The 57,671-nt window shown below is 47.4% G+C and carries 59 protein-coding genes, 1 pseudogene and 2 riboswitches (1 of these 62 running past the window's edge); of the genes and pseudogenes, 49 read left to right on the plus strand and 11 right to left on the minus strand.

The window, feature by feature from the left end; all coding sequences use genetic code 11:
* Window positions 1-111 precede the first annotated feature (111 nt).
* Entirely contained in the window at window positions 112-591 is a 480-nt protein-coding gene (locus J7E78_RS12600; protein ID WP_215076520.1) for a glutathione peroxidase, read from the minus strand.
* Between the two features lie 372 nt (window positions 592-963).
* Window positions 964-1,139, plus strand: a riboswitch (cyclic di-AMP (ydaO/yuaA leader).
* Between the two features lie 115 nt (window positions 1,140-1,254).
* Here J7E78_RS12600 and J7E78_RS12605 point away from each other — a divergent pair.
* Together J7E78_RS12605 and J7E78_RS12610 are read left to right on the plus strand one after the other, a co-directional pair.
* On the plus strand, window positions 1,255-1,653 hold the full coding sequence (locus tag J7E78_RS12605; protein WP_235193755.1) for an HAD family hydrolase: 399 nt from the start codon (window positions 1,255-1,257) through the stop codon (window positions 1,651-1,653).
* Between the two features lie 138 nt (window positions 1,654-1,791).
* Window positions 1,792-2,475 (plus strand): HAD family hydrolase, encoded by a 684-nt coding sequence (locus J7E78_RS12610; protein WP_215076521.1) that lies wholly within the window; start codon window positions 1,792-1,794, stop codon window positions 2,473-2,475.
* Window positions 2,476-2,575: 100 nt separating this feature from the next.
* Here the strand turns inward: J7E78_RS12610 and J7E78_RS12615 are convergent, their stop codons facing one another.
* Window positions 2,576-3,871 carry an Nramp family divalent metal transporter gene (locus J7E78_RS12615; protein WP_215076599.1) on the minus strand — a complete coding sequence of 432 codons (1,296 nt, stop codon included), beginning with the start codon at window positions 3,869-3,871 and terminating at the stop codon, window positions 2,576-2,578.
* A gap of 399 nt (window positions 3,872-4,270) precedes the next feature.
* Between J7E78_RS12615 and J7E78_RS12620 the strand changes: the two genes are divergently transcribed.
* The 16 genes from J7E78_RS12620 (at window position 4,271) to J7E78_RS12695 (ending at window position 18,443) form a co-directional block, all read left to right on the plus strand.
* Complete coding sequence (locus J7E78_RS12620; protein WP_211084131.1) at window positions 4,271-4,690, plus strand: organic hydroperoxide resistance protein; 420 nt, start codon at window positions 4,271-4,273, stop codon at window positions 4,688-4,690.
* A 210-nt stretch (window positions 4,691-4,900) separates the two neighbouring features.
* Window positions 4,901-5,146 (plus strand): zinc ribbon domain-containing protein, encoded by a 246-nt coding sequence (locus J7E78_RS12625; protein WP_215076522.1) that lies wholly within the window; start codon window positions 4,901-4,903, stop codon window positions 5,144-5,146.
* A gap of 99 nt (window positions 5,147-5,245) precedes the next feature.
* The gene (locus tag J7E78_RS12630) at window positions 5,246-5,524 is read left to right on the plus strand and encodes a hypothetical protein (RefSeq protein WP_036610814.1); all 279 of its coding nucleotides are present in this window, start codon (window positions 5,246-5,248) and stop codon (window positions 5,522-5,524) included.
* A gap of 151 nt (window positions 5,525-5,675) precedes the next feature.
* Window positions 5,676-6,098, plus strand: a complete 423-nt coding sequence (locus tag J7E78_RS12635) for a thiol-disulfide oxidoreductase DCC family protein (protein WP_215076523.1) — start codon at window positions 5,676-5,678, stop codon at window positions 6,096-6,098.
* Between the two features lie 67 nt (window positions 6,099-6,165).
* Window positions 6,166-7,029: a DUF6612 family protein gene (locus J7E78_RS12640; RefSeq protein ID WP_215076524.1), complete on the plus strand. Its 864-nt coding sequence runs from the start codon at window positions 6,166-6,168 to the stop codon at window positions 7,027-7,029.
* A gap of 144 nt (window positions 7,030-7,173) precedes the next feature.
* A complete protein-coding gene (locus tag J7E78_RS12645) occupies window positions 7,174-7,557 on the plus strand; it encodes a VOC family protein (RefSeq protein WP_215076525.1) in 384 nt (127 codons plus the stop codon).
* A gap of 163 nt (window positions 7,558-7,720) precedes the next feature.
* The gene (locus J7E78_RS12650; protein WP_215076526.1) at window positions 7,721-8,935 is read left to right on the plus strand and encodes a nucleotide-binding protein; all 1,215 of its coding nucleotides are present in this window, start codon (window positions 7,721-7,723) and stop codon (window positions 8,933-8,935) included.
* Window positions 8,932-10,236, plus strand: coding sequence for a CpaF family protein (locus J7E78_RS12655; protein ID WP_215076600.1), 1,305 nt, complete (start codon window positions 8,932-8,934; stop codon window positions 10,234-10,236). The genes J7E78_RS12650 and J7E78_RS12655 overlap by 4 nt, the downstream gene beginning before the upstream one ends.
* A 40-nt stretch (window positions 10,237-10,276) precedes the next feature.
* The gene (locus J7E78_RS12660) at window positions 10,277-11,020 is read left to right on the plus strand and encodes a type II secretion system F family protein (RefSeq protein ID WP_215076601.1); all 744 of its coding nucleotides are present in this window, start codon (window positions 10,277-10,279) and stop codon (window positions 11,018-11,020) included.
* A gap of 12 nt (window positions 11,021-11,032) precedes the next feature.
* Window positions 11,033-11,902, plus strand: a complete 870-nt coding sequence (locus J7E78_RS12665) for a type II secretion system F family protein (protein WP_215076527.1) — start codon at window positions 11,033-11,035, stop codon at window positions 11,900-11,902.
* An 11-nt stretch (window positions 11,903-11,913) separates the two neighbouring features.
* Window positions 11,914-12,102 (plus strand): Flp1 family type IVb pilin, encoded by a 189-nt coding sequence (locus J7E78_RS12670; RefSeq protein WP_215076528.1) that lies wholly within the window; start codon window positions 11,914-11,916, stop codon window positions 12,100-12,102.
* Window positions 12,086-12,760, plus strand: coding sequence for a TadE/TadG family type IV pilus assembly protein (locus J7E78_RS12675; protein WP_215076529.1), 675 nt, complete (start codon window positions 12,086-12,088; stop codon window positions 12,758-12,760). The genes J7E78_RS12670 and J7E78_RS12675 overlap by 17 nt, the downstream gene beginning before the upstream one ends.
* Before the next feature lie 13 nt (window positions 12,761-12,773).
* A complete protein-coding gene (locus J7E78_RS12680; RefSeq protein ID WP_311517216.1) occupies window positions 12,774-14,969 on the plus strand; it encodes a hypothetical protein in 2,196 nt (731 codons plus the stop codon).
* Window positions 14,970-14,998: 29 nt separating this feature from the next.
* Window positions 14,999-16,030, plus strand: a complete 1,032-nt coding sequence (locus tag J7E78_RS12685) for a pilus assembly protein (RefSeq protein ID WP_215076603.1) — start codon at window positions 14,999-15,001, stop codon at window positions 16,028-16,030.
* Between the two features lie 11 nt (window positions 16,031-16,041).
* The gene (locus J7E78_RS12690) at window positions 16,042-16,557 is read left to right on the plus strand and encodes an A24 family peptidase (protein ID WP_215076604.1); all 516 of its coding nucleotides are present in this window, start codon (window positions 16,042-16,044) and stop codon (window positions 16,555-16,557) included.
* 116 nt (window positions 16,558-16,673) lie between these two features.
* On the plus strand, window positions 16,674-18,443 hold the full coding sequence (locus J7E78_RS12695; protein ID WP_215076530.1) for a DUF6382 domain-containing protein: 1,770 nt from the start codon (window positions 16,674-16,676) through the stop codon (window positions 18,441-18,443).
* Between the two features lie 12 nt (window positions 18,444-18,455).
* Here J7E78_RS12695 and J7E78_RS12700 read toward each other — a convergent pair whose 3' ends face one another.
* Both J7E78_RS12700 and J7E78_RS12705 read right to left on the minus strand, forming a co-directional pair.
* Complete coding sequence (locus J7E78_RS12700; RefSeq protein ID WP_215076531.1) at window positions 18,456-19,367, minus strand: TIGR01777 family oxidoreductase; 912 nt, start codon at window positions 19,365-19,367, stop codon at window positions 18,456-18,458.
* 159 nt (window positions 19,368-19,526) lie between these two features.
* Window positions 19,527-19,994 (minus strand): DUF2621 domain-containing protein, encoded by a 468-nt coding sequence (locus tag J7E78_RS12705; RefSeq protein ID WP_176872741.1) that lies wholly within the window; start codon window positions 19,992-19,994, stop codon window positions 19,527-19,529.
* 169 nt (window positions 19,995-20,163) lie between these two features.
* On the opposite strand from J7E78_RS12705, the gene J7E78_RS12710 reads away from it, so the two are divergent.
* Both J7E78_RS12710 and purU read left to right on the plus strand, forming a co-directional pair.
* On the plus strand, window positions 20,164-21,270 hold the full coding sequence (locus J7E78_RS12710; RefSeq protein WP_215076532.1) for a deoxyribonuclease IV: 1,107 nt from the start codon (window positions 20,164-20,166) through the stop codon (window positions 21,268-21,270).
* Window positions 21,271-21,313: 43 nt separating this feature from the next.
* A complete protein-coding gene (gene purU, locus J7E78_RS12715) occupies window positions 21,314-22,207 on the plus strand; it encodes a formyltetrahydrofolate deformylase (RefSeq protein ID WP_215076533.1) in 894 nt (297 codons plus the stop codon).
* Between the two features lie 74 nt (window positions 22,208-22,281).
* On the opposite strand, the gene J7E78_RS12720 is transcribed toward purU, so the two are convergent.
* Window positions 22,282-22,761, minus strand: a complete 480-nt coding sequence (locus J7E78_RS12720; protein WP_215076534.1) for a hypothetical protein — start codon at window positions 22,759-22,761, stop codon at window positions 22,282-22,284.
* A gap of 397 nt (window positions 22,762-23,158) precedes the next feature.
* On the opposite strand from J7E78_RS12720, the gene tkt reads away from it, so the two are divergent.
* From tkt to J7E78_RS12745, 5 genes are all read left to right on the plus strand, one after another.
* The gene (gene tkt / locus J7E78_RS12725) at window positions 23,159-25,201 is read left to right on the plus strand and encodes a transketolase (protein WP_215076535.1); all 2,043 of its coding nucleotides are present in this window, start codon (window positions 23,159-23,161) and stop codon (window positions 25,199-25,201) included.
* A 370-nt stretch (window positions 25,202-25,571) separates the two neighbouring features.
* Window positions 25,572-25,889, plus strand: coding sequence for a pyrimidine/purine nucleoside phosphorylase (ppnP, locus tag J7E78_RS12730; protein ID WP_017689983.1), 318 nt, complete (start codon window positions 25,572-25,574; stop codon window positions 25,887-25,889).
* A 179-nt stretch (window positions 25,890-26,068) separates the two neighbouring features.
* A complete protein-coding gene (locus tag J7E78_RS12735) occupies window positions 26,069-27,424 on the plus strand; it encodes a glucose-6-phosphate isomerase (protein ID WP_215076536.1) in 1,356 nt (451 codons plus the stop codon).
* Between the two features lie 193 nt (window positions 27,425-27,617).
* Window positions 27,618-28,250, plus strand: coding sequence for a YigZ family protein (locus J7E78_RS12740; RefSeq protein WP_215076537.1), 633 nt, complete (start codon window positions 27,618-27,620; stop codon window positions 28,248-28,250).
* Window positions 28,251-28,255: 5 nt separating this feature from the next.
* Window positions 28,256-28,858 carry a TetR/AcrR family transcriptional regulator gene (locus tag J7E78_RS12745; RefSeq protein WP_091015271.1) on the plus strand — a complete coding sequence of 201 codons (603 nt, stop codon included), beginning with the start codon at window positions 28,256-28,258 and terminating at the stop codon, window positions 28,856-28,858.
* Between the two features lie 191 nt (window positions 28,859-29,049).
* Here J7E78_RS12745 and J7E78_RS12750 read toward each other — a convergent pair whose 3' ends face one another.
* Window positions 29,050-29,451: a secondary thiamine-phosphate synthase enzyme YjbQ gene (locus tag J7E78_RS12750; RefSeq protein WP_215076538.1), complete on the minus strand. Its 402-nt coding sequence runs from the start codon at window positions 29,449-29,451 to the stop codon at window positions 29,050-29,052.
* A gap of 456 nt (window positions 29,452-29,907) precedes the next feature.
* Here J7E78_RS12750 and cysT point away from each other — a divergent pair, with 456 nt between their 5' ends.
* The 4 genes from cysT to J7E78_RS12770 are packed head-to-tail and all read left to right on the plus strand — an operon-like array spanning window position 29,908 to window position 33,673.
* Window positions 29,908-30,723 carry a sulfate ABC transporter permease subunit CysT gene (gene cysT / locus J7E78_RS12755; RefSeq protein ID WP_215076539.1) on the plus strand — a complete coding sequence of 272 codons (816 nt, stop codon included), beginning with the start codon at window positions 29,908-29,910 and terminating at the stop codon, window positions 30,721-30,723.
* Window positions 30,720-31,517: a sulfate ABC transporter permease subunit gene (locus J7E78_RS12760; protein ID WP_215076540.1), complete on the plus strand. Its 798-nt coding sequence runs from the start codon at window positions 30,720-30,722 to the stop codon at window positions 31,515-31,517. The genes cysT and J7E78_RS12760 overlap by 4 nt, the downstream gene beginning before the upstream one ends.
* Window position 31,518: 1 nt before the next feature.
* Window positions 31,519-32,583: a sulfate/molybdate ABC transporter ATP-binding protein gene (locus J7E78_RS12765; protein WP_215076541.1), complete on the plus strand. Its 1,065-nt coding sequence runs from the start codon at window positions 31,519-31,521 to the stop codon at window positions 32,581-32,583.
* A gap of 25 nt (window positions 32,584-32,608) precedes the next feature.
* Window positions 32,609-33,673, plus strand: coding sequence for a sulfate ABC transporter substrate-binding protein (locus tag J7E78_RS12770; RefSeq protein ID WP_215076542.1), 1,065 nt, complete (start codon window positions 32,609-32,611; stop codon window positions 33,671-33,673).
* 119 nt (window positions 33,674-33,792) lie between these two features.
* On the opposite strand, the gene J7E78_RS12775 is transcribed toward J7E78_RS12770, so the two are convergent.
* Window positions 33,793-35,040 (minus strand): hypothetical protein, encoded by a 1,248-nt coding sequence (locus tag J7E78_RS12775; RefSeq protein ID WP_215076543.1) that lies wholly within the window; start codon window positions 35,038-35,040, stop codon window positions 33,793-33,795.
* A gap of 75 nt (window positions 35,041-35,115) precedes the next feature.
* Window positions 35,116-35,844: a C39 family peptidase gene (locus J7E78_RS12780; protein WP_215076544.1), complete on the minus strand. Its 729-nt coding sequence runs from the start codon at window positions 35,842-35,844 to the stop codon at window positions 35,116-35,118.
* Window positions 35,845-36,098: 254 nt separating this feature from the next.
* Here J7E78_RS12780 and J7E78_RS12785 point away from each other — a divergent pair, with 254 nt between their 5' ends.
* From J7E78_RS12785 to J7E78_RS12815, 7 genes are all read left to right on the plus strand, one after another.
* A complete protein-coding gene (locus tag J7E78_RS12785; RefSeq protein ID WP_215076545.1) occupies window positions 36,099-36,545 on the plus strand; it encodes a hypothetical protein in 447 nt (148 codons plus the stop codon).
* 282 nt (window positions 36,546-36,827) lie between these two features.
* On the plus strand, window positions 36,828-37,634 hold the full coding sequence (locus J7E78_RS12790; RefSeq protein WP_215076605.1) for an MBL fold metallo-hydrolase: 807 nt from the start codon (window positions 36,828-36,830) through the stop codon (window positions 37,632-37,634).
* Window positions 37,635-37,751: 117 nt separating this feature from the next.
* A complete protein-coding gene (locus J7E78_RS12795) occupies window positions 37,752-38,624 on the plus strand; it encodes an RNA polymerase sigma factor (RefSeq protein ID WP_215076546.1) in 873 nt (290 codons plus the stop codon).
* Window positions 38,625-38,642: 18 nt separating this feature from the next.
* Window positions 38,643-39,224 carry an ATP-dependent Clp endopeptidase proteolytic subunit ClpP gene (gene clpP, locus J7E78_RS12800; RefSeq protein WP_215076547.1) on the plus strand — a complete coding sequence of 194 codons (582 nt, stop codon included), beginning with the start codon at window positions 38,643-38,645 and terminating at the stop codon, window positions 39,222-39,224.
* 162 nt (window positions 39,225-39,386) lie between these two features.
* Window positions 39,387-39,761 (plus strand): GntR family transcriptional regulator, encoded by a 375-nt coding sequence (locus J7E78_RS12805; RefSeq protein WP_215076607.1) that lies wholly within the window; start codon window positions 39,387-39,389, stop codon window positions 39,759-39,761.
* Between the two features lie 5 nt (window positions 39,762-39,766).
* Window positions 39,767-40,633 carry an ABC transporter ATP-binding protein gene (locus J7E78_RS12810; protein ID WP_215076548.1) on the plus strand — a complete coding sequence of 289 codons (867 nt, stop codon included), beginning with the start codon at window positions 39,767-39,769 and terminating at the stop codon, window positions 40,631-40,633.
* Window positions 40,626-41,252: an ABC-2 transporter permease gene (locus J7E78_RS12815; protein ID WP_215076549.1), complete on the plus strand. Its 627-nt coding sequence runs from the start codon at window positions 40,626-40,628 to the stop codon at window positions 41,250-41,252. Before J7E78_RS12810 ends, J7E78_RS12815 begins: the two co-directional genes overlap by 8 nt.
* 51 nt (window positions 41,253-41,303) lie before the next feature.
* Here J7E78_RS12815 and J7E78_RS12820 read toward each other — a convergent pair whose 3' ends face one another.
* Window positions 41,304-42,725 carry an aminotransferase-like domain-containing protein gene (locus tag J7E78_RS12820; protein ID WP_311517227.1) on the minus strand — a complete coding sequence of 474 codons (1,422 nt, stop codon included), beginning with the start codon at window positions 42,723-42,725 and terminating at the stop codon, window positions 41,304-41,306.
* A gap of 120 nt (window positions 42,726-42,845) precedes the next feature.
* Here J7E78_RS12820 and J7E78_RS12825 point away from each other — a divergent pair, with 120 nt between their 5' ends.
* Together J7E78_RS12825 and J7E78_RS12830 are read left to right on the plus strand one after the other, a co-directional pair.
* Complete coding sequence (locus tag J7E78_RS12825; RefSeq protein WP_215076550.1) at window positions 42,846-43,784, plus strand: DMT family transporter; 939 nt, start codon at window positions 42,846-42,848, stop codon at window positions 43,782-43,784.
* A 415-nt stretch (window positions 43,785-44,199) separates the two neighbouring features.
* Window positions 44,200-44,412: pseudogene (locus tag J7E78_RS12830) on the plus strand (FAD dependent oxidoreductase); the annotation flags it as partial.
* A 459-nt stretch (window positions 44,413-44,871) separates the two neighbouring features.
* Here J7E78_RS12830 and J7E78_RS12835 read toward each other — a convergent pair.
* Entirely contained in the window at window positions 44,872-45,675 is an 804-nt protein-coding gene (locus tag J7E78_RS12835; protein WP_215076551.1) for a Cof-type HAD-IIB family hydrolase, read from the minus strand.
* Window positions 45,676-45,926: 251 nt separating this feature from the next.
* Complete coding sequence (locus J7E78_RS12840; protein WP_215076552.1) at window positions 45,927-46,931, minus strand: lipoate--protein ligase; 1,005 nt, start codon at window positions 46,929-46,931, stop codon at window positions 45,927-45,929.
* 189 nt (window positions 46,932-47,120) lie between these two features.
* Between J7E78_RS12840 and cobD the strand changes: the two genes are divergently transcribed.
* From cobD to J7E78_RS12895, 11 genes are all read left to right on the plus strand, one after another.
* Window positions 47,121-48,308 (plus strand): threonine-phosphate decarboxylase CobD, encoded by a 1,188-nt coding sequence (cobD, locus tag J7E78_RS12845; RefSeq protein WP_215076553.1) that lies wholly within the window; start codon window positions 47,121-47,123, stop codon window positions 48,306-48,308.
* Window positions 48,305-49,135, plus strand: coding sequence for an adenosylcobinamide amidohydrolase (locus J7E78_RS12850; protein WP_215076554.1), 831 nt, complete (start codon window positions 48,305-48,307; stop codon window positions 49,133-49,135). The genes cobD and J7E78_RS12850 overlap by 4 nt, the downstream gene beginning before the upstream one ends.
* 44 nt (window positions 49,136-49,179) lie before the next feature.
* Complete coding sequence (cbiB, locus tag J7E78_RS12855) at window positions 49,180-50,160, plus strand: adenosylcobinamide-phosphate synthase CbiB (protein ID WP_215076611.1); 981 nt, start codon at window positions 49,180-49,182, stop codon at window positions 50,158-50,160.
* Window positions 50,151-50,837 carry a histidine phosphatase family protein gene (locus tag J7E78_RS12860; RefSeq protein WP_215076555.1) on the plus strand — a complete coding sequence of 229 codons (687 nt, stop codon included), beginning with the start codon at window positions 50,151-50,153 and terminating at the stop codon, window positions 50,835-50,837. Before cbiB ends, J7E78_RS12860 begins: the two co-directional genes overlap by 10 nt.
* Before the next feature lie 152 nt (window positions 50,838-50,989).
* Window positions 50,990-51,138: riboswitch (cobalamin riboswitch) on the plus strand.
* 412 nt (window positions 51,139-51,550) lie between these two features.
* Complete coding sequence (locus J7E78_RS12865; RefSeq protein WP_215076556.1) at window positions 51,551-52,549, plus strand: ABC transporter substrate-binding protein; 999 nt, start codon at window positions 51,551-51,553, stop codon at window positions 52,547-52,549.
* Entirely contained in the window at window positions 52,546-53,592 is a 1,047-nt protein-coding gene (locus J7E78_RS12870; protein ID WP_215076557.1) for a FecCD family ABC transporter permease, read from the plus strand. The genes J7E78_RS12865 and J7E78_RS12870 overlap by 4 nt, the downstream gene beginning before the upstream one ends.
* Window positions 53,589-54,425, plus strand: coding sequence for an ABC transporter ATP-binding protein (locus J7E78_RS12875; RefSeq protein ID WP_215076558.1), 837 nt, complete (start codon window positions 53,589-53,591; stop codon window positions 54,423-54,425). Before J7E78_RS12870 ends, J7E78_RS12875 begins: the two co-directional genes overlap by 4 nt.
* Window positions 54,426-54,470: 45 nt before the next feature.
* Window positions 54,471-55,592 (plus strand): nicotinate-nucleotide--dimethylbenzimidazole phosphoribosyltransferase, encoded by a 1,122-nt coding sequence (cobT, locus tag J7E78_RS12880; RefSeq protein WP_215076559.1) that lies wholly within the window; start codon window positions 54,471-54,473, stop codon window positions 55,590-55,592.
* A complete protein-coding gene (gene cobU, locus J7E78_RS12885; RefSeq protein ID WP_215076560.1) occupies window positions 55,589-56,149 on the plus strand; it encodes a bifunctional adenosylcobinamide kinase/adenosylcobinamide-phosphate guanylyltransferase in 561 nt (186 codons plus the stop codon). Before cobT ends, cobU begins: the two co-directional genes overlap by 4 nt.
* A complete protein-coding gene (gene cobS, locus J7E78_RS12890; RefSeq protein ID WP_215076561.1) occupies window positions 56,146-57,036 on the plus strand; it encodes an adenosylcobinamide-GDP ribazoletransferase in 891 nt (296 codons plus the stop codon). The genes cobU and cobS overlap by 4 nt, the downstream gene beginning before the upstream one ends.
* A gap of 128 nt (window positions 57,037-57,164) precedes the next feature.
* A protein-coding gene (locus J7E78_RS12895; protein WP_215076613.1) for a cobyric acid synthase crosses the window boundary here: on the plus strand, window positions 57,165-57,671 show its start. Its footprint extends 1,038 nt past the window's final position; 507 of the gene's 1,545 nt are visible here — the first part of the coding sequence; it begins with the start codon at window positions 57,165-57,167; its stop codon lies beyond the right edge, outside the window.

Below are 57,671 nucleotides of genomic sequence, written 5' to 3' on the forward strand. Positions count from 1 at the left end.
TACCCAGCCTCTTACTCTACTTTTGAACAGTCTGACATCAAAGTTGAGAAAAAAGGCCATCCATTACCGTGGCAATGTTGCTCTACCGTCCGGCTATGGGTGGCCAATGTATTATTTTTGCAGCAAGTTCTTGATATCTTCTTCAATCTTGTCCGGTGTTGTTTTGGGTGCATACCGTTTCACGACCTGTCCGTTCTGATCCACTAGGAATTTGGTGAAATTCCATTTGATTGCTTTGGAACCGAGCAGGCCGGGTGCTTCTTTGCTAAGGTGCTGGAAGAGAGGGTGAGCGCTTGAGCCGTTCACATCAATTTTCTCAAACATGGGGAAGCTCACGCCATAATTCATCTGACAGAACTCGGCAATATCATCGGAAGAACCTTTTTCCTGTGCAAACTGGTTACTTGGAAAACCAAGGACTTCAAATGGCGCATCCTGGAACTTGTCTTGCAATTCTTGCAGACCTTTGAATTGAGGGGTAAGTCCGCATGAGCTTGCCGTGTTCACAATCAGTAACACTTTGTCACGGTAGTCGGACATTTCAACTTCTTGACCGCGAAGGGTATTCACTTTGTAATCATAGACTGTCATCTAAATCGCCTCCATTGATATACTTTTATATCTTCTATTATATTGGTTGCAATTAAATAATGCAAAATTAATATGGCGTTAAAAAAATCAAAACAGGCAAGTTGTGCAGAATGCGTGAATGAAATGCGTAATGATTTTCGTCAGAGTGAGAATTAGATAGATTTAAAGAGATGGATAGAGTATGACCGTGTTGTAAGCGCTATTATATGTGAGTATTGCCGAAAATCTGTCGATTCGGTGATCTGTGCGGACTTTACACCGTCATGGCACGGGTGTATGATTCATAACGTAATTTCAATTTATACTAAATTGTACTTGAAAAACGAAACAAACGATAATATCGCTCGATCTTATCCTTAAGATATACGAACGATGTTTTAATCGCTGAGTTTCCATTCATTGATGAGTGGAAAACGGGGGAACCAACAGAATGCGCTGTCCAGGACAGTAGGCATTCATGGGGTGAATTTTCCGGTGACAGCCGGAAATAGGGCGACTCTCGCGCCCGAATCCGTCAGCTAACCTCGTAAGCGTTAAAGGGAGAGGCAACAAGCCGTACGCTGGTTCATGGCGTTTTCGCCATGGGTTCTTTAAGAAGCGTTCGGGAGGCCTTGGTCCCCCACGCTTCTTTTTTGTTGTCTTTTCACGCCAAGGGAGGAACGAATGATGGATACTGAGATGATCTTAGTGACTGCTCCAAATGAAGCAGGACGCAAATTTATCAAATTGCTGATGTACAAAAAAATGCCGTTTGCCGTTCTAACCAACAGTGCAGGGGAAGAGCGCAGACTCCGTAGAATCGGAGTAGAACATGTCATTCGCATGAATACGGCTGCAGCTCAAAAATGGTTTTTGCCGCAGGGCAGCGTAGGCAACGTGTTTATTTTCGAGAACAGTCTGAATCTGACCTGTCGTTATTTGCAGATCTGCCGTTCATGGACATCGAAATCCCTGTGCGTCATTACGGAGCAGAGTCATCCCAAGGGCATCTATCGGGGCATGGGCGCAGACCGGATTGTATATTCGCTCAATGGGGAAGTTGGCTTTCTTCTCAATGGTTAATGCCATAGCTTGTGATTGCTCAGGTGTAAGGTGCCTGTTATAATTGAATGTATCAATAAACGGAAGTTTGAGGAGACTCGTGCATGATGGTGAGTCTTCTTTTTTATGGTTTTAGAGGTAGTTCAAGGAGGAATTGGCGTGCCGGATGTAGGTGGATTGAAATGGTTGTTTTTTGATGTTGGAGATACACTGGTGGATGAATGGGAGCCGGTTGATGATATTATCGGACAGTTCGTCCGCGAAGCCTGTGTATTGGGGTATCCGGTGAAGATTGAGGCGGTACGCGAACTGTTCGCGAGCTGTTACCGAAAATATGAGCAATGGCCTATGAGAGTGGCGATTCGCACATTTGTTGAAGACGAGGAACATCAGAAACAGATTCAGGACAAGCTGAAATTTCAAAAAGATCTTGAACGTCCTTTTCCTTCAGCGGATTCCGTTCTTCAGCAGTTGTCACGGTATTATCGCATTGGCATTATTGCCAATCAGAGTCCCGGAACGGAAGAGAGACTGGAGAGCTACGGGTTGCGGAAGTATGTTGATGTTCTGGCGTGTTCGGCTGAAGAAGGAGTGTCCAAGCCAGACCCTGAGTTATACGCTGTGGCCTTGAAGCAGGCCGGTTGTGAACCGGAGGAAGCCGTCATGATCGGCGATCGGATCGATAACGATATTATACCTGCTCGGAAGCTGGGCATGCGTACGATTCGAATGTTGCAGGGTTACGGAAGATTCCAGCCAGAACTATCGGATGACAAACGTGCGGATTGGACTGTTGATTCATTGGATCAACTTCTGCCATTACTGATGCCAAATCAGGATTAGATGATTGTTTAGCTGTATTGCAACAATAAAGGCTGATCAACTTGGGTATAGCATACCGGAGTTGATCAGCCTTTTTGATATTTAGTTGATTAGAATGAGATTAGAACAAGCGTATCGTCTGAATGATCAGATATACATTTAGCATAACGATAACAGCTGTAATGACCCATGAGATGATTTTGAGCCACAATTTGTTGGCGAATGCACCCATGCTTTTTTTATCACTCGTAAACATCACCAGAGGGATTACCGCAAAAGGTAATTGAAGCGACAGTACAACCTGGCTCAAAATGAGCAGTTCTTCTGTTCCATGTTCACCTGCAATGGCTGTCACAATTACCGCCGGGATGATGGCGATCAGACGTGTGACCAGTCTGCGCAGCCAAGCCGGAATTCGAATGTTCAGGAAACCTTCCATAACGATCTGCCCAGCGAGTGTACCTGTAAGGGTAGAGTTCTGACCTGATGCTAACAGCGCCACACCGAACAGAATACTTGCAACCGTTGTACCCAATAGAGGTGTCAGCAGATGGTAGGCATCTGCAATCTCGGCAACCTGTGTCATACCAGCACTGTGGAATACAGCAGCAGATACAATCAGGATGGCCGCATTGATGAACAGGGCCAGTGTCAGCGCGATTGTAGAATCCATGGTCGAGTAACGAATGGCTTCTTTTTTACCCTGTGGTGTCTGTTCGATCTGACGGGTCTGCACAATGGAAGAATGCAGGTACAGATTATGCGGCATCACGGTTGCTCCGATAATACCAATGGCGATATAAAGCATGGCCGGGTTTTGCAGAATCTCAACATTTGGTACAAAACCATGGAGAACACCGCCCATATCCGGTTTCGCCAGAAACAGGTCAATACCGAAGCAGAGGGCAATGGTCGCCATGAGCACAATCACGAGAGTTTCCAAAGCGCGGAAGCCTTTGTTTTGCAGTACAAGAATCAGGAGTACATCAACTGCGGTGATGATCACGCCGTATAACATGGGGATGTTAAATAACAGCTTTAATGCGATGGCAGAACCTATGACCTCAGCCAGATCGGTAGCTGCAATGGCGAGTTCACACAGAATCCATAACATCATGACAACAGGCATGCTGAATCGTTCACGACAGGCTTGAGCCAGATCCCGTCCAGTGACGATGCCGAGCTTGCCAGCCAGTGACTGAAGGACAACGGCCATCAGGTTTGATAACAGGATAACGGATAACAAGGTATACCCAAACTGTGAACCACCTGCAATATCTGTTGCCCAGTTGCCGGGGTCCATGTAACCTACGGCAACAAGGTACCCTGGGCCTACAAAGGCGAGAAATTTCTTCCACCATGCAGCATTTTGTGGAACTTTCATCGAGCTATGTGCTTCTCCAAGGGAAGGGGCCATGCCCGCAGTAGACAATGATTCTCTTGAAGGAGCGTTGAACGGATTTTTTTTACTCATACGATAATCACCTGACTTTGAATTATTGATTTGGAAATATTGTTGCGGGACAGCCCGCTCATGATATATCTAAATTTTTATGTTTATTGTTACATTGTACTCCTTCAATTATTTTTGTCTAGTGCAACTTTCATGTATCAGGACAAGATTTCGGCTGAAGCTTAAAAAATGCCCCTTTGTATACTACCCAACCTCAGGAAAATACAGCGATGAATGCTAATATGTATGAAAATGATAAAGATGTAAAAGCTGATAAAGAGTTAAAATGCGTTTCAAAATGAGCCAGAAGTTTAAATTAAAAGGAAGGCAGTAAAAACTATATGGATAAGGGAGAGATTCTTAATGGAAGCTTTATATACAGCAGTAGCGACAGTTAAAGGTGGACGTACAGGTTCGGTGACTTCTTCGGATGGCGTGCTTAAACATGATCTGAAAATGCCAAAAGAGCTTGGTGGCTCCGGTGGTGAAGGTACTAACCCTGAACAGCTTTTTGCCGCAGGATATGGAGCATGTTATGAAAGTGCCCTTGCCAATGTAGCACGTAAAGCAGGTGTGAAATTGGAGGATGTGGTCGTTACAAGTAACGTATCCATTGGTAAAGACCCTGCGGATGACGGTTTCCAGCTGTCTGTTCGTCTGGACGTGAGTATGCCTGGTGTGGATCACAGTCAAGCAGAAGATCTGGCCCGCAAGGCACATGATTTCTGTCCATATTCCAAAGCAACACGTGGCAACATCGATGTTGTTTTAAACGTAGTCTAAGATTTGACCCCTGGTAAGTAAAGGGAACATATAGAGCAGGGTATCCCAGATACCTGATGTTCGACGACAAAGCCCTGCTGGCAATCGGCAGGGTTTTGTGTTGGTTATCATATAAGGACATGATGCAGGAGATTAGATGCCAGATCGCGTACTATTTTACATAATTGCACTCCCACTTCATGCTACACATTCCATAAAGGGGGAACGAAGATGAGTATTGAAGAGATGATCGAGCGGCGATTTGTGTGTACAAAATGCAGGGGCACGGATTGTAACATTAAGGAAATTTCCATGTCAGGAGCAGGCCTGAGCAAGATGTTTGATATACAGCATAACCACTACCTGTTCGTGGCCTGTGCTTCCTGCGGGTATGTTGAAGTATTTGATCCGGATGTCTTGAAAGGGAAAAAACAGGGGCAGGTAGGGACTATTCTGGATATTCTGTTTGGCGGGTAGACATGCACGAGTTGACATTGATCTGAATTTTCTTTAATATAACTTAGTACTGAGTAGTGTCATTGCATGAACCAAATTTGAATTAAACAGGTGATATCCATGTCTTATAGACCGCGTATTGCAGATTTAGAATTAGCTTATGGTAACAAGGAAGACGGATTGTATGAATTCAAAATGAATTTGGTAGACGGTACCAAATGCCGTGTATTCTACACCCGTTCCCCGGAATGGAAGATGACCAATATCAGCCGTCTGCAGAAAACCCCTTGTCCAGTATGTCGCAAAGATTTCATTTGCAAATGTATGGACCAGTGGGCAAGTGACCTGCATCAACAAATGATCGATGACCAATGGATGGAAAAGGCAGTTACGGAGTAATTGTCGGACAGATACGAGCGTAGGCATAGTGCCTGCGCTCTTTTTCTTTTATTTCCCATTAAATAAATTCTTTAAATAAATTTAGAGTTAGTGAACAAGATGGCCCAGAATGGGTAAGTTACTCTAACCGCAACAATAGGAGGCAGCGAATATGACAGCAAATCAAACGGATGTGCACCAGGGACATCCCATCATACTGGTAGATGGCGTCTGTCACTTCTGCCAGGGCTTAACCAAATGGATTATCAAGCGTGACCCGGAAGGGAAATATCATTTTGCATCGCTTCAATCGGATGTAGCCAAGGAACTGCTGGCGAAGGGCAATTTGTCGACAGACCGTATGGATACCTTTGTGCTGATTGAAAATGGAAAATACTATACACGTTCAACCGCCGCACTGCGATTGGCTAAAGGTCTAAAATTTCCTTATCCGTTGTTATATGTGTTCATCATCATACCGAAATTTATTCGTAATGCAGTCTATAACTGGGTTGCTCGCAACCGTTATCGCTGGTTTGGCAAGGATGAAGCGTGTATGTTGCCTACACCAGAGATAAAAGATCGATTTTTGTGAGTGTGATTAATAACGGGAATAATTGGGTAATGACTACAGATCATATCTATTTTGGGAGGACAACAACTTGAAGAAGTGGACTACATTATTTATCGGAGCATTATTAGCAGTGAGCTTGGCAGCATGCGGGAACGACACAGATAATACGGCAACGCCGCCAGCGACCAACAATGAAACATCTAACGAGGGTAATACACCTGCAGAGCAGGAAACAAAGATTCCTACCTTGGACGAATTGATTACCAAAACCAATGCAGCAACCAAAGAAATGAAAAGCTTCACAACTGAAGCAAACATTGATCAGAATCTGAAACTGGATGCTGGTGAACAGTCCCAGGATCAACAGGTTAAAACATCGCTCAAGATGGATATTATCAAAGATCCAATGATGATTTATCAAGAGATGAATATGGAAATGTCGGGACAGGAAGCCCAGAACGTGAAGCAGTATATCACTTCGGATAAAATCTACTCCCAAGTTGGGGATCAATGGGTTGCGATTCCTGAAGCTCAAACCAAGGAACTGATTGAGCAGATGAAAGCAAGCATGAATCCCGAAGGTGAATTGGAGCAATTCAAAAAGATCGAAGAAGATACTGAAGTGACCGAAGAAGGCGATAATTATGTGATTAACGCTGACGTATCCGGTGATAATGTGAAGGAACTGGCCAAAGCCGTGATGGAGCAGAACGGATCGGATGCCCAGACGCAAGCCATGCTTGATCAGATGAATATCACCAGCATGAAGATGAAATATATGATCAACAAAGAAACCTACCTGCCTGCAAGTACAGACGTAACCATGGTCATGGAGATGGAACAGAATGGACAGAAAATGACGATGGACATGAAGATGAACAGTACATTTTCTAACCAAGATCAAGTGGAAGAGATCAAGATTCCACAAGAAGCATTGGATAGCGCTAAATAAAACATGCACCTCTGAACTAGATCTGTGTGAGCCGAGAGGTTTACCGGATTAGAATCAGGGGTATTTTTCTGTTTAGCAGAGATTATGGTCAGGGTTCAAGGTGTTATAGTATAGTCATATTGAAGTAGAGAGGGGAGATAAAAGATGATCGAATATGCACACATCCACCATGTTAGTCTGGCTGTACGTGATCTGGAAATCGCGAAGAAATTCTATTCGGGGTTACTGGGAATGCAGGAGATTGAACGTCCGTCTTTCCGCTCCACAGGTACATGGTATGCCATCGGTAGCCAGCAGCTTCATCTGTTACAGCACCCGGAGGGTCACACGTTACGCGAAGCTGGTATTGATACAACAGATGGCCACTTTGCGATCTGGGTCACCAGTTATTCAGGGACTATAGCCTGGCTGGAGCAGCAGGGAATTGAGTATGAAGCGAGACCTGACAGTGTGGCTGGATTCGCACAGATTTTTGTACTTGATCCTGACCGTAACATTATTGAGTTCGATTCACCGTATAACTCTTGAGGAAAAATGGGTTAGAATAAATCCCTTGCTCCCCCAGAAATTGTATGCTATATTATCCATACATTCATAGCACGTGACGGAAGCACCGTCCATATACTGCATATTCATGCGGTTATTGGACGGTGCTTTTTTTTGTGCTTTTTGACAGGGAGGGAAGGAAAAATTGATTGTACTGAAGGTTGTTCTGGTTTCAAAGGATAGAGATTACATTAGCGCCTGGCTTGATTATGTACAGGGAAATTCGTCTGGTCTTCATGTGCGTTTCACGGCATTCTCCCAAGAGGATTCGTTCAGGGATCACATGAATGAGCAAGAAGGTCGAGAATTACCGGATCTGGTTATTGCGGAACCGGAGTTTCTGAATGACTGGCTGAATAACGGGGGAGAAGTATCAGGTGTACCTTGGCTAATGCTTAGTGAAGGGATGGAAGAGGTGGATGAGGCCAAGCGGCTGATGAAATACCAACCCTTGCCTGCTTTGCTGGATGCTGTGATGCATGCTTGCCGGCAGCCACGCCGTAAGAAGGTTCACCATCCGGGGCAAGAGACTCTCTCCATCGGTGTAGTATCCGCTTCGGGTGGAAGTGGCAAAACGGCAGTGGCTCTGCACATGGCAAAGCAGTTGGGGCTCGCAGGTTATGCTGTACTCTATCTGAATCTGGAGACGCTGGATAGCACGCTCCCGTTTCTGGAAAAGGGACTAACTAGAAGTGGGCAGCGCCCGGATGCGGAGACGGGATTGTCACGTCTGTTATACGATCTGAAGGTGGGCAGAAAGGAATCCGGCAAGCAGTTGCAGGTGCAATCGAAGGGCGTAGATGGATATGTGGTCCGGCATGAAGCGCTGAAATCCGATCTGTTCTGGCCATTATCGAATCGGAAAGAACTGTTGCAAATGACTCGTGAGGATACGTCGAATCTTCTTCGTTATTTAACGGATTGTGGACAATATGACGTGTTGATTCTGGATGGGGATTCCGGTTGGGATGGGCGCAGTGAAGGGGTGCTGGATACAGCAGATGCCTTTGTCTGGCTCGTTGAGGATGATATATCTGCCATGCATCGATGGGGACAATGGTTAGAGCATGCTGAGCGTACGAAACCAGATCTATACGAAAGTATGCTGGATCGTTCACGCTTTGTGGTTAACAAATATCGGGACAATGTCGTTAATACACTCCCACGCCCTGATCTGCATCTGGATGCAGTGTTGCCCTATATCCCTTCTTGGAAGCAACTCAGTCAGGAGGAAGTCATGCTTAGTTCTCCGATCTTCCAACGTGAAGTGAAGAGATTATGTGCCATGCTGGTACAAGATGGCGAAGAAGAATTGAAGCAGACGGGACGAATTCAGAAGCAGGATCGGTGGGCACTATGACGGATTCATCCAATATAATACTGGATCGTGAAGAACAGTTTCAGATGATGCGCAGGGAAGTCAGGGCTGGCCTCGATTTAACCTCTTCCGCAGGAGATGATGAACTGTGGCAGGGGATAGAACGCAAAGTTCTCACTGACCCCAAGTTGGATGATCTGACCTCAGGAGAGCGTCATACGCTGGTACAGCGATTGTTTGACTCTTTTCGTGGATTGGATATTTTGCAGCCACTCGTGGATCATCCCGATATTACGGAGATTATGATCAATAGTCACAAGGAGATTTTTGTGGAGCAGGAAGGTGAAGTCAGCCAGATCACCCTTGAATTTGAGTCCAGGGAACGGCTCGAGGATATTATTCAGATGATTGTGTCCGGGGTAAACCGGATTGTGAACGAGTCTTCTCCAATCGTAGATGCCCGTTTAAAGGATGGTTCGCGGGTCAATATCGTGTTACCTCCTATTGCCTTGAAAGGACCCACGATGACGATTCGTAAATTCCCCAGTGAACCGATGAAGATGTCTGATCTGATTGAAAAGGGAGCTCTGCATGAAGAAGCGGCAGAATTATTGCAGCAGTTGGTACGGAGCAAATACAACATCTTCATTGGAGGTGGGACCGGATCGGGAAAAACGACCTTTCTGAACGCATTATCCCAGTTTATCCCTGCCGATGAACGGATTATTACCATTGAGGATTCGGCTGAGCTACAGATTGTAACGGTACCGAATCTGGTGTCACTGGAAACGCGGAATGCTAACACCGAGGGCAAGGGGCAGATATCTATTCGGGATCTGATCAAATCTTCATTACGGATGCGTCCTAACCGGATTGTGATTGGTGAGGTAAGGGGCGCAGAAGCGCTGGATATGTTACAGGCCATGAACACCGGCCATGATGGAAGCTTGTCAACTGGGCATGCGAATACCATCTCGGACATGATTAGCAGACTCGAAACGATGGTACTCAGCGGTGCGGATCTTCCGATTGCGGTTGTACGACAGCAGATTAGTTCAGCAATCGATATTTTTGTACATCTATCCCGGCTGCGAGATCGCTCACGGCGGGTGACAGAGATTAGTGAAGTGATTGGTATGCAGGACGGTGAGGTTTTGTTGAATCGATTGTTTCGTTTCCAGGAACAAGAAGAGCGTGAAGGCAAAATTATTGGCGGATTAGTACAGGTTGGAAAGTTGAATCAGGTGGATAAAATTCAGATGGCTGGGCTTGGGGAATGGCTGGATGAATACATAGAACAATATAGTGTTGAAACATATTCGTCAGATAACAACGTGAATTAAAGTCATTGGAAGGTGATTACTGTTGGGTGAAGCCAGACAGATGTTGACGGATTACACCGCATATACGCTTTCCCGGAGACAACGAATGGTCTGTATGCTGATTAGTGGTCTGCTGTTTTTTGGCATCGGAATTCTGTTCTACCATCACTGGTTGGCTGGAGCAATTCTGGCTGCGGGTTGCATATGGGTGCCAAAACATTGGACTAAAGTGCTGTTGGAACGAAAAAGAATGACACTCAGTTTACATTTTAAGCAAGCGTTATATGCATTATCTTCGGCACTTGCGGCAGGAAAATCGGTGGAAAATGGATTCAAGGAATCCGTGGAGGATTTGCGAATGTTGAACCCGGAAGCCGATACCGATCTGATTCGTGAGTTCACGATATTGCGGACACGGATGGAGTATGGACAACCAATCGAAGAGGCACTACAGGATTTTTCGGATCGGGCTCAGATTGAGGATATTACGAACTTTGCAGATGTGTTCATTACGTGCAAACGAACTGGCGGGGATCTGGTTGAGGTTGTGCGTCGTACCTCTGCGGTGATTGGTGAGAAGCTGGACATTCAGCAGGATATTATGGTCGCGGTATCGCAGAAAAAGTTCGAATCAAAGGTGATGTTTGCAGCACCATTTATTTTTCTGATATTCCTCAATCTGACTGCCAAAGACTTTATGGAGCCGTTGTATAGCGGGATGGGGTACCTCATCTCTAGTGGTGCCTTGGCAGTACTCGCCTGCTGTTATCTGTGGATTAATCGCATTATGGATATCAAAGTATAAGGAGCTGAAACGATGCTGCTTCCCGTTATAGTCGCAGGGATGCTCGGAGCTGGATGGCTGTTGCTGGATCGAACCCGGGGGCAGACCTACCGGCATCTGCGCAAGCTGGATATAGAAGGATTACGACTGAAAAAATTGCATGGTCCCTTCCTGTTTATATTGGACAAGTTCGAGATTGGACGCAGATTATCAGTGCTCATGTTTCGAATGCAACATGCGATTCAGAAAATGTATGGCATACAGCACAGTGGAGAGAAAACGATGCTATATTGCGCCGAAATGTTGACCTACACGTGGCTCATGTTGCTGGTGGGCTGCCTGTTATCACTCGTTGGAGATATGGGCATCGGAGGCATGGCAGGTGGACTCGCATTGGGTATAGCGTTACCTTTTGCACTCTATAAAGACCTCAATACCAAGGTCCAACGAAGAGATCAGGACATTCTTATGGAGCTGCCCGAGCTGCTGAACCGAATTGTTCTGTTGGTGGGCGCTGGGGAGACCGTTCAGCATGCCATTGTTCACTGTGTGACAAGCCAGGGCGAACGGGATCATCCGCTGTACAACGAACTCAGAAAGACCGTGGGAGATTGGAATAACGGTTATTCGTTTCAACAGTCATTTGAACAGTTCAGTCGCCGCTGCGGTGTACAGGAAGTGACGATTTTTACGACAACGGTGCTGCTGAATTTCCGGCGTGGGGGAGGTGACTTTGTATTGGCGCTGCGGGATCTGTCACATGTGTTGTGGGAGAAACGCAAGGCTGTCAGTCGGGCCAAGGGAGAACAGGCTTCTTCCAAACTGGTGTTTCCGATGGTACTAATCTTTTTTACGATTGTGGTCATGATCGGGGCACCTGCTTTTATGATGATGAATATGTAGGAGGAATTGGGATGATGGATGTGTTAAAGAACAAGGTAAACGTATTTTGGGAGGAAGAGGACGGTCTCGGCACGTTGGAGCTGATTTTGATTATCGGGGTTATTATCATTATTGCTTTGATTTTTAAAAACCAAATTAAGACGTTGGTAGAGAGACTTTTGAAGAATGTTAGCGATAAAAGTAATGAATTTTTCGAATAACAGGTTCAAAAAAGAAGAAGGGAGCTTCACCGTTGAAGCTTCCCTGATCTTCCCTGTTGTGCTGTTTATTCTTGTGTTATTGCTTTTTTTCACCATGTACATGTATCAAAAGACATTCCTGAATCAACATGCTTATGCAGCTTCCGAACGGGCAGCCTATAGCTGGGACAACAGTCACAAACAGGCGATGACAGGTGAATATGTTGCTGGAGAACATGACAATCTGTACTGGAGATTAACGGACGATCGTATGCTTGGAACGCTGTTTGGCTGGGCGGGAGCGGATAATCAGGTTAGCGTTTCTGTACCTGCTAGTGAAGGCGGAAGTTTCTCGGAACAGAAATTAGCACAAGCGGTGCAACATATGCCCTCAGCCATGAAAGGGACGATTGAGTATCAGAATTCTCTGATTCAGCGGAAAGTAACAACCAAGCTGGAACAAGTAATTTCTTTGCCTCTTCCTTCTTTTTTGTTCGATTCAGGTAACCGTGTACTGACCCAGGGATCATCCGCAGTTGTTGAACCGGTTGAATTCATTCGAACGGTCGATCTGGTCCGTTATTACGCAGCCAAGTTTAAAGGCAAAGGCGGTGAAGCCGCGAGTACTGCTGCGGAAGCAGGACAGGTTGTACAGCATTTTGGCAAAAGCAAAAAGTGAGAAAAGGAGGAGGGTGGAGCTGTTTAGAAAAAAAGACGATGAGTTGGGAGCCGTAACCCTTTTTTTAATATTAATATTGGCCGGAGTTTATATGTTTGTCGCTATATTCATTGATTACGCTCGGATTGCTGCATTCAAGGTGCAGACCGAACGCATGACTCATGCTGCGATGAGATCCGTCATGTCAGCCTATGACACCTCACTACGTGAGTATGGTTTATTCGGATATGGTGACAGCAGTGGGGATGCGATTATGGCTAAAGTGCTGAATGATAGTGTGAAGCCTTCATCTGTAAAAGATGGATTCCCCGTTCTGGATATCCAGTGGGATACAACTACGCTGAGCATGGAGCGTGAACTGGGAAGATACGATATATTTAATCGCCAGATTCAGGAGGATATGAAGTATCGGGCTCCGGTTGATTTTACCCTTGAAGTGATCAATCGATTCAAACCTATGTCAGATGAGATGAAGGAAGCTGCGCATACGGTAGACTTGCTGAAAAAATTACAGAAGTTATATGACAAACGTGAAGAACTGCTGGACGAAGCCATTGCCAATCAGACGGAGTCCGCGGAGAAGCTGAAGAATCTTCCGAAGTTAATCATGGACCCGCCTTCACAAGCCATTCATGAAGAAATGTTGGAAGAAACACCAGAGACAGCTGCCGAGGCGGCGGCACGTTATGCAGATTATCTGAACAAGAAACAGGCAGATGAGGGACTGCCGTTCAGAGAGCAACAATACATATTGGAACTGGCTCGTTATCGGACTGGTGTTGGTAATGTGGTGACAGGTATCAGCATGATCATACAACCCGCGTTACAGGCCCATCAAACAAAGCTGGAGGAAGCACAGTCCAAGATCGAAGAAGCACGCAAGATTAATGATGAAATGAAACGTGTGATCGCGGAGGGGGAGAACCGTTCACAGAATGCCAGCTATGACAACGTCGGCAACTCGAATCTGCCTGGGACGGGTCCTGCATCTACTGGATCAGGCAGTGAAGCTAAAAGCACACGTTCCCTCGCCTCGGAGCTTGTGAGGGCGGATAGCCTATTTAATCAGTTGAACGCACGTGTGGTTTCACAGCATTCGGACTTCTCTAACGTCAGAAGAGACAACATGGAGTTGAATAATCAGCTTCGCAGCGTTACGGGAATGAGTGGGGTTCCGATTAAAACGGCGGTCAGACAGGCAAGTCTGATTACGGAACGATATATGGACACCTATGTACGTAGCGGTCCTGCCAATCTCATCCTGCAAAGTAAGCAGCAGCTGGAGAGTGGTCGTGGGTCGGATGCTGAGCGCAAAGCGAATGACAAAGAATCCAAAGGGAAATTGAAGGAAGTCAAGCGAATCTTGTCGCAGATTCAGAATGGAAGTTCCGGTTCCATGGACGCTTTCAAACAGTTGGAGGAATATTACAACGCTAATATTGCTTTTAACGAGGCTAGTCGTGAGGTTGCCAAAAAGGCAGAGATTGCTGGTGATCCCTATGACTCTGGTGGTGATGCCATGAAGGGGATGGACAGTTTGTTTGGCGGGATGTCCGGTCTGCTGGACGGTCTTGGCGACGAATTATTTCAGAATGAATATGCTTTAGCCTATTTCAACTCCATGGATTTTGGTCAGTTATTTACCTGGACTGAAGGTGGTGGAGATGCTGGTGATGTTTTCAAACTGGAGAATCAGGAACTGGAGTATATCGTCTACGGGTTTCATAATCCTTCGGGTAACATCGCTGCGGCATATGCGGAGATATTTGGGATGCGGCTGGCTATTCGGACGGCAGAAGGGTTAATTGAGCACAGCAAGCTTGGGAACCCACTTCTGGTATTATCGGCGGCAATCTTATACGGGATTACAAACGCCATTACCGATATGGTGAAACTCGCGAAAGAGGGCAGTGTGGAATTGTCAAAGTATATCAAAGTCAAGCTGACGTATAGGGACCATCTTCGATTGTTCCTCTTGATGCACAGGAACAATGAACGCAAAATGTCCCGAATGCTGGCGCTAATTCGATTGAATACGGGTGTGAATCCAGATGAGAAACAGACGTATGCTTCGGGTAACATGCGCAGCAGCATCAAGTTGTGGTTTTTACCAGGGGTAGTTAGAAGCATAGGTACAGTTATGGGGAGTGCGGACCAGGTTGAAGATGGGCGATTTTTCATTGAGCGGAAGGCGGATTATTCCTATTGAATAATCAGGATCGTTTCGGTGGAGGGATTATGGACAAGCAGCAACAATATGAAAAAGAAAGCGCACAAATGCAGATTCGTATAACAAGAATAATCAGATTTCAGCGTTTGAAGTCTCTCGAAAAGCAGGTATGTTCTTCGAAAAAGGAACAAGGCAGCATGGTTCTGGAAGCTTCACTGGTGTTACCTGTCTTCCTGTTCTTTATCATGTTTCTCATCTTCATAGTGCAAATGACTCTAATCTCCACAGCGTTACAGAGCACGGCGGGTGAAGCGGTGAAGCAGTTATCAACGAAAATATATCCTGTTTCCCTGGCATTCACACCTTCTGATTCTGCCGGCGGAGAAGGTTCTGGAGGGGGTTGGAAGATACCAGAGTTATCTCTGACGGAATGGGCAGAAGGTTATGCTTCTTCTTTGCCCGAGCCATTAAGTGATTGGGTACGTTCAGCTGCGGCCAGTGGTGAACAGCCACTACAGGAGATCAAAACATCCGTCTTGGAAACCGTACTTGATCCCACGGTAAAACCGCTGCTTCAACCATTTATCGAGCCAACGCTGCTGAATATGGAACGTGTTCATGTGAATGGTATTTCAATACCTGATCTCAAAAACAAAACAAATCCATATTTCCGACTTGAACTGAGTTATGAATTGCCGGTAAAAGTTCCCTTTCTTAGTAAACCGCTACGGATTCAGGCTGCTGCGGCAGAGCGGGTATGGATTGGAGATACCGGAGAAGGATCAGATGGCAGCGCAGGAGACGGGAATACTGCGGGTTCAGCAACGGTATTGTCAAAGCCTGACCCGGCTTACATAGGCAACAATGCAACGATCAAGGTGAAGGTAGAACCAGGAGCGACAGCCAACTTAACGATATTTTACAAGTCAGGTGAAAGTTCTGCCAAGCACATCGGCTGGGCCACCGCAGATGAGAATGGAATTATTGAATGGACCTGGTTTGTTGGTACTCGGACAACAGAAGGAACATGGAGTTTTGTTGTCGAGACAGGGGACGGTGCCAAGACGGAGACTACGTTTACCGTGGCCTCCAGAAAATAAGGAAGGGGATGATGGAGGTGGAGTGGTTTTACATTGCCTGTGGCATATACGTAATTGCAGCTTTTATTACAGATATTCGTTCAATGAAAATTCCAAATCGATTGACTTTACCCGTGACTGTTGCAGGCGTATTGGCCCATATCATATGGGGAGGTTGGGATGGTTTCTTGTTCTCAGCCGCTGGATTTGCAGCAGGTTTTGGCATTTTGTTTCTGATGTATGCGATTGGAGCCGTAGGGGCAGGAGATGTGAAATTGTTTGGTGGGATTGGCGCATGGACGGGACTTGCTTTTGGCATTCATGTCATTATTTACTCCGTTTTGTACGCGGGAGCCATTGGTTTGGTGATACTTCTATTCCGCAAGGATTCAGCGAAACGGATTCGAGGCATGGCAGGCAATCTTGCCGGGTTCTTCATGCTTGGTTCCCTCAAGCTGTTTAACACAGAGAAGACATTGAAGTTTCCGTTTATGCTGGCAGTGTTACCTGGATTTATCACGGTGCTTATCCAGGGACTGTTTCCTTGAAAAAAGGAATCAAGATATCTGTGGATAAAAGCGGTCGGAAGGTTGTTCCGTCAACGAAGTTCCCAGTGTAACTTTCTTTATTTGATCCTATATAACAATGGAAAGAGAGGATTGGCATGTATGGATTAACGAGAGATTTTATTCGTAACGGCGGAGCGTTCATGGTTTTGGAGAAAGAGGACGGGTTACGAATGGAGGAATTGAGCCGGGTACAGATGGGGATGTTGTCCTCCAATCACATTCCGCGACTTCTTCCTGTTCATATTCGGGAAATCGATCGAAATGTAACTTTGCAGTACGACATATCAGGCTACAAGATGTTATCCCAGATGTTAAAGTCAAGCAAAATCAAATTGCGTGTTCTATATGGTTTGTTGTTCCAACTAGCTGATGCCTTCACGGAATGCCGGCAATATATGCTGGAGCCTCGTAAATTATTGATTCAGGAAGATTACTTGTTCATCAACGGTTCATTCGAACAGGGTGAACTTGGGATGGTATATGTACCGATCATGGATACAGTTGAAGTTGATCCAACGCCTCAGCAATTCCGTGAATTGGTGATCAGGCTGATGGCACATGTACAGGAACTGCAGGGAGAAGGTATTCAGCGAGTTCTGCAGTTATGTGACAACGAACGCTGGGATATCAGACAGTTGCGAGAGCTTCTGTTGGAATTATACGCTGACGAGCAAGAGAATGGAGGAGGCGCAGCATTTCTCTCATCCAGAACTTTGGAAACATTCGATGATTCAAGAGGTGATCTTCATTCGTCGATCTCTGAGCGAGATAGCAGGCTAGCCACTGGTACTTCTCGGCCTTATCAACCCGGTGCTCCCGTTCAAAATACTGCTGTGGGGCTGCAACTAAATTTCCGTCAGCCGCAGAAAATGAGTGAATCTGAGGTGGAAGACATACCGGTGAGATCTCGATCCTTTTCAGGCAGGCGCTCATCTGAGCAATCTTCATTAGAGAGCTCAAACAGCATGGATCAGGGGCGAAGTAATCGGTATGATTCGCTAGAGCGTGTTGATATGGAAGTGGAGGAGAAGCCCGGATCTTCCAAAGTAACCTATATCATATTGGTCTGCATGGTTGCCATGGCATTGGTATGGAGATTTATTTACATGGAGCAACCGGGACAGACACAGATGATCCTGTGCATAGTACTAAGCCTTGGCTTGCTTGGTGTAGCAGGATGGACGTGGAAGCGTAAGGGAAGCCCTCAGAATGACATAGAGAATAAGCGGTCCTTTTCATTCAATTTAGGTAAGAACAAAGGCAAGCAAATCGAGGATGAAGAGGAACAATTTCAGGAGAGTTGGCGCTGGAATACAGTTGAAAGACCAGTTGAACGCGTAAACCAAACGGTTGCATCCGCCTCAGAAGGTGGTAGCGAGCATTCCCGTTATCAGAGTCTGCATATGACACCTGAACACTCCGAACCACCGTTCGTTCAGCGCCATGTGGAAACAGCTTCAACTTCAGAGCTAATCAGGCATGATGCAGTTGCGGAGGCAACCGTGAATTTGCAGAATGTGGCTAAAGGTAACTTTACAGGGGCAGGTCCGGTGATGGCGTCTTATTATCTTGAACGAAGATCTGGCACCGGTGACCAACATGAACGAATGGATGTGCAAGGTGCATCTTTTGTAATAGGAAGATCGGCAGACATGGTTCAATGGGTGGACACAGCGACCGGGGTGTCCCGTGCTCATGTGGAATTGAGCCGGAACAAATCGGGCTATGTCATTAAGGATCTGGGTTCCGTCAATGGAACCATTCTTCAGGGCAATATTCTTGCTCCGTATAAGGAGTATCCATTGGCGGATGGAGACACATTTACACTTGCTGAATCTGTCTACACTTATCGGTCGATTGGATAAGCCTTAGTTCAATCAGTCGGATAAGCCACGGTGCTTCAGATCCTCTAGGGCCTCGGTTAAGGTAGGGAAGGTGAATTGGAATCCGTGGTCGAGTGCTTTTTGCGGAATGACTCTCTGCCCCTGAAGCACGACAACGGATAGTTCTCCGACCAAGGTTTTAATCAGGAAGCCGGGTACGGGAAACCAGTGAGGGCGATGATACACCTTACCCACTGTACGACCGAATTCATCATTGGTAACGGGGTTTGGTGTGGAAGCATTTACTGGCCCCGAAATCTGTTTGTTCTGAATGGTGAAGTCGATTAGTCTGACGATATCCATAATGTGAATCCAGCTTGTCCATTGCTTGCCACTACCAAGCTTGCCGCCAACACCCAGCATATAAGGTAGTTTCATCAATGGAAATGCACCTTTTTTATGACCCAGTACCAAACTCACCCGGATTTTAACGAGTCTTACATTTTTGATTGCATCTGCAGCAACTTCCCATTGTTCTGAGACCCGGGACGGGAAATTCATTGATTTTTGCGGACTGCTCTCGTCAAAGGTTTCATTAGGGGAGGTTCCATAAATGGCCATAGCAGAAGCCTGAACGACGACTTCAGGCTTTTGTTCCAGGGATTCCACCAGTCGGGCTACCCGCGCTACGGTCGTGACTCGGGATTCAACAATCTCCAGCTTCGCCTTGGTTGTCCAACGTTGATTCAGCGTTTCTCCAGCAAGATTAACGAGAGCATCCATACCTTCCAGCAAGTGAGGTTGTTCTTCGACTTGTTCCCAGGATATATATGTAAGATTTTTACTTGGATTATGCAAGTCAGGCAGTTTTCGTGTAATAACTTTCACATGGTGCCCGGCTTGCAGCCAGTAATCTACAAGTGCTCCTCCCACAAATCCGGTACCTCCACAAATGGCAATTTTCATATCAAACATCCTCTCTGTATTTTCACTGCGCTGATATATACCGTTGGATTGACAAACAGCCCCGTACGGTAAGCACTGCCTGTTGGGAACAACTTACCTGACGGAGCATATCTGTATCTAATTAACCAAATCTATATGCCACTTAACTCATCTTTTATTTTATTTAATCAAATGTTGATAAGGGGAATAATCGATTTTGTTTTTCTCCAAAAATTTTACCAAAAACTTATTATCCCGCTTCGGTGTGGCAATAATGTATCCTTTGATGCAATGATCTCTCGATACTTCCGTGGCGTTGTCTTCGACTGCAATTTTACCGATCTCTGCAGCAATGGAATGTTTGGCGATGTCACGAAATGGCCCGGGCACAGGCTCCACAAGTTGATCCAAAAAAGCTTTGGCTTCATCCGTCCACAAGTGACGGCTGGCTTCAACCCAATAATTCTGCCAATCCAGTTTGGACTTTCCGTCCGCTTTTGGTAGCACTTTCAAAAACTTGCGCATCATGAAGAATCCACCGATACACATGCTGCCAAGCAATAAAAAAGTCCAGAATGCGATTGTATTCATAAACCAATTGCTGGGGGAACTGCTGGTCAGTATCATCGCGTAGGAGTCGAAAATCATTGCGGAGTCACCTCGGTTCATTGATTTTCACGGAAAGACGGATTCGCCTACCCATGTTCCACATAGTAGCTGTTAAAAATAGCCTCTATCCCGAATTATAGCGCATTTCTAGATTTATTTCGATAATCGCGTTAGAATAAGGGATAATTCAGATTAAGGGGGATCAATAATGCTGAAAATCGGCTCCCACGTGTCCTTTTCGGACAAGGGATTATTGAGTGCAACGAAGGAAGCGTCTTCGTACGGTTCCAGTTCGTTTATGATATATACGGGTGCACCACAGAATACACGTCGCAAGCCAATCGAATCAATGTATATTGAAGAAGGAAAACTTGCCATGCAAGAGGGTGGAATGGAAGATATCGTTGTCCATGCACCGTACATTATTAATCTTGGCTCATACAAAGATAACACGTATAGACTCGCTGTAGATTTCCTTCAGGAAGAGATTCGTCGGACACATGCCATTGGTGTGAAAAACATCGTATTACATCCCGGCGCATTTACAGACAAAGATGCCCACTATGGGATCGGACGGATCGCAGAAGGGTTGAATGAAGTGCTGGAGGGTGTGAAAGAGACGGATGTGAACATCGCTCTGGAGACCATGGCTGGCAAAGGTACGGAGATGGGTCGCAGTTTCGAAGAGATCGCCCAGATCATTGAGAAAGTAACGTATAACGAGCGCCTGACTGTGTGTATGGATACATGCCACATTCATGATGCAGGATACGATATCGTTAATGATTTTGACGGTGTACTGGAACAATTCGATCGTACGGTAGGACTTGACCGCATTGCCGTAATGCATATTAATGATAGTAAGAATGCTGTGGGTGCGCACAAGGACCGTCATACACCAATTGGCTCTGGATGGATCGGGTTTGAGGCGATTAACCGTATCGTCAACCATGAGAAGCTTCAAGGACGTCCATTTATTTTGGAGACACCTTGGATTGGTAAAGAGGCCAAGACACAGCGTCCAATGTATGAGGTGGAGATTGCCCTGCTTCGTGGGGATGTTGCCGGTCGATTCGGCCAGGAATTCCTGACAGAAGTAGAACAGTTGCAACACTTTTTCAAAGGTAAAGAGATTGAGTCCCGTTCGTATATTCTGGATGTGTGGACGTTGCTCAAAAATGATGCCAAAGCCAAAAAGGCAGATCCGCGTGAACCGCTGGAACGCCTCTATGACATGGTGACTGAAGCTGCACTACTCCCGCATTTGAATGAAGAACAACTGAATCATCGCTTGATTGCATGGCTTGCGGGTTAACCCCCGCAGGTCATGGCTTAATTGAAGGAGGAAGAATAACCCGATGGAGATCCACGCTAAACAAGTACGCCCTGATTCTAAAAACCACGCCGATCGTGCGCGCATGCTCATTTCCTGTCCTGATGGTCCGGGAATTGTAGCTGCCGTCTCTCACTTCCTGCACCAGCATGGTGCAAACATTGTTCAGTCGGACCAGTACACCATGGACCCTGCTGGAGGCATGTTCTTTATGCGAATTGAGTTTGATCTTCCGCAATTGCTGGTCAATTTGCCGAAACTGGAAGCTGATTTTGCAGAAGTAGCAAGCCGTTTCCAGATGGAATGGACGTTATCTGCGGTCAGCCGCAAGAAGAAACTGGCTATCTTTGTATCGAAAGAAGATCACTGTCTGGTTGAATTGTTGTGGCAATGGCAGGCAGGCGACCTGGATGCCGATATTGCGCTTGTGGTCAGCAACCATCTGGACATGAAGGACTATGTAGAATCATTTGGCATTCCATATCATCATATTCCGGTAACAGCAGATACGAAGAAAGAAGCCGAACAGCGTCAGTTGGACGTTATAGGCGATGATGTGGATGTGATCATTCTGGCTCGTTACATGCAGATTATCTCTCCCATGTTCATTGAGCACTACCGCAATCGAATCATTAATATCCACCATTCGTTCCTGCCAGCCTTTGTGGGTGGTAAACCGTATGCGCAGGCGTACAACCGTGGTGTCAAAATTATCGGTGCGACAGCACACTATGTTACGGAAGAACTGGATGGCGGCCCGATTATTGAACAGGATGTGCAACGTGTAAGCCACAGAGATGACGTAACCGAGCTGAAGCGCATTGGACGTACCATTGAGCGTGTTGTGCTTGCACGTGCCGTGAAATGGCATGTTGAAGACCGTGTTCTCGTTCATGAAAATAAAACCGTTGTATTTTAAGCTCTCGCTTTAATACTGTGCAAGGTTGATTCGGAACCACGTAATAGATTAACAAAAAAGCGACCCCAATTCGTTTACGAAGCGGGAGTCGCTTTTTTTGTTGTGTTGATATACTTTCCGCACAAGCCAAGCACAATACCGAATAGCAGATGTCCAACAATCCAGTAGAGGATGGCGGACACATCGTACAGGTCTGGCACACGTGATGACAATTGAGAGAGTGGGATATAGAGCAGGGACGAGACTGCACCAAGCAAAATTCCTTTGATCATAGGGCGGCCTGAATGTCGTACCCACCACACATAGAAGATGCCGATCACAACGGACACAACTAGATGCAGAGAAAATTCAATGATTTCGGGTAAGGTTGGCGGAAGAACAGGCACAAAATCAATATTCAGCAGCAGGGTATATACTTGTTCACCGGTGTTGGCCTGAATCATTTTGAGGAAAAATCCCAGGACAACTCCCGAGAGAATCCCCGTTAAAATACCGGATATCCAGGGTAATGAGTGTTTTAGCGATGTTGATGGGTGAGCAGCAGGATCTGGCATGATCGCGACCTCCTATAGACTTTCGAATCCATATTAAGGAACATTATATGTGAATTGAGGATGAATATCTAAAAAATGCATGGTTTTCAGGTTAAAGGTTATACTTCATGCGATGGATTAGCGAGGCTCCTTAAGTCTGCTTTTGGAATTTAGTACCTTGTACAGTACGATTTTTGCTTGATAGGCCAAGGATTATTCATCACAAACAACCGATTTTTCATGAACTTCTCAAAGAAGGTTATGGAAAAGCTTCACGCCAAGTGATACAATACAAAAGTGAATAAGTCAAAATGAAACACTCAAGCGGATTCACTTATTGTGAAATTCGGTTTGCTTGGTTGATGAGAGGGATTCGCTTGCGCACCCGACTTATCTAAAGACATGAGGAGGACAAACCATGACTGACAAGAACGAAGCGATTCAAAAGGACGAGAATAATACAATCGACAACCTGTCGATTACGACCGTACGTACTTTGGCGATTGATGCAATTGAGAAGGCAAATTCCGGACACCCGGGTATGCCTATGGGCTCCGCTCCAATGGGGTACCAACTTTTTGCAAAAACGATGACTCATAACCCGGACCACCCAACTTGGGTTAACCGGGACCGTTTTGTCCTGTCTGCAGGACATGGCTCCATGTTGTTGTACAGCTTGCTGCACCTGAGCGGATATGATCTTCCAATGGAAGAACTGAAACAGTTCCGTCAATGGGGAAGCAAAACACCGGGTCACCCGGAATTCGGACATACTGCAGGTGTTGATGCAACAACCGGACCACTGGGTCAAGGTATTGCAATGGCTGTAGGTATGGCGATGGCTGAAGCTCAACTGGGCGCAACATACAATAAAGACAAGTTCAACGTAGTTGACCACTACACTTACGCAATCTGTGGTGATGGTGACTTGATGGAAGGCGTATCTCATGAATCAGCTTCCCTTGCTGGACGTTTGCACCTGGGCAAACTGATCATGTTGTTCGACTCCAATGACATCACGCTCGATGGTAAATTGGATCTGTCTTCTTCCGAAAGCATCGCGAAGCGTTTTGAAGCTTATGGCTGGCAAGTGCTGCGTGTTGAAGATGGTAACGATCTGCCAGCAATCGAAAAAGCAATTCAGGAAGGTCAAGCAGATACACTGCGTCCTACACTGATCGAAGTTAAAACGGTTATCGGTTATGGTAGCCCGAACAAACAAGGTAAAGGCGGCCACGGCGGTACTCACGGATCTCCACTGGGTGCAGACGAAGCCAAATTGACTAAAGAGTATTACAAATGGGTTTATGAAGAAAACTTCCACGTACCTGCTGAAGTTCGCGATCACTTTGCACAAGTGAAAGATCGTGGTATCTCTGCAAACAAAGCTTGGGACGAGAAATTTGCCGAGTACAAAAAAGCATACCCTGAGCTGGCAGCTCAATTCGAAACAGCGATTAACGGCGACCTTCCAGAAGGTTGGGACCGTGATCTTCCTAAATATGCAGCAACAGACAAAGCGCTTTCCACTCGTGTGGCATCCGGTAACGCTCTGAACGGTCTGGCACACAACGTGCCACAACTGACAGGTGGATCTGCTGACTTGGAAAGCTCCACAATGACTCACCTGAACAACCTGGAGAACTTCACACCTGAAGATTACTCCGGCCGTAACATCTACTTCGGTATTCGTGAATTCGGTATGGCTGGAGCAATGAACGGTATGGCACTGCACAGCGGTGTGAAAGTATTCGGAGGTACGTTCTTCGTATTTACCGATTACCTGCGTCCGGCTGTTCGTCTGGCTGCCCTGATGGGATTGCCTGTAACGTATGTTCTGACTCACGACAGTATCGCTGTTGGTGAAGACGGTCCTACGCACGAACCGATCGAGCAATTGGCATCCCTGCGTATCATTCCTAACCTGACGGTTATTCGTCCGGCTGACGGTAATGAAACCTCGGCTGCTTGGGCTTACGCGCTTGAGAACAAGAGCAACCCGGTCGCACTCGTACTCACTCGTCAAAACCTGCCGATCCTGGAAGGTACGGTTGAAGGTTCACGTGAGAACGTGAAACGTGGTGCTTATGTTGTCTCTGATGCAAAAGATGGCAAAGCGGTAGCACAAATTATCGCTACAGGTTCTGAAGTGCAATTGGCTGTTAAAGCTCAAGCAGCACTTGCAGAACAAGGTATCCAAGTTCGCGTAATCAGCATGCCAAGCTGGGATCTGTTCGAGAAACAAGACAAAGCTTACAGAGAGTCCGTTCTTCTTCCGGATGTTAAAGCTCGTCTTGCAATTGAAATGGCTTATCCAATGGGCTGGGAGAAATATGTTGGCGATCAAGGTGACATTCTCGGAATCAGCACATTTGGTGCGTCCGCGCCTGGCGACCGTGTTATCCAAGAATATGGCTTTACAGTGGATAACGTGGTTAGCCGCGTAAAAGCATTGCTGTAATAGAGGTTGTTCAAAAAGTCTGCTTTTGATTACGAAGGATGCCTCACGGCATCATCAGCGTCGAATATGGGATTCAGCCGAATAAGCAGATGCTTACGAAGTATGTTTCCTTCGGAAACATTGTAGTTGCTCACGTAGTTCTGCCTACGCTCAGCTACTCCATTTCTAGCTTCATCCCATCTTCTCGGTACTGAAAACCTGACTTTTTGAACACGCAATTATAGCTTCATAAGCGCTGCTATGGTCGGGAGAGCATCATGCTGTCCTGATCCATGGCAGCAAGTTATTTCCGCAGAGATGGACGGTAACTCGTTATCGCTCTGATCTGTTTTGCCTTTTGTTTTCATTAACTTCAGGGGAGCGGGTACGCATGTCACAATTCGATCAAGTCAGTGTAGTGAAAGAGGCCAACATTTATTATGATGGTCAGGTAACCAGCAGAACGGTTATTTTGGGGGATGGCAGCAAAGTGACTCTGGGCATCATGCTTCCAGGCAGTTATGAATTCGGTACGGATTCCCGTGAAATTATGGAGATTCTGTCCGGAGATCTGAAAGTATTGCTTCCCGGAGAAGAAGAGTGGCAAGAGATTCAAGGTCAAGCTACGTTCCACGTGCCTGCCGAATCCAAATTCAAACTGGAGATACGCAGCGTTACTGACTACGTCTGCTCGTACCCGGCGGAATAACATAAGAAGGGTAAGCAGAACCGCGACCCGCGGATTCGGTTTACCCTTTTTGCTTCTTGAATTCTAACGACAAAGTTCGAGCTGCAAGCTTGTCAGCCCCGTGGATTTGAAGTATCCTTAAGGCAAGTTGTTTAGAATGGAACACGCACTATAACCGAAATCAGGAGGTTTTTGAGATCATGGCAAAAAAAGTGACATTTGACTATAGCACGGCATTGCAATTTGTAAATCAGCACGAAGTGGACTATTTCGCTGAACCGATTCGTCTGGCTCATGAGCAGCTTCACAACGGAACAGGAACAGGCTCCGATTATCTGGGCTGGATTGACCTGCCAACGGCTTATGACAAAGAAGAGTTTACCCGCATTCAAAAAGCGGCTGCCAAAATCCAAAGCGACTCCGAAGTACTGATCGTTATCGGTATCGGTGGATCATACCTGGGTGCACGTGCAGCTATTGAAATGCTGACTCACTCTTTCTATAACAATCTGCCAAAAGACAAACGCAAAACGCCTGAAATCTATTTTGCAGGAAACAATATCAGTTCCACATATGTAACTCACTTGCTGGATCTGGTGGAAGGCAAAGATTTCTCTGTCAACGTCATCTCCAAATCCGGTACAACAACAGAGCCGGCTATTGCTTTCCGTATCTTCCGTGCAGCACTGGAAGAGAAATACGGTAAAGAAGAAGCCCGCAAACGCATCTATGCTACAACAGACAAAGCGCGCGGTGCACTGAAAGAACTGGCAAATGCAGAAGGATACGAATCTTTCATTATCCCGGATGATGTAGGTGGACGTTACTCCGTTCTGACGGCTGTAGGTTTGCTGCCAATCGCAGCAGCGGGTATCAGCATCGAAGAAATGATGCAAGGTGCGGCTGATGCATCCAAGGAATACAGCAACCCGAATGTAGCTGAGAATGAAGCATATCAATATGCTGCTGTTCGTAACGCATTGTATCGCAAAGGTAAAGGAACTGAGATTCTTGTAAACTATGAGCCATCCCTGCACTTCGTATCCGAGTGGTGGAAACAGTTATTCGGAGAGAGTGAAGGTAAAGACTACAAGGGGATCTATCCTGCATCTGTTGATTTCTCTACAGACTTGCACTCCATGGGTCAATTCATTCAGGAAGGTAGCCGGAATATTTTCGAAACTGTTATCCAGGTTACTGAAGTTGCTGAGCATATCTCCATCAAATCCGATCCGGACGATCTGGATGGTTTGAACTTCCTTGAAGGCAAAACCATGGACTTTGTTAACAAAAAAGCGTTCCAGGGAACACTGCTTGCACATACGGATGGTCAAGTACCAAACCTGATTGTGAACATTCCAGATATGACTCCATATTCTTTCGGATATCTGGTATACTTCTTTGAAAAAGCATGCGGTATCAGTGGCTACCTGCTGGGCGTCAATCCATTTGACCAACCAGGTGTGGAAGCTTACAAGAAAAATATGTTCGCATTGCTGGGCAAACCAGGCTTTGAAGAAGAGAAAGCAGCGCTCGAAGCGAGACTTTCCGAATAATTCATCGGTCTGCTCATATAGTTGAATAAGGTAATGTAAATCTAACCGGGAATCACTGTTCGTGTAAGATGCAGAATTCCCCGGCTGTAGATAACCAGGGCAGTTCGTCCGCGTTTACGCGGGGAACTGCTTTCTTGCAAAATGGACAAATTGGAAAGTTGGACTAGGAAAAGATCAGAAAGTTGGATTAGCAATGATTGAACGTTATCGCACGGTTCGAGGACCGGGCAATCTGGAAATTGTAATCAAGAAGTCGCGATTTATCGGTCATATTATGCCGGTCACGACAGAGGAAGAGGCTGTTGCCTTTATCGATGAGATCAAGAAAAAACATTGGAATGCGACTCATAACTGCTCTGCATACATGATTGGGGAGCGGGATGAGATCCAGAAGCAATCCGATGACGGGGAACCCAGCGGAACAGCAGGGAAACCCATTCTTGAAGTAATCAAAAATCAGAAATTAAAAAATGTGGCAATTGTAGTTACGCGATACTTCGGGGGAATTATGCTTGGAGCTGGTGGGTTAATTCGTGCTTATACGGATGGAGCTGTAGCAGCCATTGAAGCCGGAGAAGCCATTACCAACGTGCTGCATCGTGAAGTATTTGTTGAACTGGATTATACGTGGCTGGGTAAAGTGGAAAATGAGTTAAGAAGCCGGGAAGTCCGTACAGGTGAAACTGTATTCACCGATAAGGTTACGTTGACTTGTCTTCCGCCGGATAGTGAAACCGAGGCATTTGTAGCCTGGATCACGGATTTGACGCAAGGGCAATCCCGGATCACGGAGGGACAGCGGCTTTATTTTATTGAAGGGGAATAAAATATATGGCTAGAAGAGCAGTCGAACAGGAGTTGTCGAGGGAGCGGATACTGGAGGCGGCGAGGCACCTTTTTATTACCAAAGGATACCGCGCCATTTCGATGCGAAGCATCGGCCAGCATCTGGGCTATAGTCATGGGTCGCTGTATTATCACTTTAAGGAAAAGGCAGAGCTGTTCTATGCCATCGTGGTTGAAGATTTTAATCATCTGGGGCATTTGCTGCTGCAAGCTATGGTCAGGCCGGTTCGTGATGATGTGAGCAAGGTAGAGCACATTATGATGGAGTTTATTCGCTTTGGTCTGGAGAACCCATATCAATACGAAATCATGTTTATGATCAGGGATGAAGAACTGTTGTCTTATTGTCGTACCGAACAGGGACGTTGCTTCGAATTATTTGCATCGATTATAAGGCAGTATATGAATGAAGCGAACTGTACGGAGGAGGATATTCAAAGGGTACCGCGTACGCTATTTTTGGCTATGCATGGATTCATTTCTTATTACATCCAGGACCGTTTAACGTTTGTGGAGATTGAATCGTCTGCGCTGTCTCATGTCAAAGTGCTGTGCCGCAATCTGGGTCAGCAGCCTGGCGTCCAATAATAGCGCAATTGTTGCACCCCTACACTTCAGGGCGGTGATTTGTCATAACTTTAATTCTTTATAACGTTGTCTCACGAAAGTTAGTATACGCAGCAGACCAAGTCAGGCGGCTCCGACCCGGAATGAGGGTGGACCGCCTGTTTGTGTTTGCAAAAATGAATGAGTAGGTGGCAGGCCGGTTGGACTTGAAACTAACCTTCCATGATTTTGAGAAAGTACTCCCGCTCACGTGGTCCATCAAATTCGCAAAAGTAAATGCCTTGCCAGCGGCCAAGCAGCAGTCTGCCTTCATGAATAATGACCGTCTGTGATGGCCCTGTTGTGATCGATTTGAGGTGAGAGGCTGTATTGCCTTCGGCATGTCGATACTCGGGATGCTCCCAAGGGTACACTTCGTCCAGGCGCAACAATACATCGTGTTTCACATCCGGGTCTGCATTTTCGTTGATGGCAATACCTGCTGTCGTATGTGGACAGTAGATGAGCACCGTCCCATTCTGTACGCCGCTACTCTGGACAACCTGCTTCACATCCCATGTGATATCTCTCATTTCGTCTCGTGTGGAAGTGGATATATTCTTCGTATATAACATGTTAAATCACTCCTTATATTTCTTTACTTACCCTCGATTGTACCTTAACCACTACATACCAAACAAACCACATATGACTCTGATCATGGGAATCACACAATAACGGAGAGGGCAGAAATAACCTGAAGAAGCGAAGGCGTTCACCTTTATCCCCGGATTTCCCCTTAAAAAAAGGGGATCAAAGAAATCTGGGGATAACAGTGATCGGAAGGTTGTTCTGGCCGCGTAGTGGATCGGTGTGATATTTATTCATCGATCTCATATGTGGCCCAATCATATTCAATAAAAGCATTGACGATTAGCACTGCAAACTGGTAAAGTATCATAAAAGCAAAACCAAGTAGACTAATGGGAATAATATTAAAGTAATATCATCCAATTTAGGAAAAATGTCGTATTGAAGCCAGGAAGACTGCCGACCGGAATTAAAGCCGGAGGCTGGGAGGGAACGCAGCAATGAATACCGTTCTTCGTCATAAGGGATGGACTTGGGGATTCCGCAGTACCGTATTGTTATATTTTATCGTACTTATTGTACTTCCAATCATCGGTGTGTACGTCAATTCCTTCTCCGAAGGATGGAGCAACTTTGTTCAGAGCATTATGGACCCCATCGCGTGGAAAGCGGTACTGCTGACCATTCGGCTGGCCGTGATTGCCACGCTGATTAATGTGGTGCTGGGCACGATGATCGCCTGGGTGCTGACGCGGTATCGTTTTGTAGGCAGATCGTTTCTTAACAGTCTGGTTGATCTCCCGTTTGCACTGCCAACAGCGGTGGGCGGTTTGATGATTATGTTACTCCTGGGTCCGGTCAGTGCCATCGGGAAACTGGCAGAATCCATGGGATTTGAGATTGTATTTCACCAGCCAGCCATTGTTATCGCGATGACGTTTGTCACGTTTCCGTTTGTTATCCGTGCGGTGCAGCCATTGCTTGAAGAAATTGATCCTTCCGAGGAAGAGGCCTCGTACACGATGGGGGCATCCAGGGCTCGCACGTTCATGCAGGTGATTCTGCCGTCCATGGCTCCTGGCATGATCAGTGGGGGGATGCTCGCTTTCTCCAGAGGACTGGCTGAATTCGGGGCTGTTGTGCTGGTGGCTGGTAACATTCCAGGCAGAACACTGACCGCTTCCGTATTCATCTACGGGGAGATTGAAAGTGATAATCCAACGGGAGCCGCTGCTGTATCCGTAATACTTCTGACGCTGTCTTTCCTGATTCTCTGGCTGATCAATCTGGTGCAGATGCGGGGGAGAAAACGATGAGACGACTCTTAATCGGACTGACGTTTACGGTATTTATTGTACTGATTATCATCCCGCTTGGACGCATTTTTATTGGCGCATTTGAAGACGGGGCAGGTGGATTCCTGAAAGGGCTGATGCGCCCGGAGGCGTTACACGCCTTGATGATGACCGGACTGGTGGTCCTGGTGGTCACCCTGTTAAATACATTGTTTGGCATCATGATGGCTCTGTATCTGGTTCGTGCCGGATGGCTGAGTGAACGGATAAAAGGGCTGCTAAACAGCATTGTAGATCTGCCTTATGCCGTATCTCCTGTCATTGGCGGTTTGATGATTGTATTGCTGCTCGGTCCCAACAGCATTATGGGTGCTTTCTTTGAAGGCATCGGATTCAATGTGGTCTACGCCTTCCCGGGTATGGTGATCGCAACGTTATTTGTTACCTTTCCACTGATGGTAAGAGAGGTTATGCCTGTCCTGCAGGAACTCGGTTCTCAGCAAGAGGAGGCTGCATCTACACTTGGCGCCTACGGCTGGAGAACGTTCTGGAGTGTAACCTGGCCTTCGATCCGCTGGGCGGTAGTGTATGGTTTAGTTTTGACGGTTGCGCGCTCGCTTGGGGAATTCGGTGCAGTGCTGGTGGTATCTGGTAATATTATGAACAAAACGCAGACAGCAACAACGCTGGTGTATCAGGATGTAGAGAATTTTAATGTTGCTGCTGCAAATGGGGTGGCATTGGTGCTGGTCACCTTCTCCGCCCTGCTGCTGCTCATAATGGAATGGGCCAAGAAGCGAAAGGAAGTGCATTGATATGCATGTAGAAGTCCGTGACTTGAACAAACATTTCGGTGATTTTCATGCGGTAAAAGATGTCTCATTCGATATTGCCAAAGGCCATCTGATCGGTCTGCTTGGACCCAGCGGAGGCGGGAAAACGTCCATTCTGCGGATGCTTGCGGGTCTGGAGAATCCGGGTTCCGGAGAGATTCGCTTTCACGGTAAAGTTGTGAACCATCTGCCTCCACAGGAGCGTGGGATCGGATTTGTATTCCAGAACTATGCCTTGTTCAAACATATGACGGTATTTGAGAATATTGCTTTTGGACTCAAGGTCAAGAAGACACCAAAAGCCCAGATCCGTGATCGGGTTATGGAACTTGTTGAACTGACCGGGTTAAAAGGTTTCGAACAGCGCTATCCCCATCAGTTGTCTGGTGGGCAGCGTCAGCGTGTTGCTTTTGCCAGAGCACTCGCCCCGGAGCCGCAGCTGTTATTGCTGGACGAACCATTTGCGGCTATTGATGCCAAGATCCGTCAGGAACTGCGTTCATGGTTACGCGAGTTAATTGAGCGAGTGGGAATCACTTCGATATTTGTAACACATGACCAGGATGAAGCGATTGAAGTGGCGGACGAGATTATGATCATTAGTCAGGGTCGTCTGGAACAGAAGGGTACACCTTGGGATATCTACAAATACCCGCAGACACCGTTTGTCGCTACATTTATCGGGGAGTCTACGGTTGTGGAGGATGCTTCACAGCTGAAAGGGTTTGAACATGCCGTCGAGGGTGATCATACCAAAGCGCTAATTCGACCGGAGTATATTGAGATCGGCTTGAAAAACGAGTTCACCATGTTGTCTGCAACGGAAAAAGGTACAGTCAAACATCTTCATTTCCGCGGCAGTGAATGGATGGTAGAGGTGGACGTACAGGGTCATAAGTTAATCACATATCGATCCCTGGAGAAAACGACATTAGAGATCGGTCAACAAATTCGAGTCCTTGTACACCGTGCATACCTGTTCAATGACTCCAACAGTTGGGTGGTTGAGAACCGACTGAAGGAAGATCCGATGCCGGTGATGATTTAGATCAAGTGGAAGAAAGGGGCTGCCCATGCAGACGAGGAAGAAGAAAGCCATACTTTTATATGTTGCCCTCATGCTTCTGCTCGTCTGCATGACCACTGGATGCAGCAAGCAGGAGGAGTCAAGCGAACAGAAAGAGCCCGCTGGTCACGATTCATCCAATACGCTGGTGATTGGTGCTTATAGTGTAGCCAAAGACGCTGTAGGCGAGTTGCTGCCCAAGTTCCAGGAGGCTTGGAAAGCGAAGACCGGACAGACGATTAACTTTCAGGAATCCTATGAAGCTTCGGGTACACAGGCAAGAGCCATCGTTGGTGGATTCGAGGCTGATGTGGCCCTGCTCGCGATGGAGAGTGATATCGACAAGCTGGTCAAGGCTGATCTGGTTAGCTCCGATTGGAAAATGACTCCGAATGAAGGCATGATTACCCGTTCAATTGTTGTTCTGGGCACAAGAGCAGGCAATCCACTCGGAATTCGTGATTTTCAGGATTTAACCAAGCCGGGAGTGAAGGTACTCTACCCTAATCCAAAGACATCCGGGGGCGCACAATGGGACATTAATGCCATCTACGGTGCTGGATTAAAACTTTCGGAGGAGCAAGAGGGGAAGAAAGATCCTGCCGCGGCCAAGGCTTTTCTCGAACAGGTACATCGCAATGTTGAATCATTGGACAAGAGTGGCCGTTCTTCGATGGCGGCATTCGAGTACGGTGTAGGTGATGTAATCGTCACGTATGAAAATGAACTGCTTGCCCGGATCGCCCAAGGTGTAGATTATGACATCGTCGTTCCTAAAAATACGATCCTGATTGAGAACCCGGCAGTCGTGGTGAATAAATATGCCGATAAACATGGGAATCGTGAACTGGCAGAAGCTTTTGTCGCATATCTGCGTACACCAGAAGCACAGCACATTTTTGCGAAGCATGGTTTTCGTTCAGTAGATCCAGATGTATTTGCACAGACGGAGTCGACATTCCCAACGCCGGAAGGACTATTTGATATCAATTATCTAGGGGGATGGAACGAGGTACGCAGTACGCTGTACTCCAAACGCGGCGTGTGGTATCAGGTGCTGGCGGGGCTGTAGTGGAATCGTACAGCATTGAAATGGCCTCCTCATGGTTAGATCATGTCTAGCCATGGGGAGGCCATTTACGTGAACGGGAGTTAAAGCAAAAATGCTCTGGATTTATTCTTAAAGCACTATTATTGCTGTTCTGGATTTAAGTCCATAAAATATAATTCAGCTTGAGTACTATTCTTTTCATATTCCATGCGAGTAAAGGTGAGATTATCTCCGAAATTAGTAATAGGTGTATAACTTCCTTCTTTTTTAATTACTCGTTGCTTATTGCCTGTGGTTAGATCTACGGCCATAATATAGGGTGATTGGTGGTAGATAAGTTGATTTCCAAATAAAAAAGGTGAGTACCCACCGAGTAGAGAGCTATCGTGGGTAATGGAATAGACCTGTTTTTTCGTTTTTCGATCTAAGATTTCGGTAGTACTCTCCATTGTTAATACAATCCATTGCTCATTGGCTGTAAAATCGTAAATCTCTTCACGATCTTTAACAATAACTTCAGGTTCAGATTGGTCTTTGGGATACATAACAATGTCAAACTGTTTTGTATTTTTATCGCCTTTATTTTCAAAAACCGTTTGTCGTATCAATAATCCTTCACTAACAGGTCTTTGTATATCAAGGAAAATTCCTTCACTGTTATTCTTCTTTTGTTCATTTAGCAATTGTGTGGCTACCTTGGTCCTGATCCCGGTCTTCACATTATAAATGTAAGCCTCGCTCTTCACAATGTGATCGGTAATCTTCTTCTCAATCCAGCTAATTTCATCATAATGAGATCTTAATACGGGGACGGCGATTTGATCTTCGCTAATGCCTTTGGCAAAAACGACAGGTGTTGCTTTAAGATCATCTCGTTTCATCCGTAGAATTTGCCATGGTGTATTATTATCCGTTGCGTTAGCTGGGTTCTCTATCCAAAATAAGTCGTCCCCAACAGACACCAGAGTATTAATAATGATGCCTTTCGCAGCGCGGTAGCGAGAAGTATACGTATTCTTTTTCGTGTCAAACTGGATGATCTCCATCTCGGTTAATTCAGTTGTAGAAAAATCTCTGCTAAAAATGACACTGTCGTTGTCATCTTTGTAGCTAGCCACGACGGTATTACGATCTAAAACATCATTTTTGATGGTTACTGAATCCATTGTGAAGGGGAGGTTGAATGCAACGTCGGGTTTAACCTCTGGCAGTTCTGGTGCAGTTTGATCATGAGATGAGTCTAGTAAATTGGTTTCAGGTGCAGTTTCCAATGTTGTAGATGGCTCTTTAGGTGTGTGCTGATCTGTAGTTGGATTGGTACAAGCTGCAAGCAATAAAGTAAGCATTAATGTGATATGAATAGATTTACGTCCATATTTCATATTCATGTTTGAGCCTCCTGTAGACCTGTAAAGTAGTGAAGCAGGGAAGTAACCTTCCCTGCTTCTAGTCAATCTTTTATCTTACCATATTGTCGCTTGTCTAAAGTGGTTTTGATTAGCCTGCCATACTTTTTCAAGACTGTACCACTTATTACCATGCGTTTTCCCTCTATTTCCTTGGTCGTAAGGGTCTGTGAGTCTTACTTTAGCATCATTTGTTCTAAAATCATAACCTGAGACATTTATTATATGACCGCTTACAGTTCCAGTATAATTTTCTAATTCATTGCCAGTAATTTTTAAATCTAATACAGCTGGATGGTAGTTATCGGATGAATACATGATGGCATACTTCCATGATTCAATTGGAAGTGACGTAGAGTAAGAATAAGTATATTTCGATTGTAGATTATTTAGAACATTGTCAACCACTGTAAAGTCAGTGCCATCTCTCGTAGTCCCTAATTTTTGGGCGTAGTAGGATTGTGATTCTGAACTGCCATTTAAGTAATTTAATACTTGCTTCGTTGTAGCAGGCCCGCACCAATAGGTAGTTTCTTGTTTGAATGGGGTAACACCCACCGTTCTTAAGTCACCAAGAGCCATGATTTGGTATTTGCTTTCAGCTCTGTCCTTATGAATCTGTAATTCTTTTAACTTTTTTGAAAGTGCTTGTTGCTGTTTTACGGTCGGAATGTCCTTTGTAGGTGTTGGATCATCACCCGTACCTGCAGCTAAAGCACTTGATGCCAGCAGCCCAGTGAAAATAAGAGTAAAAGTGGTGCTTTTTAAAATTTTGCCTAATTTCATGATAAATCCTCCCTCAATTCATTTGAATAATTTAACTTAGTCCAGACAACTACATACTATATTTTTTTTGAATATTTTGTAAATTATTTTTTTTATTCTATTTAAAAATAAGAGAAGGCAATCCTTTGTTAGACTTTATGATGGGACGGATGAAAGTGACGCCGGGATACTTTGTCTTTGGCTACAGGGACAGGATATAATTAGATAACAGACTAACAAAGTACAGTTGGATTTTGCAGGAAGGTGTGAGTTGGATGAGTTCAGAGATTAAATTATCCCAAAGTACAGCGATTCGACTGGAGCAGGCCCGCGGTAAGGGGATGCCTGAGGCAGAACTTTTAAAAGCTATTCAAGCCAAAGACGCTTCCGCTTTTGACGCCGTGTCTGAAGAGGAATACCGATATAACGAATTTTTCTCCTATGCGGACGAGCACGGTGAAAATCTGGAGGTAGCAGTGAAAGACGGCTACCGGATTACTTTTAACACGCGTGGCGGGCTTGGAATCTGGTTGGAAAAGGCCTTTAAGGTGCAGCCGGAGAAAGACTTCACGGTGGGAGAAGGAATCGTTACCGGATTACAGTTGAAACCGGAGCAGGCAGAAGTGCTGGCGAAGCGACTTGCGTCGAACTGGGTCATTACGGATTCGAAGGATGTACCTGCGGGTAAGGAACTGACATTAAAGCTGCGGGCACTGGTGTAGTTCGGAGCGTTGAGTTAATGTGACTCGAACAATTGGCCATGGCCTGTGAAAAAGGTAAGGCTTGCTCTTCATCTGGGCGACCCAGGTATAAGGGGACGCCCAAATGTGGATGAGCGTATGCTCCCGATGGAGCGAAGCATGGAGATGAAGTCTGACGGTGAACGGTCAGACCACAGACTGTCCCGAATTGCAGTTGGAGAACTGCAGCGGGATGGTCTTTTTTTGCAAAAACAGGGGTGGACGATTACAATTTACATATTATTAATTCAGGGGGATTGCGGATTGAATCAGCTAACATTTCTGGGCACTGGCGATGCGATGGGCGTTCCACGTGTGTATTGTGATTGCGAAATATGTACAGAGGCAAGGCTTACGGGAGAGAATAAACGGAAACGCTCTTCTGTTCTGGTTGACGGTGGAGGGGATGGTGCGAGTGAACAGTTCATGATTGACTGCGGACCAGACTGGAGATCACAGATGGAGGATCAGGGATTGCGTATGGTGCATACGCTGCTCATCACTCATGCCCATTTTGACCATATTGGAGGATTGCCAGAATGGGCGGATGCATGCCGCTGGTTGGGTGTAAAGGGGCGTTTGTATGCACCACGCGAAGTGATTGTTACCATTCAGGGACAGTTTCCCTGGTTGGGGCGTCATATGGTCTTTCTTGAAACGGATGAAGGTATCGAACTCGGCGGCTGGAAGGTACATTCCTGGAAAGTGTGCCATGGACATAACGGATATTCGTACGCATATCGGCTGGATCAAGGCGGGTATAGCTGGGCGTACTGTTCAGATGCCATTGACCTGAAGACATCCGAAAAAGAGCCGTTGCAAGGACTGGATCTGCTGGTGCTTGGAACAAGCTTTGTGCATGAACTTGCGGAATTCTCAACACGTTCCGTGTACGATATGCGTGAGGCACAGGAGCTGCTGCGGGAACTGAAACCGGGTCATACCTATTTTACACATATGTCTCATGACGTCGATGTCCGGCAGAATTATAATCTGGATCAAGGTATTACGATTGCCCTTACCGGGATGAAGGTGCCGCTTGGAACATTAAATCTGGAAACGAATGCGTAACCCAACTAACTAGCGTAATAAAAATATATTCAGAAGAGCGTATCCTTTACAAGGGGTTCTTCGTTTACATAGTGTAAGTCAAAATCAATCAGGAACCAGCAAAGGGGGGCCCCCAAGATGGCCTTTGTGAAGTCCGTGGATTGCAGAATCAACAGACCACATGATGATGGTAAACAAGATAAATTCGATATTGAATCCGGTGGTAACGCTGGAAAAAATCATTTGAACCGAGGCATCCATACCGTATTACCCGATCTGATGGGTTCGTTGTATGCGTATTGTCTATCTCTGACGAAATCAGTTCCAGACACGGAGGATCTGGTTCAGGAGACCTGTCTCAAAGTATTGTCGTCGAGAGTGGTTGGATCTTCCGGGATGAATAAAGATATAAACTGGGAAGCTTATCTGATTCGTATTGCACGCAACAGCTGGATTGATATCTTACGTCAGCGTGAAAGAATGGCCTATAAACTGGATAGCTTGAAGCCATTCCTCCACGAAATAGAGGAAGAGAGGCAATTCGAGGAATTGGAGTCAGCCGTTCAACTCCTTATAGATAAGCTACCACCGTGGCAGCGAGTGATATATGTATTACGTGAATTAATGGGTTATAAGGCGGCAGAGACTGCGGAAATGCTGGATACGACAGAAGGTGCTGTGAAAGCGGCGTTAAGTCGTGCCCGCTCTGCCATAGCCGAGGTGAGGCACAGGTTGGAACAATCGGACACTGAATTGCAGTATAAGGAAGGCGCAGTGGTGGACAATCGGGAAGAACTGCGCAGCTATCTGCTGGCATTTCGTAATGGAGATACAGCTCGAATCATTGACCTGTGTCTGAACCAGTCCGATGATCCGATGGCTGTGGCGGGTACGATTTTGCAGCAGACTTTGCCGTCTCCATCCATGCAGCCAATGATGTACGAGTACTCCACTTCTGGTATGAACTCGATGTCATATGGAGGCGGGTACACGGTCACCATGGTTGCCTAAACCGAGGAGGCGACATATATGAATGTAGTGCCCTATGTAGTCGAACAAACCGCTCGCGGAGAGCGGAGTTATGATATTTATTCACGTTTGCTCAAAGACCGGATCATTATGGTGTCCGGAGAGATTGAGGATCAGATGGCAAATGCCATCGTGGCCCAGTTATTGTTTTTGACTGCAGAGGACCCGGAGAAGGACATACAGATGTACATCAACAGCCCTGGTGGGTCGGTGACCGCGGGATTTTCGATCTATGACACGATGCAATTCGTGAAGCCGGATATCTCTACGATCTGTACAGGTATGGCGGCAAGCTTTGGTACGATATTGCTGGTGGGTGGAACAAAAGGCAAACGTATGGCGCTGCCCAACAGTGAGATTATGATCCATCAGCCGCATGGCGGTACGCGAGGGCAGGCATCCGATATGCTGATTCATGCTAACCGCATCATTCAGCATCGTCAGCGCCTTAACAGGCTGTTAGCCGATCATACAGGACAGTCGATTGAGCGGATTGAGAAGGACTCGGATCGAGACTATTTCCTGACGGCTTCAGAAGCGGTCGAATATGGATTGGTGGATAAGGTGATATCCAGCACCTAAGTTCAGCGAGAGTAAAGATTGGAGCAAGGGGACGGACAGGAAACTGACGTCCTCTTTTTTTGTCGTCAGGACAAATAAAGATTGACCATCAGTAGGTATAGTGTATATATATATATACACTATACCTACTGAAAACCACTGACGTTAATGAGGTGAGGAAACATTAATATTCTAATATCCAACGCATCGGGCGATCCGATCTACATGCAGATTTTATCCCAGATCAGACAGAGCATTTTGAACGGGGAATTGGTTGCAGGGGATAGCCTGCCCTCCATTCGGCAGCTCGCCAAGGATCTGCAAGTCAGTGTGATTACGACCAAACGGGTCTATGAAGAACTGGAGAAAGAGAAGCTGATTGATTCTGTCGTAGGCAAAGGAAGCTTCGTCTCAGGAGCCAATCAGGACTTTATTCGGGAGCGACGGATGAAGCAACTGGAAGAGAAGATGCTCGAAGTAATTCGGGAGAGCAAGGAACTGGGCATGAGTTCACAGGATTTGATTCATCATCTTACTTTGCTGTTCGAGGAGGAATAAGCACGATGAACGCCATTGAATTACGCAATATAAGCAAAACGTATCCCTTATTCAAAGTGCATAATATATCTCTGGATGTAAAACAAGGATATATCACGGGGCTTATTGGTCCGAATGGGGCTGGAAAGAGCACACTGATCAAAATGATCACGGGTCTGATCTATCCTGACAAGGGAAGTGTCCGAACATTGGGCAGCGAGATGTCCAATCATGAAGTCGACATCAAGCAACGCCTTGGCATCGTGTCCGATGAGTGCTTTTACTATGAGCATCTTACGATCCGGGAGATGGTACGAATGATCGCTCCTTTTTACAAAAACTGGGATAATTCAACGTTTAACAACTACCTTGAGCAGTTCGAGTTATCTCCCAAAAAGAAGATCCAAGATCTGTCCAAGGGCATGAAAATTAAATTCTCCCTCGCCGTAGCTTTATCGCATGAAGCTGATCTGCTGATTATGGATGAACCGACATCGGGTCTTGATCCTGTGTTTAGGAGAGAACTGCTCGATTTGCTTGCGGATATGATACAGGACGAAACAAGGTCCATTATTTTTTCAACCCATATTACGACCGATTTGGAACGTATTGCAGACTACATTATGTTCATCCATCAAGGAAAACTTGTATTCAATGAAGCCAAGGATGATGTGCTCGAAAGGTACACGATTGTCAAAGGGGACATGGATCTGCTTGATTCTGACACCCGAAGTCAATTCGTTGGCATACGTGAGACTGCGGTTGGTTTCGAAGCATTGTCAGATAACAAGGCGGAGGCCGAACGGTTATTTGGCAGTTATGCTCTTTTGCACAGACCAAGCTTGGAAGATCTCATTTATTTCACGGCGAAGGGAGGGCGCAAATATGCTTAACCTGCTTCGCAAAGACTTCATTGCGTTGAAAAGTTCACTGTGGATCATACTTCTATATCTTGTTGTCTTCAGTCTTGCGTTTATCCCTAAAAGTGAAATATCGATGTATTTTGTAGGCATCTACACTGCATTTGGCTCAGTCATTTTGGCAACTATGATTGATATCAAGAACCATAATCACAATTTCCTGGTCACACTCCCCGTTAGCCGCAAACAGATTGTGCAAGCCAAATACCTGTCTGCTATTATGTACGCAATTTTGGGCGTACTCGCTTCATATGGGATTCATTGGCTTGTAAACTTGAATTATCCGGAGTTAAACAAACCGAACTATTCGATAATGGATATTTTGATATCCATAGATATGGTGCTTGTACTGGTGTCCGTATATATGCCGCTTTTTTATGCATTTAGCAGAAAGGGAGCAGCCATCATTAATGCAGTATTCATGATCTCTCTTGTCATTCTTGCGCAACCCGTTGCAATCGTTATGAGTATAACGAGCGAGAAAGGCATGATCAACATGCCGATCATCGTTATGGTTTCAATAGGAATTCTGGTCATGTTCCTTGTATCCTATTTGGCTACAAGCCGTTTATTTACGAGAAAAGACCTTTAGGAGGAATAAGGAACAGCATCGAAAAGGTAGCCATATGGCGACTTTATTTGGTTACACATCTTGCGCAAGCGTAATGAGCCTGCTCATGCCTTCCCGAATCTGCTGCTCATGCGCATAAGAGAAGGACAGACGCAGCTTGCGGCTAGCTGAATCATCCGAAGAATCAAATACGGTTCCGGGGACAAAGGCAACGGATTGTTCCATGCATCGGTGAAGCAGTCTCCCTGTATCCACACCCTTCGGAAGCTCCACCCAAAAGTTGAGTCCGCCCTCTGGTCGTGTCCACGTCCAGTCCGTTTCCAGTAGACACTGTTCCATCACTTCCATTCGTAGCTGGATGGCGGTCCGCAGCTTGGACAGATGCTGATGCATACGTTCTGACTGAAAATAACGGAGAAAAAGCTTCTGGTTCAGAAGGGGCGATCCGTTATCTGTCAGTGATTTTACAGCCTGTAGTCCTGGCATGAAACGCTGACGGCATATGATGGCTGCAATCCGTAGCCCGGGTGCAACATACTTGCTGTAACTGCGGATGTACAGGGTGTGTCCAGTGGTGTCGTAGGTGAAAATGGGTGCAGGAGGTTTCTCCTTAAAGTAGATATCATAGGTGCTGTCGTCTTCGAGCAGAAAACAACCATACTGTTCTGCAAGTTCGGGTAGCTGCTTGCGCTGTTCTACTGGAACATTAATGCCGGTTGGATTATGAAAAGTTGGCGTCGTATAAAAGAGGCGCGGCTTCTCACTCTTCATCAGATGTTCGATCTGCTCCAGATCATAACCCTCGGGATGAATGTCGGTGAAGACGAGTCGTGCACCTTGTTTGCGGAATATCTCCATTGCCGGTCCGTACGTAGGCCGTTCCATCAAAACCCGATCCCCGGGCTTGACCAGCGTCCGCGAGATGACGTCGATCGCTTGCTGGGCACCCGATGTAATTAACACCTCGTCTGCGGAGAGGTAGAAGCGTTCCTTGGTTGTCAGATGGCTTGCCAGCGCATTACGCAATTCCAGATCTCCCTGAATTGTGGAGTACGTTCCGAGCAGACGTGGATATTGATCCAGCAGATCACGCATCAGTTCTCCCCAATACCTATTGGGAAGCAGGGCCGGATCAATTAGTGATTTGGAAAACTGGAATTCGGCTTCAAGCGACTGTACACGTGCGAGGGAGTCCCAATGCAGCCAGGCAGACACGGCGGGATCATCCGCCTGATCCGTTACTGAGAATGGAGTTGCTGGACTGACATAATAGCCGGACTTGTCCTTTACATAAACATTCCCACGTTCTTTTAACTCCTGATAAGCTTTGAAAACGGTCAATCGATGTACGCCGAGTAGCTCGGAGAGGCTTCGTACAGATGGCAGTTTTTCATGTTCGGCCCACTCTCCCGCTTCTATACGTACAACGAGATAATGGATGACTTGCTCATATAGTTTCAGGCTGTTATCTGTCATCATCATGGTTTTGCCCACCCGGCTCACACTCCTTTTGAACACTATTGTAACAGCTAATGGGAGAAAACTGTTCTGTTTTGTTCATTCTGTTCTGTAGACCATGAGATATGATGGAGAACAGATAAAGGAGTGGTTATCATGGTGGGGATTGCATTTACGGTCATGTGTCTTATTTTCGGTACAACATTTCTGGCTATTAAAATTGGAGTAGAGGCAGGCATGCCGCCTTTTCTGTCAGCTGGATTACGATTTGTAATCGCGGGAGCGCTGATGTTTGCATGGATGTGGATGAAGGGCAAAGTGAGCTGGTCGCTCCTGTTCCGCAAGGAGATGTTGTTGACGGGAGCGGGGCTGACCTTCGGCACCTTTGCCACATTATATTGGGCTGAACAGCATGTGAGCTCGGGTGTGGGTGCCATTTTGTCAGCGACAGGGCCGCTGATGATTATGTTGATGCAGACGGCGCTGTTACGGCAAAAAACATCTGCCCGTATGATTGTGGGCTGCCTGATCGGGTTCACCGGTGTGGTTCTGGTTGTACTGCCAGGTGTATCGCTTGGTGCAGGTTCCCTGTTCATGTGGGGTTGTATCGCGGTACTGGTGGGGGAAGTCTGTTATTCAGCAGGTGCATTGTACTCCAAAAAGGTCATTCATCAGTTCAAGGAGGCTAGTCCTGTAGCAATTAATGCGGTGCAGATGATGTATGGGGGATTGCTGTTATCCCTGCTCTCGGCCGGAACGGAATCGTGGAATATGTCTGCTCTGGATTGGGTGCCTGCCGTCTCGTCGGTCATCTATCTGACTGTCATTGGCTCCATGGTGGGGCATAGTCTGTTCTATTGGATTATGTCACGTACTAATCCGCTGTTCCCGGCGACCTGGTTGTACATCTCCCCGCCGATTGCGGTTGGTCTGGGTGCCGTTGTCTATAATGAACATGTCAGCTGGATTACGTGGATTGGTGTGGCACTGGTGGTTGCAGGTCTCTTGACAATGAACGAGAAGGTGAGCGGCTGGTTGAAGAAAGGAAAGCGTGCGAGGATGATAGTGCAGGCTTCCGAAACTGTTTTAAAATAGGTAAAGTTGGATGTTATGCAGCTCAATCTCAAAATCAGCCCTTGATTTCAGGTTGAACTGTTTGTTATTCCAACATGATGTTCTCGTTAACCAGTAGGTAGTCCTTCTGTTGGTTCTGCACGATGGTCTCCAGTACATTTCAGGACTGTAGAGCAAATTGATCCTTGAAATGTTTGTAAAACGTTGTTCGGTGAACCATAGTTTTCTCACATAACAGATCGAGTAGCGCCAGCGTTAACAATTGATGAGTCCGGGTAACTCTCATATTCACCTTTTTACCAACCATTTTCATCTACATCATTTGCTTATTGTAGTTTAGCTATATAGTATCAACACATTGATTCTTACATGATACGAGATTTCGAGTGCTACAAGTGTAGATGAAATATGATGGATTAGAGAGGATGAAGTGGCGATGCCCGATATGAAAAAAGCTGTGGTAATTGGGGCAGGTATTGCAGGGTTAATCACTGCAAGGATGTTATATGATTATTATGATGAGGTATGTATCATTGAGCGAGATGAATTGCCTTTTGAGCCGGCGAATCGGCAGGGTGTACCTCAATCCTTTCATCCACATCGTGTATTACCACGCGGCGGACTCATTCTGGAACATTACTTTCCCGGCAGAGCTGGGTGTCCAAGATCCGGAGCTGTTCCAGCAAAGAATAGATGAGATCATTCCGTCCTTTCAACTGGTATTTGGTAGGCAGATCAAGAAACTACTGGAGTCTTTTTAGCATGCCATGAGCAAGTAAAACAATGAATTCGTGATGCGTGAAAGTAGGCAAACCATGAAACGAATAATTTTAAATTTCATAGCTAGCATTGTAATCTCATTCATTGTATTTTTTATTGTTTTGTTTTTTGCCGATGTCCAAGATACAAATCGTGTCATCTTATCTATAGCGATTACGATTTCACTACAATTATCCATAATCACGGCATTATTGCTTTCAAAACATAAAAAATAACAGAGAAATATACCTACTATAATCGTTTAAACAGGATAATGAACATATTTTCAAAATCAAAAAAACAGCCCTGCTCAGCGAAATTCGCCGACTGGGCTGTTCATTGATCTTATTTACTCTGCGTTCAATACAAATTTCTCAATAACCTCTTTTACACCATCTTCGTTATTACTTGCCGTAATGTAGTCCGCCAGTTCTTTCAGCGCAGGGATGGCATTCCCCATCGCTACACCAAGACCAGCAACTTCGAGCATCTCATGGTCGTTCCAGGAGTCGCCGATGGCAATACACTCGCTGAGCTGATGACCGAAATGGTCAGCCAGGAAGGTCAGGGCGTGGCCTTTAGTTCCTTCATTGTGCATGATCTCCAGGAAGTAAGGTTTGGACTTTGTGATATGCACTTGTGGTCCGAGCAATTCACGCAGGTCAACGGCAACCTTATCCAAGTAGTCTGGCTCATCGATAATAAGCAGCTTTGGTGTTTTTTGTTCGATGACTTTGATGAAATCAGATTCGATATAATATTGGGTGCCGTTTAATTTGGCATAGTCACGCAGCTTGTCGTTTTCCTCACGGGCATACAGCTTGTCGTCAATGTATGTTTGAAGGTGGAGATTGTTCTCCAGGCAGTAATCATACAATTTGCGGGAAGCTTCCTGTGGAACGTAACGCTCATAGAGGACTTTTTCGTCCAGCAGGTTTTTCACCAATGCGCCTTGATACGTGATGATCGGAACGTTAAGCCCGGTTTGACGAGCAAGCGCTTGTGCGGAAGCATAAGCACGTCCAGTCGCCAGCGTTACCGTTACACCATGGGCAACCGCTTGTTCCAGTGCAATCTGTGTAGCAGGGGTTACTTCTTTGTTGTCGTTGATCAGGGTGTCATCAATGTCGATTGCAATCAATTTGTAGGTCATCTGTATTTCTCTCCTTTTTTTATCTGTATCTATCTTTATCTATCGAGACTTAATCTATATCAGTTCAACTAGACATTTTACACGAGAACGGAGAGGACAGAAAAAACCTGAAGAAGCAGAGCGTTCGCCTTTATCACCGGATTTTCCCTTTCAAAGAAGGGGATCAAAAAAATCTGGGGATAACAGCGATCGGAAGGTTATTTTGTCATCGGAGTGGCAGGTGTAAACATTCTTGGGTTGAACTTATATACCTACTCTTCCAGGAAAACAAGGCCGATAAAGTCTTCCAGCTCAAGGTTGCCGAAGTAATGTTTTACATCCAGGTCTTCAAGTGCAGTACGCACCTCGGTTTCTTCATACCGTTTGCCGCGCAGCATATTTTCGATATCCGCCACATCGCCTACACCGAAGAAGTCGCCGAAGATTTTGATATCTTCGATGCGTCCATCCTTGATGTTCATGCGCAGATCGATGATACCGACAGGGAATTTGCGAGTGTGCTTCACATTGCTTTCCGGAGACAAGCCATAGTTCCAGTCCCAGTTGTTATAACGCTCAGCGGAGATTTCCTTGATTTTGTCCCAATCCTTTTCAGTGAGCGTGTACTGTGGAACGTCCTTAGGCTCCATCCGGAAAATGTGACGTAACAGCTCATCGCGGAACTGCTCAATCGTCAAGTTGGTGTCAATCAGATCCCGTATGTTGGCGACCCGGCTGCGTACGGACTTGGTGCTCTTGGATTTGAACTTCTCGGGATTGACGTTCAGGGAAGCCTGAACATGCTCCAGATTCAGATCAAACATCAATGTGCCATGACTGAACATGCGCCCACGTGTGGAAAACTGGGCGTTGCCCGAAATTTTCTTTTCGCCCACTTGCAGATCATTACGCCCGGTCAACTCGGCATTTACACCAAGCTCGTGCAAAGCTTCAACCACAGGCTGGGTGAACTTGCGGAAATTGTGGAAGGATTGACCGTCATCCGCTGTAATAAAACTAAAATTCAGGTTGCCCAGATCGTGATATACCGCGCCGCCTCCCGAAAGACGACGAACCACCTGCACACCGTTATCCTGAACGTACTCGATATTAATTTCCTCTATCGTATTTTGATGTTTTCCGATGATGATCGACGGACGGTTGATGTAGAACAGCAGATAGCTGTCATCCTCCATCGGCAGATGCTTCAGAATGTACTCCTCAATCGCAAGGTTTACAGAAGGATCTGTAATGCCCTGGTTGTCTACAAACAGCATGGTCATTCCTCCATTAATGTATGTGAGGGATTGCTAGTCCCTTATGTAGTGAACCTTGTATATCAAAAGGAACCGAAATTCCTCTTCTATTGTAAACGAATTATGGTTGGGACACAAAGAAAACAGGATTGACCCACACCTCCGGTGCCATCCATAATAAAAAGGACATACAGAAAGGATGACGGAAGAATGACCGGTTATATCGAAGTGTTCGGACATGGCGGGGACGTGGAGACGGCTGCGTCACGATTTGGGAGGCAAGCCGCTGATTTTCTGGATTTCAGTGCCAACATTAATCCGCTCGGTCCACCCAGAGGGGTGCTGGAGGTTATACAGCAAGGATTGCAGTCGGTGATTCGGTATCCCGATCCGGCGCACCGGGGATTCAAGGCACTGCTGAGCGAGCGCCTTGGTGTGATGCAGGAGCAGATTTCCGTGGGCAACGGTGCAGCCGAAAGCATGGCGCTCATTCTGCTGGGGCTTGCCCCGCGCAAGGTGGGTACGGTGGAACCGGGATTTTCGGAGTACCGGGCGTTGGCACGACAATTCGGTGCCGAGGTTGTGCATACGGAGGGCAGAGAAGAGCTGGCGTGGCGAGCGGAACCCGAGGACATCGAGCAGCTCATGGCAAAGGTAGACCTGCTCTTCCTCGGCCAACCCAACAATCCAAACGGTGTACAATATCCACTTGAGGTATTACAAAGGCTTGCCCGCAAAGCGGAAGAAACGGGAACCGTACTTGTCATTGACGAGGCCTTTATGGATTTTATTCCGGTAGACCGGCGTCAGTCCCTGGCAGCACATCTGAATGACTATCCTAGTGTGATCATCATTCGTTCAATGACAAAATTTTATGCCATTCCGGGCTTGCGTCTCGGATATGCTTTGGGCCGTGCCGAATACATTCAGGCGATGACGAAGAAACAGGTGACCTGGAGTGTCAACGGTCTGGCGCTTATGGCAGGTGAAGCCTGTCTACGTAGCGGAGAACGGTACGAACAGGAGACCATATCACAGATCACGCGGGAACGGGGACGTCTCATCGAAGGACTGAAGGCGCACGGATGTGCGGTGACACCGGGAGAGGCGAACTTTATTTTGGCCCGTGTGCCGGCCCCTTGGACAGCAGCATCAATGCAGGAGGAGCTGGGCCGAAGAGGTATTCTGATTCGCAGCTGTGCCATGTATCCGGGGCTTGACAAAGGGCATGTACGTTTCGCGGTCAAGGATGCAGACGCCAATGCCACATTACTCGAAGTGCTGGGCAGCGTGCTGGAAACCAAGGGATATCCGAATGTTGATAAGACCTCCATTCATGGATCAAGTCAGCAGGAGCAGACAAATTCGGAACAGGAACAGGGAGGGAAGCGGCAGTGACACTCCCGTTTTATAACTACTATACGAATAGAGAAACAGACGAGAATGAATATGCTTCCTCTTCCTGGCCGGGACTGAACATATCTGCACATGAACGACATATCAAAGCGCAGAGTCCAAGGGCAGCCCAAGCACTGTCGAGTGCGGTATATGGCGGCGGGATGCTTGAACTGGATCGCATATTTAACATCTATGTGGACAGGAATTACCGCTGTGATGAACCACCGCGTGATATCGAACAAGCGCTGAACGAATGGCATGAGCGGCGGGATCAATGTGCCGGATTATTAACGGCCGTAAGGCTGGAGCATACTTCCATTCAGGAATATACAAGTGATGAATTTGGTCTTCTGTGCTGCACCACTGCGGGTGTATCGAATGCTGCACGTGCGGGGTCGGAGAGAACGGTATTTGATGCGGCGGGAAATAAGACGATGGTTTCCGGCCAGGAGCGCTTTGCACCTTCAGCACGGAATCTAACGATGCCCCCCTATGTCCCGGGTACAATTAACATCATGCTCTGGTTAAATGGACGCATGACCACCGGGGCGATGGTGAATGCAGTACAGACGGCTGTGGAAGCCAAAGCGGCCGCGCTGGCGGATGCGGGTGTTCTGGATTCGGAGAACGGGTTGCCCGCCACCGGCACCACAACCGATGCCATTGTGTTTGCGGTAAGTCAGCGAGTGGAAGAACCTCAGCCGATGATCACTTATGCCGGGACAGCGACTACGGCAGGGGCGGCGATTGGCAGATTGGTATACGACACAGTGACGGAGAGCCTTCGGGCCGGACTGTTATGGAAAGAGAGGATCAGGCACAAATGACTTCTGAGGTGGAACATCTATGGACTTGGCCGCTCTGGACAGGCATGGCGGGAGCCTGGATTATTATACTGGCGTACCTGTTGGACCGATGTATCGGAGATCCGCGCTGGATTCCCCACCCGGTGATTGGCATGGGAAAAGGCATCTCGGCGTTGGAGCGTGTCATTCGCTCGCGTGTGAACACAGATTCGGGGCTGAAGAGAGCAGGGGTGTTGTTCCCAATTGTGATTGCGGGGGGTTCTTTTGCCATCACGTGGGGACTCGTATATCTGCTTGGGCTAATCCACCCTGTCATTGCAGCGGTAGCTGAAGTGGTGCTCATTGCAACGACCATTGCTTCAAAAGGGCTGAAGGATGCAGGTATGGAAGTGTATCGTCATCTGAAGCAGCAGGATTGGCCGGCGGCCAGACGTTCACTGGGCATGATTGTTGGACGTGATACGGCGCATCTGGACGAACCGGAGGTTGTGCGGGGAACGGTAGAGACGGTTGCTGAAAATATCGTTGATGCCATTGTATCGCCGTTATTCTATGCGCTCATTGGAGGCGCTCCGCTTGCCATGGCTTATCGCGCCGTCAACACGCTGGATTCCATGGTCGGATATAAAAATGACAAGTATCTGCATCTTGGCTGGGCCTCGGCCCGTCTGGATGATGTGGCGAACTGGATCCCTGCCCGGCTGACCGCGATTCTGTTAATCGTGGGCGCCTGGGTCATGAAGCTGGACGCCAAAGGAGCAGCACGCATGGTTGCACGGGATGCAAGACTGCATCCAAGTCCGAATAGCGGTTTTCCCGAATCAGCGGTGGCTGGAGCACTGGGCATCCGGCTTGGCGGACATAACGTGTATCACGGCGTTGCTTCGTTTCGTGCCTACATGGGCGAGGCCACACGGCCGATGGAAGCCGAGGATATTGTGCAAACATCACGTCTGATGTTCTGGTCGGCAGGGGCTTTTGTTGTACTATGCGTGTTCATAACGCTGGGTGTGTGGCTGGCAGGAGGGACGCTGTTATGGTCATAAATGAAGGAAATGCAGGCAATGAAGTACATACGAATCAGCCTGAGCCGCTGAAACGAAACATTCTGTGGGTCCGTCATGGGACAACGTTGTGGAATGTGGAAAAAAGATATCTGGGGCATACCGACATCGGTCTGCTGCCAAATGCCAAAGAAGAACTGGCTCCGCTTCATGAACAATTGAGCGGTGTTTCGTGGCACGAGGTATATTGTAGTGATCTGCTTCGCTGCCGGCAGACGCTGGAACAGATTCTTCCTGATGCCAGCGGACAGGTGAGTTTCGACTCGCGCCTGCGCGAGAATGATTTTGGACAGTGGGAAGGGCTGACGTATGAGAAGCTCAAGGATAATTCTGTGTACCGAAACTGGATTGATGCGCCGCAGGAGGTCACTCCGCCTGAGGGGGAATCGTGGCAGGAGTTTACCGGACGGTTGGACTCCTTTCTCAAGGAGATGTTGTTGGAGGGCCGTCCTTCGACGCACGTTGATGAGGGGCAAGTGCCAACCATAGTTGTGGTTACGCATGGTGGTGTCATCCGATATGCCTTGTCCCGTCTGATTGCCGGGCTTGGGTTCTGGGATACACATGTCTTACCGGGACAGGCGATTCAGGTTCAGCTTGAACAACAGGGGAATCAATGGTTTGGCAGCAGAGTGACTTTTCCGCCAATCGGGTTGTAAGGATGTACAATATACCCTATAATCACAACAGAAGTGTGACTCCAGCATGGATACAGATACGCTGAAGGCTGTGAAGCCTGGAGGGGTAGGCAACATGCAGAAATTACACGGCAATGGTTTACCATCATATCAGCGACCAAGGGTCCCGTGTGTGAAGGCTGTTTTTCATGGCAAATTAGTATGAGTCATGAAACACACAAGGGTGAAATGGGGAAGCCGGTGCAAATCCGGCACGGTCCCGCCACTGTAAAACAGGATGACTCCTGTAAGTCAGGTTACCTGCCCTGGACGTACAAACCGGTGTTCCTTCGAGGAAAGGACAGCGTTTCGGGCTATTCTATGCGCATGGACAACCCTTGGTTGAACATGTACAGATCGCCATATGCGAGACGTCATCCCTGATCCTGGACGTATGGATTGGGGATTTTTTTATTGTTCATGTAAGATGAACCGAGACCAATTTTACACGAGGTCACTCCGATTGCAGTACCATCTTCCGATCGCTGTTATCCCCAGATTTTTTGATTCCCTTTTTGAAATGGAAAATCCGGTGATAAAGGCGAACACTTCGTTTCTTCAGATTGGTTCTGCACTCTCCGTTAGCGTGTAAATGTTGCAGTTCAAACCTTACACAGGAACACCAAGACATGGGGAGTAAAAGTTCGAGCACGATGCAAGAAAATAGCACAAATAGAGAAGGGGAGAATAACAGAATGAATTTCAAGAATTGGAAAAGCGTAGCGTCGCTACTAAGTGCAGCGGCACTCGCACTGGCTTTGGCTGGATGTGGCAATGCAACAACAAACGAGGGTACAGGTGCTTCACAGCAACCGGCACAGGAGCAGTCCCAAGGCCAGGCACAGACGGACCTCAAAACACAATATCCACTGACAGTTACGGATGCAACGGGTGAGTCGTTCACATTTGAAAAGGCACCAGCCAAAATCGTATCCGTTTCTCCGGCTGAGACAGAATCCCTGTTTGCCCTTGGATTGGACGAGCAGATTGTAGGGGTATCCGACTATGATGATTATCCGGAAGCTGCAACAACCAAAGCTAAAATGGGTGGCATAACCAAGCCAAATGAAGAGTCCATCATTGCGGCTGAAGCCGACATCGTCTTCACAGGTATCTCCATGAGCGAAGATGCAGTGAAGAAACTGCGTGAATTGGGTATTACCATTTTCAAAACGGACCCTAAATCCATTGACGATGTAATGAACAATATCGAAACCTTCGGTAAAATTACCGATCATCAGGAAAAAGCACAAGAAATCATCACCCAGATGAAACAGGACGTTACGGATGTAACGGAAGCGGTGAAGACAGTTAAACCGGAAGAGAAGAAAAAAGTATACGTTGAATTCTCCCCAGGCTGGACTGTGGGTAAAGGCGAATTTATGGATGAACTCATCACTGTAGCCGGTGGCAGCAATATTGCTTCGGACAAAGAGGGTTGGTACGAAATTAATGAAGAAAACGTGATTGCCTCCAACCCGGATGTGATCCTGTATGCCAACGATGTAATTGACGAAAACTCCAAAACACTGGATCAGATCATCAAGGCGCGCAGCGGCTGGGATCAAATTACGGCTGTGAAAAATGACGCGGTTATTGGCCTGGATGCCAATCTGCTGAGCCGTCCGGGTCCACGGGTAACTCAAGGGTTGAAAGAAGTAGCCAAAGCGATCTACCCTGACTTGTTCCAATGAGTAAAAAGCTGATCCTGTTCGGAACGACGGGCATGGTGCTGCTGGTGCTCACCGTGCTCATCTGCACGGGCATTGGTTCAGTAGCGTTGCCGATCAGGGATATTGCAGGCATCCTGATTCACAAAATTCCCTGGGTAGGCGATTGGATTACACCGGATTGGAACAAGGCAGCCGAACAGATTATCTGGAAAGTCAGATTCCCACGTGTACTGCTTGCCGTGCTCGTGGGCGCATCGTTGGCGATTGCCGGTGCGGGATTCCAGGGGGTTCTTCGGAACCCGCTGGCAGACCCGTTCACCCTGGGCGTATCATCCGGTGCTTCGGTGGGTGCAGCCTTTCTGATTTTCTTCGGATTGCAGTATGCACTAATCGGAATCTGGACGTTACCTTTGATTGCGTTTTTGACGGGTGTAATCACGTTATGGTTTGTTATGGCACTGGCTCGTGAAGGGCGTAAAATACCAACACACAGTCTCATTCTGGCTGGTGTGGTCATGCAAAGTTTCCTGGGCGCAGTTGTTTCCTTCCTGTCGACCATGTCGAAACAGACGATTAATGAAATTATATACTGGACGATGGGAAGTCTGGCATTACGCGGGTGGTCGTATACGGCCATCCTTTTCCCGTATTTTCTGTTAGGACTGGTCTTTCTCTGGAGCCGTGCACGCTCGTTGAATGTGCTTGCACTGGGAGAACGTCAAGCGGCACATATCGGGATCGGAGTGGATAGACTCAAGCTGTCCGTGCTGGCAGTTGGCACACTGCTGACTGCTGGGGCTGTCTCGGTATCGGGTGTCATCGGATTTGTTGGATTGGTGATCCCTCACATGTTGCGACTGCTGGTTGGACCGGATTACCGACTGCTGGTACCTTTGTCTGCCATTGGTGGAGCGATCTTCATGGTGTGGGCCGATACCATCGCAAGGTCGTTGCTGGCGCCAACTGAAATTCCGCTCGGTGTTGTCACCGCCTTTGTTGGTGCGCCGTTCTTTGCTTACCTGCTGAACCGGAACAAAAAATTGCAGAAGGGGATGATGCCATGAGTGAAGAGAAGGAGAGTCGTACGAATCAACTTCGGGGCACGGTTTTGGCTTCACTTATCTCCATTAAGGGAGCAGGGAAGTCATATGGCAATCATCAGGCACTGCACAATGTAGACTGGCATGTTGGCGAAGGTGACTGGTGGGGAGTTGTCGGACCAAACGGCAGCGGCAAGTCGACCCTGATCCAGCTTATTGCCGGAACGGAACAGTTAAGCGAAGGTCAGATCCGTATTGATGGTCGAGACATTGGCTCTTACAGCCGTAAGGAGCTGTCGCGCATGATCGCTGTATTGCAGCAGGACGGCTTGCCAGCCATCTCTTATCCTGTACGAGACGTGGTGGAGATGGGGCGATATCCATACCAGAACTGGTTGGGTCGGGAAGCGGGCGATGGGGCACTTGTGGTGGACAGGGTGCTTGAAGACCTGGGATTGACAGAGCTGGCGGACAGACCGCTGGATGCACTCAGCGGCGGGCAGCGGCAACGGGTCGCACTAGCCAAAGTCATGGCTCAGGAGCCGAGGTTACTGCTGCTTGACGAGCCGACTACGTTTCTGGATATTAAATATCAATTGCAATTCATGGAATTGTTATCGGCATGGCGACAGAGAACTAACATTACGATTGTGGCTGTGCTGCATGATCTGAATCTGGCCGCGTTATTTTGCGATCACATTCTGGCGCTGCGTGAGGGCGTGGTGGTTGGAAAGGGCACGCCTCATACGTTAATCAACGATGAGAATATTCAGGGTATATTTCGCGTCAAACCCGCGATTGTCTCTCATCCCGACCATGCCATACCTCAACTGCTGCTGCGGCGGGACATCGATTAAATGAAGCGGGGCAACCCATATTTTGATGAAGGAAGTGCTGGTTGTATGAATAATGAACAGGTGTTGGAGCAATTAACGAAAAAGATTACTGCTCCTGACCAGGAAGTGGAGGCAAAAACCTCTGCGCACTTGGATGCGTTGACGAAGCCGCCGGGAAGTCTGGGCAAATTGGAAGAGCTGGTGATCCGCCTGGCAGGCATGACGGGCAATGCACGTCCGCGTTTTGATCACAGGGCGGTCATTGTTATGGCCGCAGATCACGGCGTAGTGGAAGAAGGCATCAGTGCTTTTCCTGCTGAAGTAACCCCGCAGATGGTCCAGAATTTCCTCGCTGGGGGCGCAGCCGTGAATGTGCTTGCACGTCACGCAGGTGCTGATGTGATCTGTGTGGATATCGGTGTGAACGCCGATCTTGAACATCCGGACCTGCTTTCCCATAAAATTCGCAAAGGCACGGCCAACATGGCCCGAGGGGCAGCGATGAGCCGGGATGAGGCAGTTCGGGCTATCCTTGCAGGAGCCGAAGTTGTATCGGCAGAGGTGGCGAAGGGAACACAGCTGTTTGTCACCGGGGAGATGGGAATTGGCAACACCACCGCAAGTGCTGCGGTAATGAGCGCGTTAACCGGAGTTGCACCAGCTGCCGCCGTGGGCAGAGGTACCGGAATTGATGATGCAGGCTTGCAGCGCAAGGCTGCTGTAGTCAGCCGGGCGCTTAGCGTAAACGCACCGAACCCGGAAGATGCACTGGATGTTCTGTGCAAGGTGGGTGGACTGGAGATTGCCGGACTCACCGGGGTTATTCTCGCAGCCGCTGCTCATCGTTGCCCGGTCGTTGTAGACGGGTTCATCTCTACCGCGGCAGCGCTGGTGGCGAGACAACTTGCACCTCTGAGTACAGCTTATATGATCGCTTCTCATACGTCACATGAAAATGGGCATGGAGCGCTGCTGCGTGAACTGGACATGAAAGCGATGCTGGATCTGGACATGCGTCTGGGTGAAGGCACAGGCGGCGTGCTCAGTCTTCATCTGATTGACGCAGCATGTCTCATTCTGAACGAGATGGCGACCTTTGCAAGCGCGGGTGTCTCGGATGGGACAAGCTCTGCTCCAGATTCGGCTGCGTCGGTTGATTCATCCCTACAAGGAGAGAGTTCCCGATGAGCGTACTGGTGACAGGCGGCGCACGCAGTGGCAAAAGCTCCTTTGCCGAGCGTCTCTGCATGCAGCGTTCCTCGGAGGCCTGGTATGTGGCGACAGCCCAGGCGTACGATGATGAAATGCGTGAGCGTATCGCCATGCATCAGCATCAGCGCGAGGCATCGGGTTATCTGTGGCATACAACGGAAGAGCCGATACATCTGCCTGCTTTGATTAACCGCATGGGTGAAGGACATACAGGGACTTCTGCACCCACCATTCTGGTGGATTGCCTGACACTGTGGCTGACAAATGTTTTGTTAGCGCATGAGCATGACGAGAAGCAGGTGTTACAGGGACATTTGGACGCGCTGGTTGAAGCGATTCGAACCTATCCCGGTTTACTTGTTCTGGTTACAAATGAAGTGGGGGACGGGATCGTACCGGAATATGCCCTTGGCAGGAAATATCGGGATTTGGCCGGTGTACTGAATCAGCGCATTGCGGCGATATGTGGTGAAGTGTTTCTGGTGACCGTAGGCATTGCGATTGAACTAAAAAGCAAGGAGTACCGCTTATGAAGGATGGCACGCCTGCTCCTCAGCGCAAACATGCGGCGGTAGCCGCTTTTCAATTTTTGTCCCGTTTCCCTGTCAAAATGCAAATCGATTTTGTCCCGCCGCTACTGAGGGAAAGTGTTGTCTTTTATCCGCTGGTCGGTGCTGCAATCGGTCTGTGTGTCTGGCTCTTGGGAGCCTTAAGCGGTGCAGTGCTTCCGGCCTTTCCGGCTGCTGTCCTGACCTTGACGTTATGGGTATGGCTCACCGGAGGGCTCCATCTTGACGGATGGATGGATACGGCGGATGGCTTGCTCAGCTATCGTACCCGTGAACGGATGCTGGAGATTATGAAGGACAGCCGTGTCGGGGCCATGGGGGTAATCGCCTGTGTGCTGCTGCTCATGATGAAAGCTGCGCTGATCGCCGATTTTATTGCCCGGGGCCACTGGGTGTATGGTGCGCTGCTGATCCTGCCCATGATCTGGAGCCGCTGGTTTATGGTGTATGCAATGTCGGCCTGGCCGAATGCACGCGGAGATGATGGACTTGCCGTCTTGTTCAAAGGTCTCGGTGAGCGGAGGGAGGTCCAGCGTGCACGCAGTTCAGCTGTGGGCCTGACCTTGGTCGCAGGGGCAGTTACGTTTGCCTCGGTGTGGCTTTTCAAGCCGGATATAGGGATTGCAGATGCGATGATGAGCGGTCTGGGAACACTGCCATGGTGGCTATACCCGGTGACTGCGGTTATTGTACTGCCTGTGGCGTGTTATTATATCGGCCGATTCGTGGCTGCCCGGATCAGTGAACGGCTCGGCGGTTTAACCGGGGATACGTATGGTGCCATGAATGAGCTGCTGGAGGCGGCTTTGTTGACCGTGCTGAGCGTGCTTCAAGGACTGTTCTGGCTTTAACTTTTGAAGTATGAAGGAGCTTGGAATGCGTTACGCATGAGGTTGGGAGCAAGGTGATCTGGATATATAACACGGAGAGAGGGGGAGAGAGCGTGGAAGATAGGCCATCACAACCAGCGGCAGTACTCATGCTGCAAGGAACGGCTTCTGATGTGGGCAAAAGTGTCATTACAACGGCATTGTGCCGGATTTTTAAACAGGATGGCTTCAAGCCTGCTCCGTTCAAGTCACAGAATATGGCACTGAATTCCTATGTGACGGAAGATGGGAAGGAGATTGGTCGGGCCCAGGGGGCACAGGCTGAAGCCTGCGATATTGAGGCGACAACCGATATGAACCCGATCCTGATCAAGCCCGTGCGGGACATGCATTCGCAGATCGTGGTACACGGTGTACCTTTTGCCCAGATGAGTGCTTCGGACTACCGTCAGCATTTCCTGCCTGAAGCAAAGCAGACGGTTATGGATGCGTTAAATCGGCTACGGGATACCTATGATATTGTGCTCATGGAAGGGGCGGGCAGTCCGGCCGAGATCAATCTGAAGGATCGGGATATCGTCAACATGAATCTGGCAGGCTGGGCCGATGCGCCGGTGATTCTGATCTCCGATATTGATCGGGGCGGGGTGTTTGCT

It is taken from the genome of Paenibacillus polymyxa, assembly GCF_018614975.1.
GTDB lineage: Bacteria > Bacillota > Bacilli > Paenibacillales > Paenibacillaceae > Paenibacillus > Paenibacillus polymyxa_E.

Bases quoted from the DNA above. Each gene is read 5' to 3' on its own strand.
- clpP (WP_215076547.1), top strand. From the start codon at position 38,643: ATGAATGTAGTGCCCTATGTAGTCGAACAAACCGCTCGCGGAGAGCGG.
- cysT (WP_215076539.1), top strand. From the start codon at position 29,908: ATGAATACCGTTCTTCGTCATAAGGGATGGACTTGGGGATTCCGCAGT.
- J7E78_RS12750 (WP_215076538.1), bottom strand. From the start codon at position 29,451: ATGTTATATACGAAGAATATATCCACTTCCACACGAGACGAAATGAGA.
- purU (WP_215076533.1), top strand. From the start codon at position 21,314: ATGGAGATCCACGCTAAACAAGTACGCCCTGATTCTAAAAACCACGCC.
- J7E78_RS12875 (WP_215076558.1), top strand. From the start codon at position 53,589: ATGAGTGAAGAGAAGGAGAGTCGTACGAATCAACTTCGGGGCACGGTT.
- cbiB (WP_215076611.1), top strand. From the start codon at position 49,180: ATGGCGGGAGCCTGGATTATTATACTGGCGTACCTGTTGGACCGATGT.
- cobT (WP_215076559.1), top strand. From the start codon at position 54,471: ATGAATAATGAACAGGTGTTGGAGCAATTAACGAAAAAGATTACTGCT.
- J7E78_RS12780 (WP_215076544.1), bottom strand. From the start codon at position 35,844: ATGAAATTAGGCAAAATTTTAAAAAGCACCACTTTTACTCTTATTTTC.
- J7E78_RS12635 (WP_215076523.1), top strand. From the start codon at position 5,676: ATGACAGCAAATCAAACGGATGTGCACCAGGGACATCCCATCATACTG.
- J7E78_RS12745 (WP_091015271.1), top strand. From the start codon at position 28,256: ATGGCTAGAAGAGCAGTCGAACAGGAGTTGTCGAGGGAGCGGATACTG.
- tkt (WP_215076535.1), top strand. From the start codon at position 23,159: ATGACTGACAAGAACGAAGCGATTCAAAAGGACGAGAATAATACAATC.
- J7E78_RS12720 (WP_215076534.1), bottom strand. From the start codon at position 22,761: ATGCCAGATCCTGCTGCTCACCCATCAACATCGCTAAAACACTCATTA.
- J7E78_RS12760 (WP_215076540.1), top strand. From the start codon at position 30,720: ATGAGACGACTCTTAATCGGACTGACGTTTACGGTATTTATTGTACTG.
- J7E78_RS12685 (WP_215076603.1), top strand. From the start codon at position 14,999: ATGGACAAGCAGCAACAATATGAAAAAGAAAGCGCACAAATGCAGATT.
- J7E78_RS12740 (WP_215076537.1), top strand. From the start codon at position 27,618: ATGATTGAACGTTATCGCACGGTTCGAGGACCGGGCAATCTGGAAATT.
- J7E78_RS12825 (WP_215076550.1), top strand. From the start codon at position 42,846: ATGGTGGGGATTGCATTTACGGTCATGTGTCTTATTTTCGGTACAACA.
- J7E78_RS12775 (WP_215076543.1), bottom strand. From the start codon at position 35,040: ATGAATATGAAATATGGACGTAAATCTATTCATATCACATTAATGCTT.
- cobD (WP_215076553.1), top strand. From the start codon at position 47,121: ATGACCGGTTATATCGAAGTGTTCGGACATGGCGGGGACGTGGAGACG.
- J7E78_RS12695 (WP_215076530.1), top strand. From the start codon at position 16,674: ATGTATGGATTAACGAGAGATTTTATTCGTAACGGCGGAGCGTTCATG.
- J7E78_RS12865 (WP_215076556.1), top strand. From the start codon at position 51,551: ATGAATTTCAAGAATTGGAAAAGCGTAGCGTCGCTACTAAGTGCAGCG.
- J7E78_RS12625 (WP_215076522.1), top strand. From the start codon at position 4,901: ATGAGTATTGAAGAGATGATCGAGCGGCGATTTGTGTGTACAAAATGC.
- J7E78_RS12710 (WP_215076532.1), top strand. From the start codon at position 20,164: ATGCTGAAAATCGGCTCCCACGTGTCCTTTTCGGACAAGGGATTATTG.
- J7E78_RS12860 (WP_215076555.1), top strand. From the start codon at position 50,151: ATGGTCATAAATGAAGGAAATGCAGGCAATGAAGTACATACGAATCAG.
- J7E78_RS12735 (WP_215076536.1), top strand. From the start codon at position 26,069: ATGGCAAAAAAAGTGACATTTGACTATAGCACGGCATTGCAATTTGTA.
- J7E78_RS12670 (WP_215076528.1), top strand. From the start codon at position 11,914: ATGATGGATGTGTTAAAGAACAAGGTAAACGTATTTTGGGAGGAAGAG.
- J7E78_RS12700 (WP_215076531.1), bottom strand. From the start codon at position 19,367: ATGAAAATTGCCATTTGTGGAGGTACCGGATTTGTGGGAGGAGCACTT.
- J7E78_RS12660 (WP_215076601.1), top strand. From the start codon at position 10,277: ATGTTGACGGATTACACCGCATATACGCTTTCCCGGAGACAACGAATG.
- J7E78_RS12840 (WP_215076552.1), bottom strand. From the start codon at position 46,931: ATGCTGTTTGTAGACAACCAGGGCATTACAGATCCTTCTGTAAACCTT.
- J7E78_RS12690 (WP_215076604.1), top strand. From the start codon at position 16,042: ATGGAGGTGGAGTGGTTTTACATTGCCTGTGGCATATACGTAATTGCA.
- J7E78_RS12600 (WP_215076520.1), bottom strand. From the start codon at position 591: ATGACAGTCTATGATTACAAAGTGAATACCCTTCGCGGTCAAGAAGTT.
- J7E78_RS12615 (WP_215076599.1), bottom strand. From the start codon at position 3,871: ATGGCCCCTTCCCTTGGAGAAGCACATAGCTCGATGAAAGTTCCACAA.
- J7E78_RS12645 (WP_215076525.1), top strand. From the start codon at position 7,174: ATGATCGAATATGCACACATCCACCATGTTAGTCTGGCTGTACGTGAT.
- J7E78_RS12765 (WP_215076541.1), top strand. From the start codon at position 31,519: ATGCATGTAGAAGTCCGTGACTTGAACAAACATTTCGGTGATTTTCAT.
- J7E78_RS12785 (WP_215076545.1), top strand. From the start codon at position 36,099: ATGAGTTCAGAGATTAAATTATCCCAAAGTACAGCGATTCGACTGGAG.
- J7E78_RS12815 (WP_215076549.1), top strand. From the start codon at position 40,626: ATGCTTAACCTGCTTCGCAAAGACTTCATTGCGTTGAAAAGTTCACTG.
- J7E78_RS12630 (WP_036610814.1), top strand. From the start codon at position 5,246: ATGTCTTATAGACCGCGTATTGCAGATTTAGAATTAGCTTATGGTAAC.
- J7E78_RS12770 (WP_215076542.1), top strand. From the start codon at position 32,609: ATGCAGACGAGGAAGAAGAAAGCCATACTTTTATATGTTGCCCTCATG.
- cobS (WP_215076561.1), top strand. From the start codon at position 56,146: ATGAAGGATGGCACGCCTGCTCCTCAGCGCAAACATGCGGCGGTAGCC.
- J7E78_RS12835 (WP_215076551.1), bottom strand. From the start codon at position 45,675: ATGACCTACAAATTGATTGCAATCGACATTGATGACACCCTGATCAAC.
- J7E78_RS12810 (WP_215076548.1), top strand. From the start codon at position 39,767: ATGAACGCCATTGAATTACGCAATATAAGCAAAACGTATCCCTTATTC.
- J7E78_RS12620 (WP_211084131.1), top strand. From the start codon at position 4,271: ATGGAAGCTTTATATACAGCAGTAGCGACAGTTAAAGGTGGACGTACA.
- cobU (WP_215076560.1), top strand. From the start codon at position 55,589: ATGAGCGTACTGGTGACAGGCGGCGCACGCAGTGGCAAAAGCTCCTTT.
- J7E78_RS12655 (WP_215076600.1), top strand. From the start codon at position 8,932: ATGACGGATTCATCCAATATAATACTGGATCGTGAAGAACAGTTTCAG.
- J7E78_RS12605 (WP_235193755.1), top strand. From the start codon at position 1,255: ATGATGGATACTGAGATGATCTTAGTGACTGCTCCAAATGAAGCAGGA.
- J7E78_RS12870 (WP_215076557.1), top strand. From the start codon at position 52,546: ATGAGTAAAAAGCTGATCCTGTTCGGAACGACGGGCATGGTGCTGCTG.
- J7E78_RS12665 (WP_215076527.1), top strand. From the start codon at position 11,033: ATGCTGCTTCCCGTTATAGTCGCAGGGATGCTCGGAGCTGGATGGCTG.
- J7E78_RS12705 (WP_176872741.1), bottom strand. From the start codon at position 19,994: ATGATTTTCGACTCCTACGCGATGATACTGACCAGCAGTTCCCCCAGC.
- ppnP (WP_017689983.1), top strand. From the start codon at position 25,572: ATGTCACAATTCGATCAAGTCAGTGTAGTGAAAGAGGCCAACATTTAT.
- J7E78_RS12795 (WP_215076546.1), top strand. From the start codon at position 37,752: ATGGCCTTTGTGAAGTCCGTGGATTGCAGAATCAACAGACCACATGAT.
- J7E78_RS12675 (WP_215076529.1), top strand. From the start codon at position 12,086: ATGAATTTTTCGAATAACAGGTTCAAAAAAGAAGAAGGGAGCTTCACC.